52 protein-coding genes and 1 pseudogene (2 of these 53 cut by a window edge) are annotated in these 57,671 nt (G+C 58.9%); 33 read left to right on the top strand and 20 right to left on the bottom strand.

All coding sequences use genetic code 11. From position 1 onward, the window contains the following. Positions 1-1,206, top strand: partial view of a sensor histidine kinase gene (locus ON14_RS04625; protein ID WP_010203491.1) — the 3' portion only. The gene continues 66 nt to the left of window position 1, outside the view; 1,206 of the gene's 1,272 nt are visible here — the last part of the coding sequence; its start codon lies off the left edge, out of view; its stop codon occupies positions 1,204-1,206. Beyond that, the gene (locus ON14_RS04620) at positions 1,203-2,252 is read left to right on the top strand and encodes a hypothetical protein (RefSeq protein ID WP_010203490.1); all 1,050 of its coding nucleotides are present in this window, start codon (positions 1,203-1,205) and stop codon (positions 2,250-2,252) included. The genes ON14_RS04625 and ON14_RS04620 overlap by 4 nt, the downstream gene beginning before the upstream one ends. Before the next feature lie 359 nt (positions 2,253-2,611). Here ON14_RS04620 and ON14_RS04615 read toward each other — a convergent pair whose 3' ends face one another. After that, positions 2,612-2,857, bottom strand: coding sequence for an acyl-CoA carboxylase subunit epsilon (locus ON14_RS04615; protein WP_010203489.1), 246 nt, complete (start codon positions 2,855-2,857; stop codon positions 2,612-2,614). After that, positions 2,854-4,425: an acyl-CoA carboxylase subunit beta gene (locus ON14_RS04610; RefSeq protein ID WP_050992999.1), complete on the bottom strand. Its 1,572-nt coding sequence runs from the start codon at positions 4,423-4,425 to the stop codon at positions 2,854-2,856. The genes ON14_RS04615 and ON14_RS04610 overlap by 4 nt, the downstream gene beginning before the upstream one ends. A gap of 140 nt (positions 4,426-4,565) precedes the next feature. On the opposite strand from ON14_RS04610, the gene ON14_RS04605 reads away from it, so the two are divergent. The 3 genes from ON14_RS04605 to ON14_RS04595 are packed head-to-tail and all read left to right on the top strand — an operon-like array spanning position 4,566 to position 7,243. Beyond that, complete coding sequence (locus ON14_RS04605; protein WP_026037530.1) at positions 4,566-5,342, top strand: biotin--[acetyl-CoA-carboxylase] ligase; 777 nt, start codon at positions 4,566-4,568, stop codon at positions 5,340-5,342. A gap of 3 nt (positions 5,343-5,345) precedes the next feature. Further along, on the top strand, positions 5,346-5,888 hold the full coding sequence (locus tag ON14_RS04600; protein WP_010203486.1) for a PH domain-containing protein: 543 nt from the start codon (positions 5,346-5,348) through the stop codon (positions 5,886-5,888). A gap of 53 nt (positions 5,889-5,941) precedes the next feature. Beyond that, positions 5,942-7,243, top strand: a complete 1,302-nt coding sequence (locus ON14_RS04595) for a UDP-glucose dehydrogenase family protein (protein ID WP_010203485.1) — start codon at positions 5,942-5,944, stop codon at positions 7,241-7,243. Here ON14_RS04595 and ON14_RS04590 read toward each other — a convergent pair. Then, the gene (locus ON14_RS04590; protein ID WP_010203484.1) at positions 7,142-7,705 is read right to left on the bottom strand and encodes a GtrA family protein; all 564 of its coding nucleotides are present in this window, start codon (positions 7,703-7,705) and stop codon (positions 7,142-7,144) included. The two genes, ON14_RS04595 and ON14_RS04590, sit on opposite strands and share 102 nt — an antisense overlap. 102 nt (positions 7,706-7,807) lie before the next feature. On the opposite strand from ON14_RS04590, the gene ON14_RS04585 reads away from it, so the two are divergent. From ON14_RS04585 to ON14_RS04575, 3 genes are read left to right on the top strand one after another with little or no spacing between them, the layout of a single operon-like run. Next, the gene (locus ON14_RS04585) at positions 7,808-8,926 is read left to right on the top strand and encodes a 5-(carboxyamino)imidazole ribonucleotide synthase (RefSeq protein ID WP_010203482.1); all 1,119 of its coding nucleotides are present in this window, start codon (positions 7,808-7,810) and stop codon (positions 8,924-8,926) included. An 8-nt stretch (positions 8,927-8,934) separates the two neighbouring features. Next, on the top strand, positions 8,935-9,438 hold the full coding sequence (gene purE / locus ON14_RS04580; RefSeq protein WP_010203480.1) for a 5-(carboxyamino)imidazole ribonucleotide mutase: 504 nt from the start codon (positions 8,935-8,937) through the stop codon (positions 9,436-9,438). 47 nt (positions 9,439-9,485) lie between these two features. Continuing rightward, positions 9,486-10,793: an LCP family protein gene (locus tag ON14_RS04575; protein WP_010203479.1), complete on the top strand. Its 1,308-nt coding sequence runs from the start codon at positions 9,486-9,488 to the stop codon at positions 10,791-10,793. A gap of 32 nt (positions 10,794-10,825) precedes the next feature. On the opposite strand, the gene ON14_RS04570 is transcribed toward ON14_RS04575, so the two are convergent. From ON14_RS04570 to ON14_RS04550, 5 genes are read right to left on the bottom strand one after another with little or no spacing between them, the layout of a single operon-like run. Further along, on the bottom strand, positions 10,826-11,956 hold the full coding sequence (locus tag ON14_RS04570; RefSeq protein ID WP_010203478.1) for a glycosyltransferase family 4 protein: 1,131 nt from the start codon (positions 11,954-11,956) through the stop codon (positions 10,826-10,828). Continuing rightward, positions 11,953-12,807, bottom strand: a complete 855-nt coding sequence (gene rfbD, locus ON14_RS04565; RefSeq protein WP_010203476.1) for a dTDP-4-dehydrorhamnose reductase — start codon at positions 12,805-12,807, stop codon at positions 11,953-11,955. The genes ON14_RS04570 and rfbD overlap by 4 nt, the downstream gene beginning before the upstream one ends. Further along, positions 12,804-13,787: a dTDP-glucose 4,6-dehydratase gene (rfbB, locus tag ON14_RS04560; protein WP_010203474.1), complete on the bottom strand. Its 984-nt coding sequence runs from the start codon at positions 13,785-13,787 to the stop codon at positions 12,804-12,806. The genes rfbD and rfbB overlap by 4 nt, the downstream gene beginning before the upstream one ends. Next, entirely contained in the window at positions 13,784-14,797 is a 1,014-nt protein-coding gene (locus ON14_RS04555; protein ID WP_010203473.1) for an NAD-dependent epimerase/dehydratase family protein, read from the bottom strand. Before ON14_RS04555 ends, rfbB begins: the two co-directional genes overlap by 4 nt. Before the next feature lie 53 nt (positions 14,798-14,850). After that, on the bottom strand, positions 14,851-15,789 hold the full coding sequence (locus ON14_RS04550) for a glycosyltransferase family 2 protein (RefSeq protein ID WP_010203472.1): 939 nt from the start codon (positions 15,787-15,789) through the stop codon (positions 14,851-14,853). A 66-nt stretch (positions 15,790-15,855) separates the two neighbouring features. Between ON14_RS04550 and ON14_RS04545 the strand changes: the two genes are divergently transcribed. From ON14_RS04545 to ON14_RS04510, 8 genes are all read left to right on the top strand, one after another. Beyond that, positions 15,856-16,848: a glycosyltransferase family 2 protein gene (locus tag ON14_RS04545; RefSeq protein WP_010203471.1), complete on the top strand. Its 993-nt coding sequence runs from the start codon at positions 15,856-15,858 to the stop codon at positions 16,846-16,848. Between the two features lie 105 nt (positions 16,849-16,953). Further along, a complete protein-coding gene (locus ON14_RS04540) occupies positions 16,954-17,565 on the top strand; it encodes a dTDP-4-dehydrorhamnose 3,5-epimerase family protein (protein ID WP_010203470.1) in 612 nt (203 codons plus the stop codon). Then, positions 17,565-18,434 carry a glucose-1-phosphate thymidylyltransferase RfbA gene (gene rfbA / locus ON14_RS04535; RefSeq protein ID WP_010203469.1) on the top strand — a complete coding sequence of 290 codons (870 nt, stop codon included), beginning with the start codon at positions 17,565-17,567 and terminating at the stop codon, positions 18,432-18,434. Before ON14_RS04540 ends, rfbA begins: the two co-directional genes overlap by 1 nt. Next, the gene (locus ON14_RS04530) at positions 18,431-19,786 is read left to right on the top strand and encodes a glycosyltransferase (protein WP_010203468.1); all 1,356 of its coding nucleotides are present in this window, start codon (positions 18,431-18,433) and stop codon (positions 19,784-19,786) included. Before rfbA ends, ON14_RS04530 begins: the two co-directional genes overlap by 4 nt. A gap of 47 nt (positions 19,787-19,833) precedes the next feature. Beyond that, positions 19,834-21,366 (top strand): DUF2142 domain-containing protein, encoded by a 1,533-nt coding sequence (locus ON14_RS04525; protein WP_026037528.1) that lies wholly within the window; start codon positions 19,834-19,836, stop codon positions 21,364-21,366. Positions 21,367-21,472: 106 nt separating this feature from the next. Continuing rightward, a complete protein-coding gene (locus tag ON14_RS04520) occupies positions 21,473-22,957 on the top strand; it encodes a DUF2142 domain-containing protein (protein ID WP_158000072.1) in 1,485 nt (494 codons plus the stop codon). Positions 22,958-23,086: 129 nt separating this feature from the next. Beyond that, positions 23,087-23,545 carry a glycosyltransferase family 2 protein gene (locus ON14_RS04515; protein WP_337459750.1) on the top strand — a complete coding sequence of 153 codons (459 nt, stop codon included), beginning with the start codon at positions 23,087-23,089 and terminating at the stop codon, positions 23,543-23,545. A 210-nt stretch (positions 23,546-23,755) separates the two neighbouring features. Further along, positions 23,756-24,127, top strand: coding sequence for a DUF2304 domain-containing protein (locus ON14_RS04510; RefSeq protein ID WP_010203462.1), 372 nt, complete (start codon positions 23,756-23,758; stop codon positions 24,125-24,127). Between the two features lie 147 nt (positions 24,128-24,274). On the opposite strand, the gene ON14_RS04505 is transcribed toward ON14_RS04510, so the two are convergent. Continuing rightward, positions 24,275-24,886, bottom strand: coding sequence for an N-acetyltransferase (locus tag ON14_RS04505; protein ID WP_010203460.1), 612 nt, complete (start codon positions 24,884-24,886; stop codon positions 24,275-24,277). A 108-nt stretch (positions 24,887-24,994) separates the two neighbouring features. Between ON14_RS04505 and galE the strand changes: the two genes are divergently transcribed. Next, a complete protein-coding gene (gene galE / locus ON14_RS04500) occupies positions 24,995-25,972 on the top strand; it encodes a UDP-glucose 4-epimerase GalE (RefSeq protein ID WP_026037527.1) in 978 nt (325 codons plus the stop codon). 9 nt (positions 25,973-25,981) lie between these two features. On the opposite strand, the gene ON14_RS04495 is transcribed toward galE, so the two are convergent. From ON14_RS04495 to ON14_RS04485, 3 genes are all read right to left on the bottom strand, one after another. Further along, entirely contained in the window at positions 25,982-27,133 is a 1,152-nt protein-coding gene (locus ON14_RS04495) for an O-antigen ligase family protein (protein WP_010203457.1), read from the bottom strand. A 145-nt stretch (positions 27,134-27,278) separates the two neighbouring features. Beyond that, on the bottom strand, positions 27,279-28,607 hold the full coding sequence (locus ON14_RS04490) for an O-antigen ligase family protein (protein WP_010203456.1): 1,329 nt from the start codon (positions 28,605-28,607) through the stop codon (positions 27,279-27,281). A 9-nt stretch (positions 28,608-28,616) separates the two neighbouring features. Further along, positions 28,617-29,801: an acyl-CoA dehydrogenase family protein gene (locus tag ON14_RS04485; RefSeq protein WP_010203455.1), complete on the bottom strand. Its 1,185-nt coding sequence runs from the start codon at positions 29,799-29,801 to the stop codon at positions 28,617-28,619. Positions 29,802-29,909: 108 nt separating this feature from the next. On the opposite strand from ON14_RS04485, the gene manA reads away from it, so the two are divergent. From manA to ON14_RS04450, 7 genes are all read left to right on the top strand, one after another. Continuing rightward, entirely contained in the window at positions 29,910-31,088 is a 1,179-nt protein-coding gene (gene manA / locus ON14_RS04480) for a mannose-6-phosphate isomerase, class I (RefSeq protein ID WP_010203454.1), read from the top strand. 10 nt (positions 31,089-31,098) lie between these two features. Next, positions 31,099-32,367, top strand: a complete 1,269-nt coding sequence (locus tag ON14_RS04475) for a lipopolysaccharide biosynthesis protein (RefSeq protein ID WP_010203453.1) — start codon at positions 31,099-31,101, stop codon at positions 32,365-32,367. A 135-nt stretch (positions 32,368-32,502) separates the two neighbouring features. After that, positions 32,503-33,492, top strand: coding sequence for a GDP-mannose 4,6-dehydratase (locus ON14_RS04470; protein WP_010203450.1), 990 nt, complete (start codon positions 32,503-32,505; stop codon positions 33,490-33,492). Next, complete coding sequence (locus ON14_RS04465) at positions 33,489-34,436, top strand: GDP-mannose 4,6-dehydratase (protein ID WP_010203448.1); 948 nt, start codon at positions 33,489-33,491, stop codon at positions 34,434-34,436. Before ON14_RS04470 ends, ON14_RS04465 begins: the two co-directional genes overlap by 4 nt. Before the next feature lie 140 nt (positions 34,437-34,576). Then, positions 34,577-34,903 (top strand): WhiB family transcriptional regulator, encoded by a 327-nt coding sequence (locus tag ON14_RS04460; protein WP_010203447.1) that lies wholly within the window; start codon positions 34,577-34,579, stop codon positions 34,901-34,903. A 109-nt stretch (positions 34,904-35,012) separates the two neighbouring features. Further along, entirely contained in the window at positions 35,013-37,823 is a 2,811-nt protein-coding gene (locus tag ON14_RS04455) for a glycosyltransferase (RefSeq protein ID WP_202800908.1), read from the top strand. After that, on the top strand, positions 37,820-39,400 hold the full coding sequence (locus tag ON14_RS04450) for a DUF5719 family protein (RefSeq protein WP_010203445.1): 1,581 nt from the start codon (positions 37,820-37,822) through the stop codon (positions 39,398-39,400). The genes ON14_RS04455 and ON14_RS04450 overlap by 4 nt, the downstream gene beginning before the upstream one ends. A gap of 54 nt (positions 39,401-39,454) precedes the next feature. On the opposite strand, the gene ON14_RS04445 is transcribed toward ON14_RS04450, so the two are convergent. Continuing rightward, entirely contained in the window at positions 39,455-39,898 is a 444-nt protein-coding gene (locus ON14_RS04445) for a metallopeptidase family protein (RefSeq protein WP_010203444.1), read from the bottom strand. A gap of 63 nt (positions 39,899-39,961) precedes the next feature. Here ON14_RS04445 and ON14_RS15405 point away from each other — a divergent pair, with 63 nt between their 5' ends. Beyond that, a complete protein-coding gene (locus tag ON14_RS15405) occupies positions 39,962-40,177 on the top strand; it encodes a DUF3499 family protein (RefSeq protein ID WP_010203443.1) in 216 nt (71 codons plus the stop codon). Further along, positions 40,164-41,588 (top strand): phosphomannomutase/phosphoglucomutase, encoded by a 1,425-nt coding sequence (locus ON14_RS04440; protein ID WP_010203439.1) that lies wholly within the window; start codon positions 40,164-40,166, stop codon positions 41,586-41,588. The genes ON14_RS15405 and ON14_RS04440 overlap by 14 nt, the downstream gene beginning before the upstream one ends. Here the strand turns inward: ON14_RS04440 and ON14_RS04435 are convergent. Continuing rightward, positions 41,585-42,430: an RDD family protein gene (locus ON14_RS04435; RefSeq protein WP_010203438.1), complete on the bottom strand. Its 846-nt coding sequence runs from the start codon at positions 42,428-42,430 to the stop codon at positions 41,585-41,587. The genes ON14_RS04440 and ON14_RS04435 overlap by 4 nt on opposite strands. 31 nt (positions 42,431-42,461) lie before the next feature. Here ON14_RS04435 and ON14_RS04430 point away from each other — a divergent pair, with 31 nt between their 5' ends. Beyond that, complete coding sequence (locus ON14_RS04430; RefSeq protein ID WP_010203437.1) at positions 42,462-43,457, top strand: stage II sporulation protein M; 996 nt, start codon at positions 42,462-42,464, stop codon at positions 43,455-43,457. Between the two features lie 48 nt (positions 43,458-43,505). Here the strand turns inward: ON14_RS04430 and ON14_RS04425 are convergent, their stop codons facing one another. The 5 genes from ON14_RS04425 to ON14_RS04405 are packed head-to-tail and all read right to left on the bottom strand — an operon-like array spanning position 43,506 to position 48,856. Next, on the bottom strand, positions 43,506-44,798 hold the full coding sequence (locus ON14_RS04425) for a DUF58 domain-containing protein (protein WP_010203436.1): 1,293 nt from the start codon (positions 44,796-44,798) through the stop codon (positions 43,506-43,508). A gap of 2 nt (positions 44,799-44,800) precedes the next feature. Next, positions 44,801-45,757 carry an AAA family ATPase gene (locus tag ON14_RS04420; RefSeq protein ID WP_010203435.1) on the bottom strand — a complete coding sequence of 319 codons (957 nt, stop codon included), beginning with the start codon at positions 45,755-45,757 and terminating at the stop codon, positions 44,801-44,803. Between the two features lie 59 nt (positions 45,758-45,816). Beyond that, positions 45,817-46,995: a DUF4350 domain-containing protein gene (locus tag ON14_RS04415; protein WP_010203434.1), complete on the bottom strand. Its 1,179-nt coding sequence runs from the start codon at positions 46,993-46,995 to the stop codon at positions 45,817-45,819. Continuing rightward, positions 46,992-47,678, bottom strand: coding sequence for a DUF4129 domain-containing protein (locus tag ON14_RS04410; protein ID WP_010203433.1), 687 nt, complete (start codon positions 47,676-47,678; stop codon positions 46,992-46,994). The genes ON14_RS04415 and ON14_RS04410 overlap by 4 nt, the downstream gene beginning before the upstream one ends. Next, complete coding sequence (locus tag ON14_RS04405; RefSeq protein WP_202800907.1) at positions 47,675-48,856, bottom strand: glycerophosphoryl diester phosphodiesterase membrane domain-containing protein; 1,182 nt, start codon at positions 48,854-48,856, stop codon at positions 47,675-47,677. The genes ON14_RS04410 and ON14_RS04405 overlap by 4 nt, the downstream gene beginning before the upstream one ends. A gap of 120 nt (positions 48,857-48,976) precedes the next feature. On the opposite strand from ON14_RS04405, the gene mtrA reads away from it, so the two are divergent. The 6 genes and pseudogenes from mtrA to secA all read left to right on the top strand — a co-directional run bounded on the left by mtrA (position 48,977) and on the right by secA (position 57,499). Next, on the top strand, positions 48,977-49,657 hold the full coding sequence (mtrA, locus tag ON14_RS04400) for an MtrAB system response regulator MtrA (RefSeq protein WP_010203431.1): 681 nt from the start codon (positions 48,977-48,979) through the stop codon (positions 49,655-49,657). A gap of 5 nt (positions 49,658-49,662) precedes the next feature. After that, positions 49,663-51,276: an MtrAB system histidine kinase MtrB gene (gene mtrB / locus ON14_RS04395; RefSeq protein WP_010203430.1), complete on the top strand. Its 1,614-nt coding sequence runs from the start codon at positions 49,663-49,665 to the stop codon at positions 51,274-51,276. Then, positions 51,269-52,948, top strand: coding sequence for an LpqB family beta-propeller domain-containing protein (locus tag ON14_RS04390; protein ID WP_010203429.1), 1,680 nt, complete (start codon positions 51,269-51,271; stop codon positions 52,946-52,948). The genes mtrB and ON14_RS04390 overlap by 8 nt, the downstream gene beginning before the upstream one ends. A 63-nt stretch (positions 52,949-53,011) precedes the next feature. Beyond that, on the top strand, positions 53,012-53,737 hold the full coding sequence (locus ON14_RS04385; RefSeq protein WP_141629946.1) for a ComF family protein: 726 nt from the start codon (positions 53,012-53,014) through the stop codon (positions 53,735-53,737). Between the two features lie 75 nt (positions 53,738-53,812). Beyond that, complete coding sequence (gene hpf, locus ON14_RS04380) at positions 53,813-54,511, top strand: ribosome hibernation-promoting factor, HPF/YfiA family (RefSeq protein WP_010203426.1); 699 nt, start codon at positions 53,813-53,815, stop codon at positions 54,509-54,511. Between the two features lie 160 nt (positions 54,512-54,671). After that, positions 54,672-57,499 (top strand): annotated as a pseudogene (gene secA / locus ON14_RS04375) (preprotein translocase subunit SecA). 133 nt (positions 57,500-57,632) lie between these two features. On the opposite strand, the gene ON14_RS04370 reads toward secA, so the two are convergent. Continuing rightward, positions 57,633-57,671 carry the end of an Rv3235 family protein gene (locus ON14_RS04370; RefSeq protein ID WP_010203425.1) on the bottom strand. It continues 450 nt past the right edge of the window, so the window shows 39 of its 489 coding nt (coding positions 451-489); its start codon lies beyond the right edge, outside the window — the gene reads right to left on this strand; the stop codon is at positions 57,633-57,635.

Raw genomic sequence — 57,671 nt, 5'->3', positions numbered from 1 at the left:
CGTAAACAGGTTGAGCGGGTAATTTCGCGCTCGGTTGCGGTGAGCGGGATAGTTTTCGGTGCTCAGACTGTGCCATGGCTCACAAGCCAAATGCACGAGGCGCAACCATGGTGGCTGTGGGTTTTTGTGCCTGCCCTTTTCGGCATGCTGATTCTTGTCGTTATTCTGTCGTTCGCGAACCGTGGGGTGCGGGTGATCCATGGAACGTTCGCCATTGTTTACGCTCTGGCGTTGTTGAGTTGGCCATTCACTGTGCTTCCAGGTGTTGAGATCTTCAACGGAATCCACTGGCTCAACTACCTGCTCACTGTTGCGACGGCGATGGCTTCGATAGCCTTCAGCAGAGTAATCGCAACCGCCTACCTTTTTGCGGCGCCGTTCGTCTATTTCGTGGTGCGAACTTTGCCTGTCGGTGGCAGCGCACCCTGGCAGCTCGCATTGCTCGAGGCTGTCTACGCCCTTATCTTGGGCAGCGCCATCATGATCATCGTGACCATGCTCCGCCAAGCCGCGACCAACGTAGACCACGCTCAAGCCACTGCACTGCTGCGCTATGGCAACGCTGTTCGACAACACGCAACCGAAGTGGAGCGTGTGCAGGTTGATTCGATCGTGCACGACAGTGTGCTCACGACACTGATCTCAGCGGCACGTGCTTACAACCCCGAAGCGGAACGGCTTGCTGCGGTGATGGCAGGGAACGCCATCGGTCATTTGACGGAAGCTGCCGCGACCTCACCAGACGACATCTCCACGGTTCAAGCTACTGAGCTCGCGCAGCGCGTTGTTGCATCAGCCGACCTGTTGGCGGCAAACTTCACCTGCTCGGTTCGGAGCGTCGGTGCACGTTCGCTTCCCGCGGTCGCGGCTGAGGCCGTGCACTCTGCTGCGGTGCAGGCAATGGTAAACAGCCTCCAGCACGCTGGCGGATTAGACGTCAAACGCAGTGTCGTCGTGCGCGGCCTCGAGGGCAACGGAATCGAAGTTCTGGTAACAGACAGCGGTCGTGGCTTTGATCTCGATCATGTTCCTCAAGAGCGCTTAGGGGTGCGGGTTTCCATCGTCGAACGCGTATCAAACGCTGGAGGTCGCACGGCAGTAGCTTCAGTGCCGGGGGCCGGAACCGAAGTGTGCATTCAGTGGCCATACATCGATGATGCCGACGACCTAGCGAACATGGTTGATAGCGAAGAGGGTCTCCTGTGAACATCGGTGTACCGCGCTACCTCATTGTGGGCATGGCGGGGCTATTCTCCGCGTACCACATTCTTCTCGGGCTCTACACGTTAGATGTCCCTAATCATTCAGGGCCCGTTTTAGTGGCAATGGTGTTGTACGGCGTTGCCACAATTATCAGCCTTCTGCCATTCGGTCCAGTTCGGATGCCGATCTGGATGGCCTCGTTCAACTTCGCAACCGTGGTAGCAATAACGCTGCTAGTTGCGAACGAACTCGACTTCACTCGTGAAGGCGGCACTGGGTACGCCACGTGGTACGTCGCGGCCAGCGGCACCCTCCTCACGATCACATCTACCCGAGGGAGGCACACGTTCGCTTGGCTCGGAATCGGGTTTCTCGTCGCGCACACTTTCAGCCTTGGTCCGGTCGGCCCTGCCGGGCTCTTCAGCCTTGGAATCGTCGGCAGCGCATCCTGGGTTGCGGTGTCTCACGTGCTCAGTAGTGGTCTAGCGAAAGCCTCTAAGGATGCCCAGCGCTTCGTTCTTGCAGAACAAGAGGCCACCGACTGGCAAGCAGCCCAAGACGCTCACGTGCATGAGCGGCAGTTCCGTTTAGAGCAGACGGGAACAATGGCGTTGGCAATGCTCCAGCGGATCCAAGAGACCAACGGCGATCTCTCCGATGACGAGCGCCGAGAGTGTCTCAATCTTGAGGGCGCCATCCGAGACGAAATCCGTGGTCGCAAGCTGCTCAACGATGCTGTGCGCGATCAAGTGATGATCGCCCGGCGTCGCGGCGCAACCGTGACACTGCTCGATGAGGGGGGCATTGATGATCTCTCTGATGGGGATCTTGATCGGGTGCTTAATCGGCTAGCGCTCGCCATCCAGTCCACCAGCGCCGATAAAGTGATTGCCCGCACGGTTCCCGAGGGCTCTGATGTCGCGGTGACCGTTGTCGGGCTCCACAGCGCTGATGATGGCGAATCGAGTGCCCTTGGCTTGGACTCTCTCGAAGAGGATGTCGTCGATATTTGGCTGGAGATTCCGCGCGTCGATACCGCGAACGTCTAGCGCTAAAACTTAAACGCAAAAGAGCCGGAGTGGCTATAAGAAGCACTTCTCCGGCTCTTTGCTAAAACCCGGGTCAGGACGATAACCCGAATACCGTCCTGACCCGCCCCCAAAGAATTGGCCCGCTTACCCTAGTCGGCCAACCTTTGGCGGTGTAACTCCTATGGAGAGACACCTAGCACTTAATATTCTGCATCAAGAACGTGAAGAGCAAAGTCGGTTCTTTGGGGGACTCTCGGGGGACAATATTCGATAAACGATGAGAAATTCGCCGTCGTTCAGGGGAATTCAACGAATTCCGTGTGACGCAATTGGGGTACGACTTCGAAAAGGTCACTCTTTCGGCGGAATGAAGAACTTTAGCGCCGTGCGCTAGCGTTCCACGCTCCCGGGCCCGGATGCAGTGGTGTGCGAATGGGGCGCTGGCTGCGCGCCCACGCGCTTACCGGCGCCGACTCATCTTGGCCAGCGAGCTCGGCTGATTCCGCCAACGCCGCTCGTACCACCGCGGTAACGGCGGCGATCTCTTCTGGCGTGACATTAGGGGAGACGATGCGGATGTCTGCCGGCTCGTCGGGCGTCTCGTGGGCGTGCTTGCCGGTCACAGCGGAATGTTTCCGTGCTTCTTGGGCGGCATGCTCGCACGTTTGGTCCGAAGAGAGCGGAGTGCTTTCACTACCTGTACTCGAGTAGCGGCAGGCTCGATGACTCCGTCGAGCTCGCCGCGCTCAGCAGCCAAGAACGGGCTCGCAACGTTGTAGGTGTACTCGTTGGCTAGACGTGTGCGCACGGCAGCGACATCCTCACCAGCGGCCTCCGCGGCTTTGATCTCACCACGGTACAAAATATTGACAGCACCCTGGCCGCCCATGACAGCGATCTCAGCCGTCGGCCACGCGTAGTTGAGGTCGGCACCCAGCTGCTTAGATCCCATGACGATGTAGGCCCCGCCGTACGCCTTACGCGTGATGACCGTAACGAGAGGCACGGTTGCTTCGGCGTAGGCGTAAAGCAGCTTGGCGCCACGACGGATAACGCCGGTCCATTCCTGGTCAGTGCCCGGCAGGTAACCCGGGACATCCACGAGAGTCAAAATCGGGATGCTGAACGCGTCACAAAAGCGCACGAAACGTGAAGCCTTCTCGCCGGCCTCGATGTTCAGCGTGCCGGCCATGGCCTGCGGCTGGTTGGCGACGATCCCCACCGAGCGGCCCTCAACGCGGCCGAAACCGACCACGATGTTGGGGGCGAAGAGCGGCTGCGTCTCGAGGAAGTCACCGTTATCGACAATGTGCTCGATGATCGTCTTCACGTCATAGGGCTGGTTGGGGCTGTCAGGGATGATCGTGTTGAGCTTGCGATCCTCGTCCGTGATCTCCAACTCAACTTCGCTCTCGTAGATGGGAGCATCCGACATGTTGTTGTCTGGCAGGAAGCCGACGAGGGTGCGGGCGTAATCGAGGGCATCCGCTTCATCGCTGGCAAGGTAGTGGGCTACGCCAGAAACCTTGTTGTGGGTGAGCGCGCCGCCGAGCTCTTCCATTCCGACGTCTTCACCGGTGACAGTCTTGATAACGTCGGGGCCGGTCACAAACATTTGGCTGGTCTTGTCGACCATGATGATGAAGTCGGTAAGTGCGGGGGAATACACGGCGCCACCGGCGGCCGGGCCCATGATGATGGAGATCTGCGGGATAACACCCGAAGCTTGAGTGTTGCGGCGGAAAATCTCGCCGTACTTGCCGAGAGCAACGACGCCCTCCTGGATCCGAGCCCCGCCTGAGTCGAACATTCCGATGATCGGAACGCCCGTCTTCATTGCATGGTCCATGATCTTGATGATTTTCTCGCCAGCAACCTCGCCTAGCGAACCACCGAAGATGGTGAAGTCCTGAGCGTAGACCGCAACCTGGCGACCGTGAATCGTGCCGGTACCGGTCACAACAGCGTCACCATAAGGGCGTTTCTTCTCCATACCGAACGCGTGTGTGCGGTGGCGAACGAACTCATCAAGTTCGACGAACGAACCATGATCGAGCAACTGTTCGATGCGCTCGCGGGCGGTCATCTTGCCCTTGGCGTGCTGCTTTTCGATTGCCGCGTCTCCGCTGGCAGTCACGGCTTCGTGATAGCGGTTCTTGAGATCGGCGATCCGGCCGGCGGTCGTGAACATGTCTGGAGTCGTATTGTCTTCGGTCACTGTGTCACTTTACCTACCCGAGCGCCGCTTGTGTGGTTGGCGGAACCCACAAGTTTCCTACCGGTTTCATTGAGGAAACCGTAGAGACATTCCGCTGCCTCTACGCTGAAGCGATGCACCTCCCATTGAGCACCGCCATTCTTCCCCGCCTCACGCAGGTCGACGAGGTCGGCTCAACCAACCAAGAGTTGATGGCACAGGCGGCACGCGGCGAAGCGCAACACCTCTCTGCCCTAGTGACGACAAATCAAACCGCGGGCCGCGGGCGCTTGGGGCGCGAGTGGATCGCGCCGCCAGATAGAACTTTCGCTGTCTCGGTGTTACTAGCACCGGCGAACGCATCAATCGAATCACTAGCCTGGATGCCGTTGATCGGCGGGCTGGCGATGGCCCGCGCCGTCCGTCGGTTGGTGAGCGATCGCGAGGTCACCCTCAAGTGGCCGAACGACGTGCACATCGAGGGGCTGAAAGTGGCCGGCCTCTTGTCAGAACTCGTGCCGAATGGTTCTGGCGTGATTGTGGGGGCAGGGTTAAACCTCACAATTAAGAGTGATGAGTTGCCCACATCCGTCTCGACATCGTTATTGCTCGAGGGGGTGACACCCGGCGTTGACCTAGCGCTCAGCAGCTATCTCACCGAGCTTACTGGCCTCTATGAGCAGTATCTGGGTGGTGCGTGCGATGCATCACGCAGCGGAATCGCGGATGCCGTCCGCGCAGAATGCGGAACAATCGGGCGTCGAGTCAGGGTGGAACTGCCCGGCGGAGGCACAATCTTTGGCACAGCCGAAACGGTCGATGACCGGGGTCAGCTCGTGGTGAGGGATGACGCGAACGGCAGCTTGCAGCACGTCGCGGCTGGCGACGTCACTCACCTGCGGTATGAATGACTCATGCCAAATGAGACTGTGAGTGTTCAACGCGAGGCGATTGTCGCCCGCGTTCGCTCCCACTCGCGCGCATTAATATTTCCCGGCATCGTTTTGATCGCGACGGCCGGCGCGCTCGGCTATTTTTCTGGCAGTTTTGCCGAGGACTGGCAAAACCTTGCCCTGCTGACCGCTGGGCTGTTGCTCATCGTCATTGCCTGGTTCTTGCCCTTCTTTGCTTGGCTGGCCCGAAACTACACAATTACTACCCGCCGCGTGGTGTTGTCCAGCGGCATCTTCGTCCGGGTGCGGCAAGAGTTGCTGCATAGTCGCGGCTATGACGTTACGGTGCGTCAAAACTGGGTGCAGCGGATGTTCGGCAGTGGTGATCTCCTGATCAACGCTGGCCACGACTACCCGGTCGTATTGCGAGACATCCCGTCGGTTTCGATCACTCAAGCAGCGCTGCATGACCTTATGGAGAACAACCAAAACGTCGTCTCGATGAGGCGGCAGCGCGATGAATCTCAAGCCTCAGACGAAACCACGGTGTGGGGCACTCGCTAGATGTGGCCCATCGCGCTACTTTCTGTTAACTCTGATCAGATAGGGTGCGAAACGTGAAGATCTCAGTTATCGGATGCGGCTACCTCGGTGCTGTTCATGCGTCCTCTCTCGCAAAACTTGGCCATGATGTTGTCGGTATTGATATCGATCAAGCCAAGATTGACCTACTCTCGTCTGCTCAAGCCCCGTTCTACGAGCCTGGATTGCCCGAGTTGTTGAGCGAGACCCTCACAGCGGGCACATTGACGTTCACCACAGATATGAGCCTCGCGCGGGGTGCGTCGGTGCACTTCATCGCGGTGGGAACTCCGCAGCAAGAGGATTCGAACGCGGTAGACCTGCGCGCGGTCGAGTCGGCCTTCGAGGGCATCGTTGCTCATCTTTCGCCCGGTGACGTCGTAGTGGGTAAATCGACCGTGCCGGTCGGCACTGCGGAACGGCTGGCCGAAGGCATCGAAGCCGTCGGAGCACACCTGGCGTGGAACCCTGAGTTTTTGCGCGAAGGCTACGCCGTAAAAGACACCATTAGTCCTGACCGCCTCGTTTACGGGGTGCGCCCCGGCGACGACCATTCAGTGGCGATGCTCGACAAGGTCTATGCCCGAGCGCTCGCTCACGACACTCCGCGAGTAATCACCGACTTCGCGACCTCAGAATTGGTCAAAGTTGCGGCCAACGCTTTTCTTGCCACCAAAATTTCGTTCATCAACGCGATGGCGGAAGTCGCCGAGGTCACAGGGGCAGACGTTACGCAACTTGCGGATGCCATCGGCTACGACGCACGGATTGGTCGCCGCTTTCTCAATGCTGGCCTCGGCTTTGGCGGCGGTTGCCTGCCCAAAGACATCCGTGGATTCATGGCGCGGGCGTCAGAACTTGGCGCCGGAGATGCGCTGAACTTCTTAGGCGAAGTGGATGCCATAAATTTGCGCCGCCGCGAGCGCATGGTTGACCTGTGTCGCGAAGTGCTCGGCGGAACAATCACCGGCGCCAAGATTGCGGTGTTAGGGCTCGCCTTCAAGCCCGATTCTGACGATGTGAGAGATTCCCCCGCTCTCGATGTCGCTGCGCGCCTTGCCGAATTGGGCGGGCACGTGCGTGCCACCGATCCGCAGGCGATCGAAACGTCGCGTCGCTTGCGCCCAGAACTTGATTATGTCGCGACAGTCGAAGAGGCGGCGCGCGACGCAGATGTTGTTCTGGTGCTGACAGAGTGGCGCGAGTATCGCGACATCAACCCGGTAGTCCTTAAATCAGTCGTTTCGGTGCGTGCGATCCTCGACGGTCGAAACTGCCTGAACCCGGTGCAGTGGCGTGAGGCCGGCTGGACGTACCGGGCGCTCGGGCGTCCCTAAGCTAACCTCGGCTGCGCTGGGTGTAGCGACGGGCATGCCGCGACTGGGGTTGAAGACCCACCACCGGTAGAGCGCAAAGCGAAAGAACGCACCAAGCGCGAGTCCGACGACGTTGGTGGCAATATTGTCGGCCAGTAGCGAGGTGTAGCCGAGAACGTAGTGCGAGATCCAGAGACACAGCACACCGATGCCCATTCCGGCAACGCTAACGAGGGCAAACTCGAGGCCTTCGCGCGTTGCACCTCTGCGCCCCGCTGTAGCGAAAGTCCAGCGTCGATTGCCAACCCAGTTTGCTCCGATAGCCAAAGTTGTCGAGATGATCTTGGCGAGCACCGGTCCCTCATGGAGCACGTCGGGTGAGAGAATTGTGAGCCGTAACAGGTTGAATACTGTGACATCGATCACGAGCCCGCCGAGCCCCACAACTCCGAAACGGAGAAACTGGCCGAGCAGCTTTCGCATGTGATCTCCGCAGTAGACGAGAATGGTCAGGGCGGTTGGAAGTCTAACCCGCCAAGCTAAGCCCGAAGCTGGGCATCATCTTAGACAGTGCAGGAGTCACTAGTGCCACCGATCGTGGGCGTAATTGGCGGAGGCCAGCTGGCCAGAATGATGATCCCGCGCGCAATCGAGCTCGGTATAGAGCTTCGCGTGCTAGCCGAGTCTGAAGGTATGTCTGCCTCACTGGCCGCAACCGCGGTCGGTGACTATACGGATGCTGCCGTCGTTCTCGAGTTTGCTCGCGGAGTCGACGTGATCACTTTCGACCATGAACATGTGCCTCAGAACGTGTTAGCTCAACTCATTGACGCCGGAGTTGCCGTGCATCCGGGCCCCGCACCTTTGGCAGTGGCGCAAGACAAAATTCTGATGCGCCAAGAACTTACCCGCCTCGGTCTGCCTGTTCCTGAGTGGGCGAGTGTCTCGACCGCCGCCGAACTCGATACTTTTCTTGCGGCCAATGGTGGCCGGGTGATCGTCAAGACTCCCCGCGGCGGCTATGACGGCAAGGGCGTGCGCGTCGTTTCCGCATCAAGCGACGTCGCCGACTGGTTTGAGGCCGGCGGCCCACTTCTCGCCGAGGAACTGGTGTCGTTTACCCGCGAACTGGCACAGCTTGCCGCCCGGAGTCCGAGTGGCGAAGTCGCGCTGTGGCCGCTAGTCGAGTCGATACAACAAGACGGAGTCTGCGCCGAAGTTATCGCCCCAGCCCCCTCGCTCACCGCTGCTCTCACGGACGCCGCCGCCACCATCGCGCGCACAGTCGCCGACGAGTTAGGGGTGACCGGCGTTCTCGCCGTCGAGCTTTTCGAAACCTCTGACGGCCGCCTACTCATCAATGAGCTCGCCATGCGCCCCCACAACAGCGGGCACTGGACAATGGATGGCGCCATCACGAGTCAATTCGAACAGCACTTGCGAGCCGTGCTCGATTTGCCCCTCGGTGCGACGGCAGCGCGCTCTCCGTGGACGGTCATGATCAACGTCCTCGGAGGACCAACGTCTGGCTCCATCGCCGACCGTTACCCCGCCGCCTTGGCCAATCAGCCGACCGCAAAATTTCACGAATATGGCAAAGCTCCGCGACCGGGGCGCAAGGTCGGTCACGTAAATGTGAGTGGTGCTGACCTCGACGACGTCGTGTACCGCGCGCGTGCCGCAGCAGCCATTTTAAAGGATTGAGACCTACCATGGGTTCCGTGACTCAACCGCAAGTAGCCGTCGTAATGGGATCAGACTCTGACTGGAACGTCATGGTCGAGGCATCCGCTGCCCTCAAGGATTTCGGAATCGCCCACGAAGTAAATGTTGTTTCGGCGCACCGCAGTGCCGAGAAGATGATCGCGTTCGGCAAAGAAGCGGCTGGCCGCGGCATTCGAGTCATCATTGCTGGTGCGGGTGGGGCAGCGCACCTTCCGGGAATGTTGGCGTCGGTAACGACCCTTCCCGTTATCGGTGTTCCTGTTCCGCTTTCTCGCCTAGATGGTATGGATTCGCTGTTGTCGATTGTGCAAATGCCCGCCGGCATCCCGGTGGCAACCGTCTCGATCGGTGGGGCCCGCAATGCGGGGATTCTGGCGGCTCGCATTCTGGGCTCTGGCGATGCTGAACTCACTCACAAACTTGCCGAATATGCCGCGCAACTCGAAGCGCTCGTTGATGACAAAAACGCCTCACTGAACGCGAGCCTGTGAGCGCTGCAAGTTCGCTCCGCCAGCCGGCCGATCGGTCACCGGAGACGATGACGAGGCGCGCGTGGTGGTTGCTTGGCCTCAACGTGCTCATACCGGGCTCTGCCCAACTGCTGGCGGGAAACCGAAAGCTTGGTCGTTTCGGGGTGGTCGCGAGCTTGCTCTTCGTGGCACTCGCCGTAATCGCAGTTATTCTCGCGTTCGCCGCTCCTGTTGCCCTGCTCACTGTCGGCAGCAGCACGATCGGGCTCTGGGCTATCGCACTAGTACTGGCCTTCTATGCGGTCTTGTGGCTCATTCTCACGGTCAACGCCTGGCGACTCGCTAATCTTGGGCGCGCGACACCTGCCGGTCGTTCAGTCGTTGCTGCCTTCAGCGCCATCGTTCTCGTCGTTGTCGCCGGTACCGCCGGTTACGGCGCCTACGTTGCGACAACCGCAAACTCCTTTCTCAGTGACGTTTTCATCGCGGCGCCCACGAAAGAACCCATCGACGGGCGCTACAACATCCTGCTGCTTGGTGGAGACGCTGGCGTGGATCGTGACGGACTGCGCCCTGACAGCATTAGCGTTGCCAGCATCGATGCCGACACCGGTGAAGCAGTACTTATCGGCTTGCCGCGCAACATGGAACTCACCCCGTTTGCGGCCGGATCACCGCTCGCCGACAAATATCCCGATGGCTACGGGGCGCGCGGCTGCGACGTCGATGTCTGCCTGCTCAATTCGATCTACACCGAAGTGAAACTCAACACCCCTGACCTGTATCCCGATGCAACCGCCAACGGCAGCTCACCGGGAATCGAGGCGATGCGCGATGCCGTTTCAGGGATCACGGGCCTCCAAATTCAGTATTACGCCCTCATCGACATGCAAGGATTCTCCGACTTGATTGATTCCCTCGGGGGAGTCAGTATCAATGTCGCAGAGCCGGTCCCTATTCATGCGGATGCCGAATTCACGATTGTGGCCGAATGGATCCCCGCCGGTGTGCAAGTCATGGACGGGTACCACGCGCTCTGGTACGCGCGCTCGCGGCACGCCACGACCGACTATGACCGAATGGAACGCCAGCGCCAACTGCAGCAAGCAGTCATCGAACAGTTCACTCCGTCGAACGTTCTCACCAAGGTGCAAGCCATCGCGGCCGCTAGCTCTAAAGTCGTGACGACGGACATCCCGCAAGGCAGTCTGCCGTACTTCGTGAACCTTGCGTCGAAGACTCGAGCGTTACCAATCGGCTCGCTAGAGTTAGTGCCGGAAAATGACGTTGTGCCGGAGTCCCCGGACTTCGAATACATTCGCCAACTAGTCGCGGCGGCGATTGTTCCTACTGTTATCGCCGACACAACCGAATAGCTCGCAGCTCTGTTCCCGACCCGGGAAAAGTCCTAAAGGTCTGCGTGAAGCTGCCACACTTTTTCGGCAGACATGCGCCAGTTGAAGGCGCGAGCGCGATCCTGGCCGGCATAGAACAGACGCTCGGCGAACACTGCGTCGCTGAGTACTCGTGCGATTCCTTCAGCGAGCGCTTCGCTGTAGCCCTCGGCCGGTTCACGCACTACGACGACTCCAGCGTCAGCGGCAAGTTCAAGCAGCGCTGGGGCGTCCGAGTGCACAACCGGAATGCCGAAAGAAAGGGCCTCAAGCACGGGCATTCCAAAACCAACATCGAGGTTCGGGTACACGAATGCGGCGGCATGATCGAACGCTACCGAGAGATCTTCGTTGCTGAGAGTGCCAAGGCAGCGAACCCGCTCGGGGCTGATTCCTTCAGCGGCGACAAACGCCGCTATAGTCTCGTCGTCCGGCTCTGGCCCAACTAACAGCAAAATTACGTCATCGTCGAGGTCGCGCAGAGCGCGGATGAGGTGATCGATTGCGCGATGAGGTTCAAGGCCGCCAATGGCGAGCAGGAAGCGCTCAGGCAGCGCGAGTTCTGCTGCACGTTCCTCAACGTTGTCTGGCACCCGCAGGCTCGTACTAGCGGCGCCGCTGATGACACGTACACGGTCGCCGAAATTCGCAATCCCGTCTAGCTGCTCAGCAACCGTGTGACTGGGAACGACAACGGCGTCTGCGTACTTCTCCGCCTTCTTCAGCATCGCGCGACTCCAGGCTGCCTGACGGCTGCCCAGAGAGTCAGGGCGAGTCCAAGCAATGGTGTCGTGCACCGTTACAACGATCTGATCGCCGCGATTCAGACGATCATGGCGACGAAGGGGAGCCAGAAGACTCGTCGCGTGCAGCATGCCAGTGCCCGGAACTTTAGTGAAACCGTGCTGCCACGATGCGCGAAGCTCGCGGCGGCTCAGGGCGCTCTTATGAAGCTTGGCCAAATTCGGTAAGCGATCGGCGATGAGTTCATACTCAGGCTCAGTCGATGCCGACACGAACCCTTCTACGAAACAGTTGTTGGGCGCGCTCGCAATGAGCCCTCTCGTCATTTCCTCAGAATATCGGGCGATGCTGCCGGGCGTCGGCGCGAGCATCTCATCGATGATGACGCGAAGAGTGGTCATTCTGCAGTCAATGCTCCTGAATTAAAGGCGGCTTGCAACGCCTGCTTCCAATCACGCATTGGTTCAATCCCCGAATCGAGCCACGCTTGGTGACCAAGGACAGAGAAGCTTGGTCGCGGCGCTGGCCGCTGGAAAGCTGAACTGTCGGTCGGCTTGACCCTATCAGGATCGAGTCCGGCACAAACGAATACGGCCTGTGCGAGATCGAACCATGTGGCGCGACCTGAGTTGGTGCCGTGGAAGATTCCTGCCGGGGTGCCAGCATCGACAAGAGCAACCAGTTGAGCTGCGAGATCACCGGTCCACGTGGGCTGCCCAGCCTGGTCGTTCACCACATCAAGGGTGTCCCGATTGGCAGCAAGCTTCAGCATCGTGCGCGGAAAATTCGAACCGTTCTTGCCATAGAGCCACGCGGTGCGAACAATTGCGGTGCGCCCGGGGTTGCGCTCGAGCACGAGCAGCTCTCCCGCCGCTTTCGTGCGGCCATAGGCCGATACCGGGTTACGGGGTGAATCCTCTGCGTACGGTTCTGTTGCCGTGCCATCAAAGACGTAATCCGTCGAGATCTGCACAAGGCGAGAGCCGTGCGCAGCCGCAGCGAGAGCCAAGTTGTGCGGGCCAACCGCATTGACGAGGTGGGCGTTCTCTTCGTCGGACTCTGCGTCATCCACTCGCGTGTAGGCGGATGCGTTGATGATGACGTCGAAGCCAGCCAGAACATCTAGGGCCGCTTGGCGGTCTGTGATGTCAAGTTCTTTGCGCGTGAGCGCGGTAGCGTCGCGACCGTTGAGGGCGTGCATTAGGTCGGTGCCGAGCATCCCCCCGGCGCCAACTACAGCAATACGGGTCACAGTGCGGCCTTGTCCTTGAGCGGCTCCCACCACTGGCGGTTGTCGCGGTACCACTGCACAACCTCAGCAAGCCCAGTCTCGAATGGTACTTGGGGCGCATAGCCGAGCTCAGAGCTGATCTTGGAGATGTCGACGCTGTAACGCAAGTCGTGACCGAGACGGTCTTCGACGCGGTCGACAGACGACCAGTCGGTACCCGTGTGGTCAAGGAGCATCTGAGTAAGTTCCTTGTTGGTGAGTTCGGTACCGCCGCCAATGTTGTAAATTTCGCCCGCGCGACCACCCGTTACGACGAGTGCGATTCCGCGGCAGTGATCGTCAACGTGCAGCCAGTCGCGAATGTTGTTGCCCTCGCCGTACAGCGGAACGTGCTTGCCGTCGATGAGGTTCGTTACGAACAGCGGGATCAGCTTCTCGGGGAAGTGGTAAGGCCCATAGTTGTTTGAACAGCGCGTGATCGACACGTTGAGGCCGTGGGTGCGAAAGTAGCTGCGCGCGAGCAAATCGCTGCCAGCCTTCGATGCGGAGTAGGGGGAGTTCGGCTCGAGTGGGCGCAGTTCGTCCCACGAACCTTCGGCGATCGAGCCGTAGACCTCATCGGTGGAGACATGCACGAAACGCGGCGTCTTGGCGCGCAGCGCGGCGTCGAGCAGGCGCTGGGTTCCGAGAACGTTGGTTTCAACAAATGCGCTCGCATCGCGTACCGAACGGTCGACGTGGGACTCTGCCGCGAAATGGACAATGGCATCGATATCGCCGAGTAACCCATCGAGAAGGTCGGCATCGCGGATATCGCCCTCAACGAACGAGTAGCGGGGGGAATCGGCGACGGGAGCGAGGTTCTCGAGGTTGCCCGAGTATGTCAACGCGTCAAGGACTACAACATCTGCTCCGGCAAGGCCGGGGTAGGCGTCTTCGATGGTGCGGCGAACAAAGTTTGAGCCGATAAAGCCGGCGCCGCCGGTCACGAGAAGTTTCATAGAGGATTCCTATCGGTGTTGGGTGCGGATTTTGCGGTGGGCACCACAACGATGGTGGCAGGAAATTCTGAGGCAAGCGTTCGCTTGAGTGCTTCCTGCAAGCTGTAGGTGGCGGTGTAGCCAGAGTCACGAAGTCGGTCCGTATTGACGGTAGTATCGGCGGCAAACTTGCGGATGCGCACCGCGCTGATCGGAAAAGTGCGTCGGGTGATCTTAGCCGCAGCATCGAAAACGTAGCCAGCAGCTATCCCCAGCGTCAGCGGAAGACGCAGGGTACTCGCTGCGTGCACATTCATTTCATTGCGCAGAATCGCGATGAGCTCGTTGGTGGACAGATCAGGTTTGTCAGCGAAGTTGCGAATTTCGACACCGCTGGGGGCGTCGACTCGACTCGCGATGTATCCAACGATGTTGCCAACGTACGCCATCGATTTCTTGTTCTCGCCCTTGCCCACCATGAGGAACCGGCCAGAAGAAACCTGCTTTGCCAAGTTGTAGACGTTGCCGCGGTTACCCTCGCCAAACACCACCGACGGTCGCACAATCGCAAGCGAACGGCCGGGATCCGCATGTGCCCATTCGCTGAAAACGCCTTCGGCTGCCAGCTTCGAGCGGCCATACTCGTTGAAGGGTTCAGGCACAGAATCCTCGGCTGCATTGTTCTTGTCAAGACCATAGAGGGCGACAGTGCTGGTAAAGATAATGCGCCGGATGCCGTTGGCTTCAGCAGCAGCTACGAGGGCGTGAGCGCCGCCGACGTTGACCTCCGTATAGAGGCTCAGTGGCGAGACATCGTCGCGGTGCTCTGCAGCTAGATTGATGATCGCATCGTGCCCGACGCTCGCTGCGGTTAGTTCTTCAGTAGATCGAATATCTCCAGCGACTGACTGGTCTGCGAATTTCGCGGAGATTTGGCGATCAAAGTTGGTGAATTGGTGGTTCTGCTCGTGCAAGGTTTCGAGAAGGCGGGTGCCAATAAAGCCGCTACCACCGACGACAAAAATCTTCATAGAACTACCTTCTCTTTTTGTGCCTGATTGCTCATTCACGTCGCTTTGTCTGCTCACCACACACCAGCAATGATCAATAGCGCGATTATCCATTGGTCTCTTGGGCGTCGCCTGAGTTGTGACGCACGGCGAGCTAGCGCGAATCGAGCGCGTATACTGCGCTGATCGACAAGTTCGCGCATGCGATGCAATTCAGAGCGGTGTGCTTCGTCAGCAACGCCCAGAGCGATGCGGACCAAAAGTCGAGCTTGGCCGCGATGCCACTGCTCACGCACAAGTGAGAGTCGCGAGAACGCGGAACGGGCGCCGACGTTGGCTCCCATTACGTTGGCATCGTGTTGTCGGTACTCGACTGTGGGCACGGCATCGATGTGCCATATCCAGCCATGGGCGCGTGCCAGCACGTACAACAACCAGTCGTGGTACTGCGGCGGCTTTGTCGCATCGGCGGAGTCGAGATAGCGGCGGGTGAGTTCCATAAGTCGATTCGACATGAGGAAGGTCGAGCCAGGGCCAGGACTCTCAAGCAAATAATCGAAACGGCGTTGCGGGAAGTCTTTCCTGATTAGGCTGCGCTCGCCATTGGCGGTGAAAGACGTCACGTTCGAGGAGACCCCGTCGGCGCCAAGGGCTGTACTCAAGCGCACATGCGAAGCGAGCTTCGCAGGAATCCAAATGTCATCTTGGTCGCAGAATGCGTAGTACTCGCGGTCGCGCGGCGCCAGCTGGACGAGGCGATAAAAGTTAGCGGCGGCACTACCCGAAGCTCCGTCGCTCGGGATGACTGTGAGCCGTGGTTCAGCGGTGGCCCGCTCGGTAAGCCACTCAGCGGTTCCGTCTGTAGAGATGTCATCGCGTGCAAAAATCTCAACCTCGACACCCTCTTGAGCAAGAACACTGTCCAGTTGTTCGGGAAGCCAGCGTCGGCCGTTGTGGGTCGCCAGAAGCACTGTGACGAGGGGGAGCACCCCGGGGGTGAGATCGGCAGGCATAACTCAACAATGATAGTTGGATTGGCGTTGCGCAATGCGGCCTCGTGTGCGCCGTAAGCTGGAACAATGAGCGCGCTCGAGCCTACCCCTCGCATTTCGGTGGCTCTGTGCACGCACAATGGTGCCCGCTACGTTGAAGAACAGCTCATCAGCATCCTTGAGCAAGTACCAGCCCCTCACCAACTTGTGGTGTCAGACGATGCCTCCAAAGATGACACGATCGCTCGCACCCGCGCGATTGCGGCCCGGTACCCGGCGGTAGAACTGACGGTGTTCGAAAACACACCGCCGCTGGGGGTAACTAAAAACTTCGAGCAAGCGATTCGCGCGTGCTCTGGCTCGCTGATTGCATTAAGCGATCAGGATGACGTCTGGCACCAAGGGCGACTCGCGTTGTTCGTGCAAGAGTTTGCTGCTCATCCGGCTGTTGCTCTCATCCACAGCGATGCGCGGCTCGTCGATAGTGAAGGCTCTCCTCTCGGGCACACGCTGTCGCGTGCGCTCGGCGTTAGCGCGCGAGAGGTGGCGAGCATCCGCTCAGGCCAGGCTTTCTCGGTCTTGCTGCGACGAAACCTCGTAACGGGAGCGTGCATGGTTTTTCGCCAGAGCTTGGTCGAGTTTGCTGCCCCATTCCCGTCGAGCTGGGTTCACGACGAATGGTTGGGAGTAATCGCGGCAGCGGTCGGGTCCACGGGGTTCATCGATCAGCCGACGATTGACTACCGCCAGCACGGCGCGAATCAGATCGGTGCAACGAAGTTGACGCTAGCGGGCAAGTTTGGGCGAATGATGGAGCCTCGCCGCACCCGCAACGCGCGGCTCGAAGCGAACATCACAGTGCTAGCCGACCGGCTGCAGCGACTCGGATCGCGCGTTAGTGATGACAAACTGAACCGTGTGCGCGCGAAGCTCGATCACGAGCACATGCGCAATGCTTTGCCCGAAGCACGGATGCGGCGCATTCCGGCTGTGGCACATGCGTTCTTCGCGGGGAACTACGGTCGATATTCACGGGGACCTCTCGACGCTATGCGCGACATCCTCCAGCCTGTTGACTGAAACCATGCCGTGCCACTAACGCAGACTTCGTTTTGCCGTCTATGTTGCACCACCCTTGGATGTCGGGAGAACAGCTGCCAAGGTGCGCCGGGTAAGATTCTGGGTGTGCAGATACGTGAACTCTCGGTGCCAGATTCCTACGAAATCACCCCTAAGCAATTCGCGGACGACCGCGGCGTCTTCTTAGAGTGGTACCGCTTCGACAAACTCGAAGAGGTGGTGGGGCACCCGCTCAACCTTCGACAGGCCAATACCTCGGTCTCGAAGCGCGGTGTTGTGCGGGGCATCCACTATGCGGATGTTCCTCCCGGGCAAGGCAAATATGTCACGGTCACGCATGGCCGCGGCATCGATTTCGTCGTCGACATCCGCGAGGGCTCGCCGACTTTCGGTCAGTGGGACTCGGTCATCCTTGACACTGTCGACCGCCGTGCCGTTTATGTCGCTGAGGGTCTCGGTCACGCGTTCATTGCGCTCACCGAAGATGCCACTCTCACCTACCTTGTGAGCGACGTGTATAAGCCAGGAGCCGAACACGACATCAATGTGCTCGACCCCGAGATCGGATTGGTTTTCCCGCCCGAGCTCGAGGAACTCGTTCTCTCACCCAAAGACAAGATCGCGCCCACCCTTGCCGAACGCCTCGCCGGTGGCTCGCTGCCGTCGTACGCTGTTGTCAAGGAGTACTACGAGGCGAACCGAAAGGAACGCAACTAATGCGCGGAATTATTTTGGCCGGTGGAAGCGGCACACGCTTGTGGCCGATTACCAAAGGCATCTCGAAGCAGCTCATGCCCATCTACGACAAGCCCATGGTCTACTACCCTCTGTCAACGCTCATGAGCGCGGGCATCCGGGAAATCTTAATCATTACGACTCCTGACGATCAAGCTCAGTTCCAGCGACTGCTGGGTGACGGCAGCGAACTAGGCATCGAACTGTCCTACGCCGTGCAGCCCTCGCCGGATGGTCTCGCTCAGGCGTTCATCATTGGCGAAGAGTTCATTGGCGACGAAAAGGTCGCGCTCGTCTTGGGCGACAACATCTTCCATGGCATGGGGCTTGGGTCGAACCTGCGCCAGCACAGTGACATCGACGGTTCGCTAATTTTCGCCTACCACGTGCGTAACCCGCGGGCCTACGGCGTTGTCGAGTTCGACGAGAACTTCATCGCGCAGTCGATTGAAGAGAAGCCGCTTGAACCCAAGAGCAACTACGCGGTTCCCGGCCTGTATTTTTATGACAACTCGGTTATCGAGATCGCCAAGTCGATCACTCCGAGTGCTCGTGGTGAACTCGAAATCTCGACCATTAATGAGCACTACCTCAGTCAGGGCAAGCTGCAGGTCAACGTGCTTGACCGTGGTACGGCCTGGCTCGACACCGGAACCTTCGAATCGATGGTCCAGGCCACTGAATTCGTGCGAGTGATCGAAGACCGCCAGGGCTACAAGATCGGCTGCATCGAAGAGATCGCGTGGCGCGCTGGCTGGATTTCGGATGACCAGCTCGCCGCCCTCGCTGCCCCTCTCGTCAAGAGCGGGTACGGCGTCTACCTTGAAGGACTGTTGGCGGCAGTGAAGTGACTCGAGTACTGATCATCACGGGTGACCCCATTGGTCCCCGGATGGCCGGGCCCGCGATTCGCTCGTGGAACATGGCTCTCGCGCTCGCCGACGCGGGCAACGAGGTCACGCTCATGACGACGACCAAGCTTCAGTCGGTGGATGCTCCCTTCGAACTCACGCTCGTCACACCGGGGGAGAACGACGCCTTCGCGAAGCTCGAACAGTGGTGCGACGTTGTGGTCTTCCAAGGCCACGCGATGCGCCAGTTCGAAGCATTGCGCATGACAGACAAGATCACGGTCGTTGATATTTACGACCCCATGCACCTTGAGATGCTCGAGCAGGGCCGCGAGCTCGCCCGGGCCACGTGGGAGCTGCGCGTGACGACCGCTACCGAGGTGCTCAACGAGCAACTCGCGCTCGGCGACTTCTTCATGTGCGCCTCTGAGCGACAGCGCCTCTTCTACTTTGGCCAAATGGCCGCACTGGGGCGCCTCAGCCCGACCACTTACGAAAACGACCCGCACCTCGAAGGCCTCCTCAGCGTCGTGCCGTTCGGGCTCGAAGGCACGCCTCCCGCCCATGAGCGCGACACCCTCAAGGGCGTCCTGCCGGGCATCAACCCTGACGACAAGCTCATGATCTGGGGCGGCGGCGTCTACAGCTGGTTCGACCCCAAGACTCTGATCCGCGCCGTCGCGAAACTCGCCGAAACCCGCGCTACGGCCAAGCTCTACTTTCTGGGCACCCGGCATCCGGGCGTCGACCAGATGGGAATCGTGCGTGAGTCGCATGACCTCGCCACCGAGCTCGGTGCGCTCAACGCGTCGGTGTTCTTCAACGAAGAGTGGGTCGACTACGCCGACCGTCAAAATTATCTGACCGAAGCGGATGCTGGCGTCAGCACCCACATGTCGCATATCGAGACGACGTTCTCGTTCCGCACGCGCATCCTCGACTACCTCTGGGCGGGCTTGCCCATGGTGGTTACTGAGGGCGACAGCTTTGCCGACCTCATTGAAGCCGAAGGACTCGGCCTCACCGTGCCTGCTCAGGATGCGGATGCTCTAGCCGCAGCCCTCGATCGGGTGCTGTACGACGACGACTTCACAGCCGAATGCAAACGCAACGTCGCTCGCGTTCGCGAAGACTTCTACTGGAAGCGCACTCTCGCGCCTTTGGTGAACTTTGTTGCTAACCCGCAGCACGCCGCTGACCACGCTGAAACGCGCCGTCGTGGGGTTGCGCTCGGGGGCAAAGCGCGCAAGCCCTACGGTCTGCGGCACGACATCCGGATGGCCTGGCATCACCTTCGACACACTGGAATTCGCCCGACTGCTGCTAAAGTTTTTGCACGTCTGCGTAGCTAAGTTTTGCTCACAGCACATTCACAGTTTGTTCACGTTAGCTTTGACCAATGTTGAATCGTCGGCGGTCCGCGCTGTCGCCCTCAGGCGGTCGAATCGGAGCATTCTTGGCACCTCTTTTGGTGTTCGCTGCGCTCGCTGCTTGGGCTCTTTCCTCGCCTGTCGGCTCCAGTCCTGACGACGACTTCCATTTGACCAGTATTTGGTGTGCGACGGGAGATTCTGAGTACTGCGCCCCTAGCGGAGATTCCGGAACCAGACTCGTCCCTCCGGCGATCGCCGACCCGGCCTGCTTCGCCTACGACGCTGAAAAGAGCGCTGGCTGCCAAAACCGTATCGATTTTGCTGCTGGAGCGACGCAAGAAACTGCACGTGGCAATTTCGCTGGCGGGTATCCCGTTGTCTACTACGGCGCGATGAGTGTATTCGTCGGCCCCGACGTGAACGCCGCCGTTCTCGTAATGCGTCTGGTCAATATTGCGCTCTTCGTCGGTCTGGGAATAGCGCTCTGCCTCTTACTGCCTGTCAACCGGCGTCAGATTGTGATCTGGCAGTGGGCGCTCACGACGGTTCCTCTCGGGCTATTCGTATTGTCATCGAACAATCCCAGTGCTTGGGCGATCATGGGCGTTGGCTACGGCTGGCTCGCCTTACTCGGATTTTATGAGTCACGAGGACGCAGGCGGGTTGCGCTCGGTGCGATTTTCCTCCTTTCTGCAGTTATGGCCTCAGGCTCACGCAGCGATGCCACTATTTATTTCGTTCTCGCTGTCTTCGCGGCAGGGATTCTCGCTTTCGAAAGTACGCAACGCTTTTGGCTGTCTTCGCTGCTTCCCGTCGCTAGTTTTTCGATTTGCGCGCTTCTTTTTCGTTCTTCGCGTTCTGTCGATGTAGTGACGAGCGGGCTAACCGAACAGCTCAGCTTCGGCGTTCTCATCCGCCGTTTCGTACTTAATCTCACGGAGGTGCCCTCACTCTGGACGGGAGTCTTTGGGCAATCCTGGGGCTTGGGATGGTTAGACACCTCGATGCCATCAATTGTGTGGGTGAGTGCGCTGGCGGCGCTAATCGGTGCGGGATTCGTTGCGGCGCGTGCGGCTTCTATTCGCAAAGTAGTTGTTGTGGCGTTGGGGGCTGCGGCGCTCGCTGCTGTGCCGGTGATGTTGCTTGTACTCGCGGGCAAAGACGTAGGCGAAGACTTTCAGCCGCGTTATCTCTTGCCACTCGTCGTAGTTTTTGTCGGCGCCGTGTTCTTTACCCCGCGCACACAGTCTGTCGAATTGTCGCGGACGCAAGTCTGGGTAATTGTTGCTGCCCTTTCAGGAGCACAGTTTGTTGCTCTGCACCTCAGTATTCGCCGCTACGTCACGGGAATTGATGCGTTGGGCCCTAATCTTGACGCGGGGCGTGAATGGTGGTGGTCGCTTCTGATCACTCCCAACATCGCGTGGATAGTCGGGTCGATGTGTTTCGCCGGAGCGCTGGCGCTGCTGCTGCCTGCACACCGCAAGACGGACCTCGCCCAGAGCGACGTTGCCGCGACGAACCAATCGGCTGAGCAACACGGCATTCGTGGGCTCTGAGATAGCCTGTAAGGATGGTACCCGGACGTTCTGAACCTATCGCTGCGTCGTCGCGAATCCGCTTTATTCGTCGTTTCGCGTCGTCTACCTAGCTCCGGTTCTGGCATTGATCGCCCTGTCGGCTTGGGCTTTCGCCTCGCCGATGGGCGCCGCGCCCGATGATGATTACCATTTGGTGAGCATCTGGTGCTCGACTGGAAACGGCTCCTTCTGCCAACCGGGTTCGGCAGACTCCACGAGGTTCGTGCCTGAGGCAGTGCTCCTATCGCCGTGCTTCGCCTTTTTCAGTACAGAGAGCGCTGCGTGCCAGAATACGCTCGATTTCGAGACAACTGAGCTCGTCGAAACCATGCGCGGCAATTTCGTCAATGCGTATCCGCCGCTTTATTACTCTGTAATGAGCATCTTCGTCAGTGATGATGCGCACTTCTCGGTAATGGCTATGCGGTTATTTAACGTGGTGCTTTTTGTCGCCCTAACCACCGCGCTCTACGTGCTCCTACCTGTCACGCGTCGACCGGCACTTGTATGGGGCTGGCTGATAACGACGATGCCACTGGGCGTTTTCCTGATTAGCTCGAATAACCCCAGCGGTTGGGCTGTTGTGGGAGTTGGATCGGCATGGCTAGCCTTGCTGAGCTTTTACGAAGCGCGAAACCAGACCGTGCGTTGGATCTCGGCTCTTCTCGTTGTCGTTGCTGTTCTGATGGCTGCCGGTTCTCGCGGGGATTCTGCCCTCTACGTGGTGGGAGCTCTCGGCGTCGCAGCTATTTTGGCGTTTGAGAACACGCGGCGGTTCTGGCTGCTTTCACTATTGCCACTGACAATGATTCTGATTTCAGCAGCCTTCTTCTTTTCAGCGCGCCAGACCTCCGCCGGGATCAACGGCTTTGGCGGACAAGAGGCTGGCCCCGCAGCGGAGCAGGCCGTCACCACATCTGACAGCTTGGCCGGTTTCGGCTTGCTTGCCTACAATCTCTTGAACGCTCCTTCGCTCTGGACGGGTGCCTTCGGCGGATGGGCGCTTGGCTGGTTTGACACTCCTATCCCGGCATCGGTCCTTTTTTTGGGAACTGCCGTCTTCGTCGGGGTTGGCTTTCTTGGGCTCGCTGTCTTGACGTGGCGCAAAGCATTCGTTGTTGCCTCGGTGGGCTTCGTACTCTGGGCTTTGCCCACGTACGTTCTCACTCAGGGAGGAGACAAAGTGGGGGAGCAAGTTCAACCGCGCTACATTTTGCCGCTCCTTGTATTGTTAGGCGGTCTCTTGGTGGTGCAGGTGGGTCGCAAGAAGTTCTCCCTTGGTCGCATTCAGTCCACTGCCGTCGTGATCGCGCTTAGTGCAGCGAATCTCGTGGCACTCCACATGAACATGCGCCGCTACATCACGGGCAACGACGTCCCAGGATGGAACCTCAATGCCGGCGTTGAGTGGTTTTGGTCTGGAGCGCCCGCGCCCATGGTTGTGTGGGCGGTCGGTTCCCTTGCCTTTGCAGGACTGGTCACTATTTTGGCGCGCGAGATGACGATTATTGGCGCGGTTGCATCCGATGTTGACGACGATGAGAAAGCGCTTCACCCAGTTTCTGCCTAACTCGGTCGCGCTCAAGGGGGCACGTTGCGCGCCCAGTTTTGCTGAACCCGAACGGCAATTCGGGAGCATTAGTGCCCTGACCGTCAGAATCGTCTCCTCAGCGATTTTCGTTGTGTCAAACTTGACACTATGGGTCGAACTTGGGTTGTTGTACCGATGTACAACGAGGGCAGCATGATCGGGACTGTCATTGAGGAACTCAAGCATTCGTTCCCTCACATTGTGTGTGTCGATGACGGCTCGTCAGACGACTCCGCGGCTGTCGCGCAAGCCGCCGGCGCAACGGTGGTCGTTCATCCGATTAATTTGGGCCAGGGCGCGAGTCTGCAAACCGGCTTTGAGTTTGCGCTATTAGACCCCAAGATGACCGAGGTTGTTACCTTCGATGCCGACGGTCAGCACCAGGTTGCCGACGCCATACAGATGGTTGCCAAACTTCGCAACAGCGATCTCGATGTTGTTATCGGCTCGCGCTTCTTGGATAACCGCACGTCGATGGGAAAGGCTAAACGTCTCGTGCTTCGAACGGCAGCTGCTTACACCAGGGCGACGACGGGTATGGCGCTGACTGACGCTACAACGGATTGAGAGCAATTGGACGCGACTTGCTCTCGCATATTCGTCTCGAACAAAATCGCATGGCACACGCCTCTGAGCTGGTCGACCAGATCAGCGCCTCACGAGCCAGATGGGCAGAATTTCCCACACACATCGTTTACACCGAATACTCCAAGAAGAAGGGGCAATCCCTTCTCAATGCAGTCAATATCCTCGTAGAAATAGTCTTTAGGTAATCCCATGATGATCATTTTTCAGATAAGTGCTGCAGTAGTTATTCTCATCGCCGGCTATTTCATGCTTCGCGGTGGGGGAGCGCGGCATCAGGCGATGCAACGCATCCTGATGCTGTTGTTCATGGTCGCGGCGGTATCCTCTGTCTTCTTGCCGGGCCTATGGACGTATGCGGCCAACTTGGTGGGAGTTGGTCGAGGTGCTGACCTGCTGCTGTATATCACTGTGCTGGTTTTCCTTGGCTTTGTTGCGACCTCGTACCGCCGATTCCGTCGGACGGAAAAAGACATCACCGAGCTGGCACGCAAGGTTGCGTTGCTTTCGGCCCAAAGCCCGGATGCCGTTCACGAGACGACGGCGGCCGACGACGGTCGGTAGTGCTCACCACCCGCCGAGACAGCAGTCTGCGACTGTGGGGTGCACCCGTCGACGACGGCGGCCCTTGGCTCGTCAGTGACGCTGAAGGCTCTGTACCGACATTAATGGTGCGGGTCGCCCGCTGATGCAACGAGGCAACGTTTTGAGCTACTCGGCGGGTATTTCAACCAATTGCTCCGGACCGACTTCACGATATTTTGCATCGGTTACGGGGCAGACCCATTCGCCGGTTGCTGTCTCTGTGAGCGGGTGTCCGGCTGCGCCTACCCAACCAACGCGCTTAGCGGGACTGCCGACAACCAAGGCAAAATCAGGCACGTTCTTAACGACGACTGAACCAGCGCCCACAAGAGCCCAACGCCCGATAACTAACGGTGCGATGCAGGTCGCGCTAGCGCCGATTGACGCTCCTTCACGTATATCGACCCCTACTGGGTGCCAATCGTCTGCTGATTTTGATGTGCCATCAGCATTGATTGCGCGAGGGAAGTGATCGTTTGTGAGCACGACGGCCGGCCCGACAAAGACGCCGGCGGCGAGTTTGGCGGGCTCGTACACCAGGGCATAATTCTGAATCTTGCAGTTCGGTCCGACTTCGACGCCGGTGCCGACATAGGCGCCGCGGCCAACGATGCAGTTCTCGCCGAGAGAGGCGTCTTCGCGCACTTGCGCGTAATGCCAGACCTTCGACCCCTCTGAGATAAGAGCGCTATCGGCAACGTCTGCTGTGTCGTGAACAAAGCCGCGGGGTGCAGTCATGAGACTCCTAAAAGAATGAATTGACAACAAAGGTTTAACGCTTTAAATCCTACCTTCCTGCTGATCCGTAATTCTGGCGAATGCGAGACTCACTCGTAGACTGGGGTTATGAGAGTTATGGTCACCGGCGGCGCAGGCTACATCGGAGCACACACTTCCCGACTCTTGGTCGAACGCGGAGATTACGTTCTGGTAGTTGATGACCTCGTGACCGGTTCGCGTGATCGCATTCCGGAGCTGCCCCTCGTCTCGGTCAATATCGCGAATGGCTCCGCTGGGCAGCTAGAGAGTCTCATGCGCGAACACCGCATTGATTCCGTCATCCATTTTGCTGGTAAAAAGCAAGTTGCTGAGTCTGTAGAGAAACCCGCGTGGTATTACGAGCAGAACGTCGGAAGCGTGGCGCAACTGCTACTTGCCATGGAAGCGGCGCACGTGAGCAATCTAGTCTTCTCATCGTCTGCCGCGGTGTATGGCGAGGCCTCAGGAGCAATCGCTGAAGATGCCCCCACTTACCCCATTAATCCTTACGGGGCGACAAAACTCGTCGGCGAGCAGCTCGTCGCAGCATCGGCCAATGCTTGGCCGTTGCGGGCGGCGAGCCTCCGGTATTTCAATGTCGGAGGGGCAGGAAGCCCTGAGCTGGGAGACACTCAAGCGCTGAATCTCATCCCGATCTGCTTCGAACAGATAGCGGCTAACAAAGCGCCCCTTATCTTCGGCGATGACTATGACACTCTCGACGGCACGTGCGTACGGGACTACGTTCACGTCAGCGACGTAGCTGAAGCCCACTTGGCCGTGCTTGACGCGTTGCCCAAGGAGCCAGGCAACACGGTGCTAAACATCGGAACAGGGATCGGCACATCGGTTCGAGAGATGGTCGACTCTATTCTTCATGTGAGTGGAAGTGCTCTTGAACCATTAGTGCTTGAACGCCGCTCGGGGGACCCAGCAGCCGTTGTCGGCGGCGTGGAGAGCATTCGTGAACTGACCGGTTGGAGCGCGCGCTACACGGTCAGCGACATTGTGAAATCTGCGTGGGAATCCCGTCAGTACTTTGAGCGAGTCTCTGCCCAGATATAACGCGTTCACCTACACCGAGGATTGAGCCTTGGTGTCGAGCGCGTTCCGCCAGCTAAGCTCTCGAGCGGCCTTAACACAGCACACCACGAACGTCAGCCAGCCAAATTCGATGAGTAAGGAACTCTCGGCAAAGGCGCTCACCACGAGAACGAGCAGCACTAGCGCAGGCCACGCGAAAACTACACTGCGTCGTCGAGATGCGAGCAGCCACGATCGCATAAAAGCGAGTCCGAGCAAACCAATAAAGATGAGAAAGCCGACAAGTCCCAGTTGGAACCACACGTCGAGATAGGCGTTGTGGGCGGACCCGGGAACTCGACCACCAAAGTTACCGAATGCGGTAAAAGGCGCAAGGTCGGCATTCCAAGGCCCGATCCAGCCCCAACCTTCGAGGCGATGGATTTCTCCCAGAGACCACAACTGTCGCCAAACCCCAAGCCGATAGTCTAAATCGCCGCTTGCGTCGAATGAAGCAACGATCGCGACCCGCGACAGCCAGCTAAGAACAGCTGCAGCGCCAACAAATCCGATCAAAACGAACTGCCAGTAGCGACGCCGTCCGGAGGGCACTCGCCGCAGAGCGTAGAGCGCTCCGCTGGCGACGAGAACGACCAAGGCAGTACCAAAGGCGAGCGGAGACTGCGAGAGCACCAATACAGCGCCAGCAAGCACGAGCGAACCAATCGCGTAGCCGCGTTGCAGCGATTTGGTGCGAAGCTCTGTGGCGAAGGTTATGAGTGCAATCACCGCGATTATTCCGAGCTGATTACGGGCACCAAAAATTCCTTGGATGGGGTCCGTCGTGCCGAGGTTGCCTGCGATCGAAAGTGCTCTCAGCGATGTGTCGAAGACAAGACCAGTCAGGATCTCTAATCCGATTGAGACAACCAAAACGAATCGCATGACGTCGCCAAAGGTGCGCACGATTTGAATCGTGTCGCGCACGAGGGCGATGTAAATCCCCAGAACGGTAAAAGTGAGCAGATAGCTCAGTGCGGCGAGGGACGCCCACTGATACTGGCTCCAAAAGATTGTGAGGCACGCCCAAAGGACGAACACGATCAATGAGATCGGTACTAGTGCGCGCCACCCAATGTTGCCCCATTGGGAGGCTAGTGACGCAGCGACAAGGATCACAAGGCTGATGAGGACGCCGAGCACGCCTGCTGTGCCAATCGTGTGACGAAGCGCAAAGCACAAAGAGCAACCGCGATGGTTGCGGTTGAGAGAACAGCGGAGACTCTGGCTGAGCCAAGCACTACAGCGGCTGTGTCAATTACAACGCGGTAGCGGGGAGGGGGCTGAATCATGGGGTGCGCACCATCCAGTCTGGTCTCTTAGTTTTGACGGCAAATATCACCAGCATTGCTAGGGCGTATTCGCCTATCAATCGACTTTCGGGAATGCTCTGCACGATTAGCGCCACCATGATCAGGATGGGTAACAGACTTAGCGCTGAATACGGATCAGTAATGCCAGGTGCAGTGCGGGGGCGGTCTACGGCAGCAAGCCATGAACGCACGAAAGTAGAAGCCACTAGCGCGCCAAACACGATGACACCGATAATCCCGAGTTGAAGCCATAAGTCGAGCCAGGTGTCATGCGCTTGAACCTGCACGACTCCGTTGCGAATTACCAAGCCCTTGAAGGGTTCAGTCCACGGCATCCAGACGCTGACCCAACCCCAGCCAAATACTGGTCGTTGTTCTGCAAGCCCGATCACCGTCTGCCAGATCTCGGCACGACCGGTGAGGTCGCTGCGCTTACCGAGTAGACCAAAGATCGTGTCGCGCAGAGCGAAAGCGCCGCCAGCGCCGCCGATAGCGAGCGCGATGAACCCGAGGGCACTCCAGCGGCGCGCACGCTCAGTGCGACGACTGCGAATAATGAGCAGCCCCACCGCGGTGAGGGCGACAGCCGCTAGCGCTACGGTCACCGTTGCCGAACGCGTCAAGAACAGGGTCGCAACCGAAAGCGCGATCCAGGTAATCGACCACCGCTTGCTGACGCTGCCCGTCGCCCATTGGATGGAGAATGCGATTAGCGCAAGAAGGGCCAGAAATCCGAGGTGGTTGGCGTTGCCGACTATGCCCTGAATGCGACCGTCGTCGAACGTTTCGAAGAGTTCATTGCGCGACCAAAAAAGCATTTTCGGGATGGTGTCGTAGCCGGGCAATGCAACCTCTGGCTGCGCGGTCCAGGGCAATATCGGACCGCGAACGATGGTTGCAATGATGAGTTCGAAGAGTAACGATGCGGCGATCAGGATCCGCAGAACACGGGCGAGGCCGACAAGTAGTTCCTGCCAGGTGAAACTAATTGCCAGCGTCAGTGCCCCCAGCACGGTGAGCCAGGTTCCGAGGAGCCCCAGTGCGCTGGCGGCAGGATACTGCGACCACGCCAACGACACTGTTGCCAATGCCATGAAGACAACGAAGGGGTAGGGCAGCCCCCCGATGCTCCAGCGGTCGCGTGACTGAACCAGGATCACAACACACGTTGCGGCGATAGCGATCGCGACGGCGCCGAAGGGGACCCAGCCAATAGAAAAACGCCAAGCGTCTCCACCAAAAAGAATCAGCAGCGAGAGAACAAGAAACCAGGCACGCGCCGTCGGGTGCTCAATCAGTCGCATTACGCAAGATTAGACGAATGCTGCCTTGCCTGTGATCGCGCGACCCACGATGAGCGTATTCATTTCTCGGGTTCCTTCATACGAGTAGATCGCCTCCGCGTCAGCGAAGTGGCGCATTACGCCATAGTCGAGCACGATTCCGTTGCCGCCGAGCACTTCGCGGCACCAAGCAACGGTTTCGCGCATGCGGCTTGCCGTGTATTCCTTGGCCAATGCGGCGTGCTCATCTTTCTGGATGCCCTCATCGAGCATTTCGGAAACTCGCGTGACCATCCCGATCGATGCGGTGATGTTGCCCAGGCTCTTGGCGAGGTGTTCCTGAACGAGCTGGTGGCTGCTGATCGTTTTGCCGAATTGCACGCGTTCGCCGGTGTATTTGACGGCGGCTTCGTAGGCGCCGATCGAGTTTCCGACTGCAGCCCACGCTACTTCGGCGCGAGTGAGACGCAACACGGCCGCGGTGTCGCGGAACGACGTGGATTTCTGCAGTCGGTTCGATTCCGGCACCACAACGTTCTCAAGCACAATGTCGGCATTCTGCACGATGCGCAGCGCTTGCTTATTCTCAATTCGAGTAGCGGAGTAGCCGGGGGTGCTGGTGGGAACGATGAAGCCCTTGACCTGGTTATCTGCCTCGTCGCGCGCCCAAATGATCGTGACGTCGCTGATGGAACCGTTACCGATCCAGCGCTTGGCACCGTTGATGATCCAATTGTCTCCGTCACGCTGTGCCACGGTCCGCAGCCCCTGGGCGGTGTCGGAGCCCGAGAGGGGCTCAGTGAGGCCGAAAGCACCGAGTAGCTCGCCTGACGCAAACTTGGGCAGCCACTCATCGCGCTGCTCTTGAGATCCGGCAACACCAATCGAGCCCATGACGAGGCCGTTCTGCATTCCGACGAGAGTTGCAGCGCTAGCGTCGACGCGAGCAAGCTCAAGGGCAACCCAGCCGCGGAACACGGCAGAGTTCGGAAACTGCTGAGTCTCGGCCCAAGGAAGCCCAAAGAGTCCGAGGTCGGCGAGTCCCTTGACAACAACATCACGATCAAAGAACTCCGCCTTTGCCCAGAGGTCGTTAGCGATCGGGCGCACCTCTCTGTCGAGAAAAGCGCGCAATTTCAGGATGGTGTCTTTTTCCTGATCGGTGAGGGCATTCTCGTAACCGTAGAAGTCGCTGCTGAGGGTCTCAAATGACATAATTTTCGCTCCATTGCTTGTCGAAATCACTGCGAGCCTAAAGCGTGAGTACCCGTCGCTTCTAGACGGTTGGTACTTTGGTCTAACGCTTCGAGAAGAGTGGACTGAATGTTTGTAGGCATCACTAATACCCCTCGCGATTACGCGTGGGGCTCCGCCGGGGAAATCTCCGCATTGCTGGGAATAGAACCAACAGGAAAGCCGGAGGCTGAACTTTGGTTGGGCGCCCACCAGGGCTGCCCCAGCGTGATCGTAAACCCGGTGCAGCCAGGAGGTGCGGGCGATCTCAACGAGTGGATCCAGCGCGATGGTGCGAAAATTCTGGGTCGCGGAGTCACCAGGCTGCCCTTTTTGCTCAAAGTTCTCGCGGCCGGTGCCCCACTCTCGCTCCAGGCGCATCCAACAACCGCGCAAGCTGTGGAGGGCTTCGCCCGGGAGAACGCGGCAGGCGTCCCTATAACGGCGTCAAACCGCAACTATAAAGATGAATCCGCTAAGCCAGAACTCATCGTCGCAGTGAGCGACACTTTTGAGGCGCTGTGCGGATTTCGTGCGATGGCCCAGACCAGAGCATCCATTGAACACCTTGCCGAGATGGATGCCGCGGGCAGCAACCCCCAGCCAGACCTCTTTTCCGAGTGGCTGACTTTGGCGCGGGATGACTCCGATATGCGCGCGATGTTCGAATGGCTGATCTCGGCCGCACCCCCAGTGCCGAACCTTGTGGATAGGGTCTCGGCGCTCGCCGAAACTGCCGGAGACGAGTTTGCCCTCGTGCGTAGCCTCGCGAGTCACTACCCCGGAGATTCGGGAGTGCTTATTGCTCTTATGCTCAACCACGTGACTCTTGCCAAAGGTGAGGCGCTGTTCTTGCCTGCTGGCAATATTCATGCATATCTAGGGGGACTTGGCATTGAATTGATGAGTTCTTCAGATAATGTCCTGCGCGGCGGGCTTACCCCCAAACACGTAGACGTTCCGGAACTGCTGAGGGTGCTCAATTTCTCCGCAAGTCAGGTGCCGTATCTGCGCCCCACGCGAGCCAATAGCGCCGTGCAAGTGCTCGCGCCCCCAATTCGCGATTTTCAACTTCTGACGGTTGACGGCGATTGCTCAATCGACATCTCTAGTGCTGCAATCGCGCTGTGCACTTTGGGCGACTTTGTGATCAGCGGTGCTAACGGTTCGACAGCGCTCAGCCGCGGCGAATCTGTTTTTGTTACTCCGGATGAAGGCATGCTGAAGATTCGGGGAGCCGGTCAGCTGTTTGTCGCGGCTACGCAATAGTGTTGGCGTTATGACCGCGCGAGGAAGCTTCGCAAAACGCATTCTCGGGTTTGCGGGGCTGCCGTTTCTGTCCCTGATCACGCCATTTTTGTTCTTGCCGATTTTGGCGAGGGTCGCCGGAGCTGATGCGTGGCTCGCGATCGCCGTTGGGCAGTCCAGTGGCGGTTTCTTCGCGCTTATTGTTGCTCTCGGTTTCAACACCGTAGGGCCCCCGTTGATCGCACTGGCTGAGCCGAGCATCCGCCCCAGACTGCTTGCTACGAGCGTGCAGGCTCGACTTCTCGTGTGGGTACCCAGCGCAGTGCTCGCGGGAGGAATCGCGGCTGCAGTTTCACCAAGCGCATATCGGGTGGATGCCGCAGTGATGGCTGTCGCGATGAGTCTGACCGGTTTGTCGAGCGCGTGGTTCATGATCGGTCTAGGGCGAGCCAGCCTCATTGCCATCTACGAGATTTCGCCACGAATTGTTGCGACGGTCATCGCGGCGGTAGTTGTATTAAATGCCGGTGATGTGCTCTGGTACCCGCTATTGCTCGTGGCGGCATCACTGCTCAGCGTGAGTCTGTTTTCTCTTCGTACAGCAGGCATCACGGAGCTGACGCGGAGTGACGGCGCTGCGGTTCGTGACGTATTTCGTGCAAACCGTTCGGCAGTGACCACGGAAGTCGCGGGAGGAGCGTACAACTCGTTGGCGGTCACCTTCGTTGGGGCAACAGCGGCAACTGCACAGGCCGCTGCTTACGTTTCGGGCGACAAGCTGTACCGCATCGGCCAGTACTCCGTGTCGGCGCTGGGCAACGCGCTTCAGGGGTGGGTGGTCGAGGCAGGTGACACAGAATTTGGTCAGCGGATTCGTCGTTCATTTATTGTGCATGCCACGCTTGGACTCGCTGGCCTTACAGCTTTCGCCGTTCTGGGGCCGTGGCTGTCAGGAGCGTTATTCGGCTCCGCTGTTGCTATCGACCGCCCCACCGCACTTGGTCTTGGAGTCGCGACTCTGGGCATCGCTCTCGGAACCTCGCTCGGCCGAATCACTCTCGTTGGCATGGGAGCGCGCCGCCAATTCATGATTAGTGTGCTTTTGGCTGCCGCAATTGGGGTGCCAGCCATCCTGACGCTGAGCACAGCGTATGGTGCTGCGGGTGGGGCGTGGGGGCTCGCGATTGGCGAAACGGTATCCGTGTGTACCCAGGCATTATTCGTCTGGCGCATCAGAGCAAAAACAGGAGCTTTTATCGTGGCGACCACTCGAACAAAAGACGCCCAGCCAGAGAAGTAGGTTTTCGCTGTTGACCGTGCAGTCCCGTGCTCTGCATCGCGCCCTAAGTTCCAGTAGCGTTGCATCCGCTGAAGTATCTATTCAGAAATTCGCCCCAGCCGGTCGCAAGCGAGTCAGCAAGCACGAAGGACAATTATGAAGCGCGCATTCATCACAGGAATTACGGGTCAAGACGGGCTCTACCTTGCAGAACTGCTGCTGTCGAAGGGCTACAAAGTCTACGGGCTCATTCGCGGCCAGAACAACCCGAAGCGCGAAATGCTTGAGAGAGTCATTCCTGACGTCGAAATATTGACAGGCGACCTCACCGACCTCTCGAGTTTGATGCGGGCGATGAGCGTCGCTAAGCCCGATGAGTTCTACAACCTCGGCGCGATCTCGTTCGTTGCCTATTCGTGGGAGAACGCGCATCTCACGAGTGAAGTTACCGGGATGGGGGTATTGAACGCCCTCGAGGCAGTGCGCCTTCACATGGACGCCACCGGCCAGCAAGTGCGTTTCTACCAAGCCTCGAGTTCGGAAATGTTTGGCAAGGTGCAGACGGTGCCGCAAGACGAAGACACCCTGCTGTGGCCACGCTCTCCCTATGGGGTTGCCAAGGTCTACGGGCACTACATGACCATTAATTACCGTGAGTCCTACGGTATGCATGCTTCGTCTGGTGTGTTGTTCAACCACGAGTCTCCGCGTCGTGGACCAGAATTCGTTACCCGTAAAGTTAGTCGCGCAGTCGCGCGTATTTCGCTCGGTTTGCAAGACAAGCTCACTCTGGGAAACCTGGATGCTCAGCGCGACTGGGGTTTCGCGGGCGACTATGTTGAGGCGATGTGGCTGATGCTGCAACAGGATGATGCTGACGATTACGTTATTTCGACGGGGGAGACCCAAAGCATCCGCGTGCTTCTTGATCATGCATTCGCCGCTGTCGGTATTGACGACTGGAGCAGCTACGTCGAGCTGGATGAGCGTTTCATGCGCCCAGCAGAAGTCGACCTATTGGTGGGCGACTCGACAAAAGCAAAGGAGCGACTTGGCTGGCAACCGAAGGTCAAATTTCCTGAGCTTATCGCGATGATGGTTGAGTCCGATCTGGCCGAGCAGAAAGAGCTTGCCGGTATCCAATGACCCGCGCGCTAATCACCGGAGTTACTGGCCAAGATGGGTCTTACTTGGCGGAGCTCTTGCTCGCCCAAGGCTACGAAGTTCACGGCGTCACGCGTGATGCCGATGAAGTCGTCACAGCTGGTGTTGTTCCGCACGAGCTTGACCTCGCTACTGGTAGCGCGATCGCAGAGCTCATTGCCGACATCGAACCAAATGAGATTTACAACCTTGCTGCACTGAGCTCTGTGTACCAGTCATGGCAAAATCCTGGCCTGACTGCCAGGCTCAATGGCGCCGTGGTCGCAGAGATGTTGGCTGCCGTAAAAGTGATCCATGATCGCGGTGCTGTCGACATCCGCTTCGTCCAGGCCTCCAGCGCCGAAATATTTGGTGCGCCCACAGAGTCGCCCCAGAACGAGCAGACGGTAATCCGGCCGACGAGCCCTTACGGGGCGGCTAAGGCTTACGCACACGGCCTCGTAGGCGCCTATCGCACTGCGGGAGTGGCGGCGTCGTCGGTGATCTTGTACAACCATGAGTCGCCCCGACGTCCGGAGACTTTCGTCACGCGCAAAATTACGGCGGCTGCCGCCCGCATTTCGGTAGGCAAGCAGGAGACGCTCGAACTCGGAAATATGGACGCGCAGCGCGATTGGGGTTGGGCGCCTGACTACGCCCACGCTCTCCTCAAGACAGCCCGGCATTCCGAGCCCGATGATTTTGTGATCGCCACAGGCATTTCGCATTCTGTTCGCGATTTCGTTGCCGCCGCTTTTACTCGAGCAGGTGTGGAGGACTGGTCCGAGCGCGTTCGCGTGTCAGATGGTTTGTTGCGTTCGGGGGATGCTGCCCTACAACTGGGGGATGCAAGCAAGGCTCACCGGATTCTAGATTGGTCACCAACGGTAAAGTTTGATGAAATTGTGGCGGCGATGGTCGATCATGATCTCGCTTTGCTGAGTTAAGCAAAGTCACGGCGCGCCATAACCCTTAAGTTCTGGTCGAGGCAATTATGATCTGCGACTTGACTCTGAGGAACTACACCGGTGTAATTATGTAACGCGATTTGATGCGAAGCATTGAAGGCGGAGGGGAGAGAGACCAGATGGACAACAGCGGATACCGCTCGGGAGTTCCTGACGACTGGTTTGTCGACCCCGTACGACTTGGGGTTCCTGGTGTGCGGCAACCGCTCGCCGATGAAGACGGCAATGCCCTCTCGTGGCAGACCGACTCGCTTTGCGCTCAAACGGACCCAGAAGCTTTCTTTCCAGAAAAGGGCGGCTCGACTCGGGACGCGAAGAAGATTTGTTCATCGTGTGAAGTGCGCAGCCAGTGCCTTGAATACGCTCTCGAAAACGATGAGCGATTCGGCATTTGGGGTGGGCTGTCCGAGCGGGAACGTCGCAAGCTGCGCAAGCGCGCAAGCTAGCCAGCGCCGACAGACGATTACTGACCTTTCGTTGAGGGCAACTCCCAGACTCGCTCGACCGCAGCGAGTCGAGTGCTCGTGAGTGCTCTCGGCGCTTAGTCTCAAACAAATGCAGCCGAGAGTTACAGCAGTCATTGTCGCCAGAAATGGCGCCAAATATCTGCCACGCACGCTAGCCGCGATTGCGGCACAACACCGTCGACCCGATTCGGTGATTGCGGTTGATGCGGATTCCAGTGATGAGTCGCTGTCGATCATGGTCGCGTCTGCCCCGGCCCAGATCGCCGACGCTCACGGTCGCCGAACGTTTGGCGGCGCAATTGCTCAAGCGCTGCAGACGGCAGCGCCGCAAGCGGCCGAAGATGAGTGGCTGTGGCTGCTCAGTTATGACAGCGCTCCCGATCAGAATGCGCTGAGCGCACTCCTGGGGGCTGTAGAGATTGCACCGTCAGTTGCTGTCGCTGGACCCAAACTCGTGCGGTGGGACGACCCGACAACCATCACAAATTTCGGGGAATCGCTGACGCCACTCGGCCGCTCGCTTGGCCTCGTCAACGACGAACTCGATCAAGCTCAACACGACGTGCAAACCGATGCTTTAGGTGTAGCGGGAGCAGGCATGCTGGTGCGGCGCCATGTATGGGCTGCGCTCGGCGGTTTTGATCCCAAGCTCCCATCGGTCGATGCGGCGCTAGATTTCTGTGTTCGGGCTCGACTGGCTGGTCACCGCGTTGTCGCTGTTGCCGATGCTCGCATTGCTAGCGCTGGCGGCCCAGAACTCTTTGGCAAAAAGTCCGTGTCTGCCGCGGCGCACAATCGTCTTCAACGTTTTGCGCAACTTCATCGGCGTTTAGTTTATGCACCCGGCTTTGCCGTTCCGTTGCACTGGCTCACTCTGCTGCCGCTAGCCATTCTTCGCTCTCTCGGACATTTGGTGGCCAAACGGCCAACGGCCGTAATCGGAGAGCTCGCTGCCGCTTTTGCGGCAATCTTTGACGGCGGGGTTGTTGCTGCTCGGCGTAATCTCCGACGTAACAAACGGGTTGGTTTTGGCGCGGTGAATCCGCTGAGGATCACGTGGTCGGAACTCCGCGAATTGCGCGCTCACGAACGCAGTGGTGATGCCCCGGATGCGGCGTTTGAAGTTGCACATCCCCGCTTGTTCGGTGACGGCGGTGCGTGGGTTGTGCTTCTCGCCGCTGTTGTCGGAGTGATTAGCTTTTCCCGATTTGTGGATGTTCGCGCGCTTACCGGGGGAGGGCTGCTGCCGCTGTCTGCGAGCGTCCCTGAGCTGTGGTCGCACGTCGGGTATGGCTGGAACGACCTAGCCCAACAAGTAGTAGCGGCAGACCCCTTCGCTGTAGTTCTTGCGGTGATGGGGTCGCTAACGTTCTGGAATCCGTCGTTCAGCATTGTCGTGCTGTATCTGGTTGCGCTCCCGTTGGCCGCACTTGCCGCCTGGCTCTGTGCGGCATCCATCTCTGAACGTCCCTGGGCTCCAATGCTTGCAGCAGCAGCGTGGACGCTAGCACCCAGTTTCTTGGTGTCGCTCGGTGAAGGGCAATTGGGTGCCGTTCTGGTGCACATCTTGCTGCCGTGGCTTGTGCTCGCAGTGTTGCGGGCGGCTCACAACTGGGCGATGTCCGCTATCGCGGCGTTGCTTTTTGCGACAATTGCGGCCTCGGCCCCGAGCATCGTGCCTGCACTGGTTATCGCGCTCGTTGCGTGGATCATCGCTCGCCCGAAATCGTCGCACCGTCTCCTGTGGATCGTGATTCCCGCAGCTGCGCTCTTCGCTCCGTTGGTCGTTCAGCAGGTGTCGCGAGGCGCGCTGTTGGCGATCTTTGCTGATCCGGGCCTGCCTGTTGCGCGGATAGCATCGAACGGTTGGCAGCTTGCTCTCGGGAGCGTAGTCCCGGGCTCCAACGGTTGGAGTTCGCTCTTGTCGGCGCTGGGGCTGAACGACCAGTACGGCCCGCTCTTGGTGGCTCTCTTGCTTTCTCCTTTCGCCGCGCTTGCCCTCATGAGTCTCTTCGTTCCGGGGAGTCGACGTGCGATTCCGTCGCTTTCCTTGGCGCTGCTCGGATTCGTTACGGCCGTAGCCGTCACCCATCTGTCAGTGAGTTCAGCCGGCGAGGCATCGGTAGTGCTTTGGGCCGGTGCCGCTCTTAGCTTGTATTGGCTCGGACTCTGTGGGGCAGTGGTTGTGGCTGTTGAGAGTCTGGAACGTCATTCTGCGTTGCCCGCGTTCCTCACGCTGATCGGCGTATTGGCGCTCGCTGTTGCCCCGCTATGGACTCTCGCCTCAGGTGCCGCCCCGGTCTCTGCCAGCAATGGTCGATTGTTGCCTGCCTTCGTCTCCGCAGAATCGACTCAGCGCGACGGGCTCGGCACGTTGCAGCTGACCGTTACGTCACCTTCCACCATGGCCGTGGATATCCATCGCGGTCGAGGTTCTGGGCTCGATGAGCAATCCACCTTTGCCGCCACCAGTACCGAGCTTTCTGCCGCGGAAAAACAAAGCGCTACCCTCGCCGGAAACATCGCATCACGAAGCGGTTTCGATATCGCTAGCGAACTCGACGATCTCCAAATTGCGTTCATTGTGCTAACGCCAGAATCCGATCCGGATGCCGCTTCAACGCGTCAGCGGATCATCGAGGCGCTTGATGGCAATAGCTTGCTAAACCCGATCGGTGATACTGCCCAGGGCAATCTTTGGCATTATTCGGAAGTGGCCGAATCGAGTACTACTGTCGGCGTGACCAACACAGACACACAGCTCGGCCGAGCGGTTCTTCTAGGACAGGCAATAATCTTGGGCCTCACTTTGCTGTTGGCGATCCCAACAACGCGACGCAGGCGACTGCGTGCGGCGAAGGCAGAAAGTGCCGTTACCGTGATTGAGGCGAGCGAATGACCGGCACAGACCCGACCCACGATGAGGCGGCGGCGCTTCCCGATGAGCCGACGGGCACGGAATTCGATGACGACGCTGACCTCACGGGTGCTGCAGAGCCAGTGTCCAGTACGCGCCGACCGGTATCCGCGAAAGCGGCCGCTCGAGTCGGCGCTCGAGTATTGGTTGGGGTTGTCGGAATAAGCACGGCCGCTGCTGTCATCCTCGGTGCGACGTTTCTGGATGTGCCGTTTGTGAACTCCGAGCCACCGAGCACGGTGGTTGTCCCGGTTCCCACCGCTCAACAACTGACCTGTCCTGGGCCGCTTCTTCGACTGTCAGATGAGTCCGGGGCCGAAGCATCGTCCGTCTTCACCCTCGGCGAAGCAAACACGCGTTTCTCGTCAACTTCTGGCGCCGTCGAACAATCCCGTATATCTGCTTCGGATGCCGAAGCTGTTGAGCCTTTGGCTGCGCCTCTCGTGCTTAGCGCTGCTCCCGACACGAAATCTCCTCAGACTCTCGTTCGGCTCAGCGGGGCGCAGTCTCAGTCTGTTGCGGTAGGCGACTACATCGGATTCACCTCCGCAGGGTGTCGCGCAGTCGGCGGCGATAGCTGGTTAGTCGGAGGCGCAACGACTACTGGTCGTACGACTCTCATTTCGCTCACAAACCCGACTGAAGTGGCATCAACGGTAACGCTCGACATCTTTGATGAGCGAGGTGCTGTTTCTGCGGCGGGAACAGCCGGAATCGTTGTTCCGCCCAATGGGCAGCGAGTGCTTTCTCTGGCAGGTTTTGCTCCCGGAGTTACGTCGCCGGTGGTTCATGTCACGAGCAGCGGCGGTCAGATTACTGCTGAATTGCAGCAGTCGATAGTTCGAGGTCTCGATGCTGGTGGGGTTGAGATTGTGGGAGCAACCGAGGCACCCTCGAAATCGGTGGTCATCCCGGGGATCGTTGTAACGAGTCTCGAAGGAGTGCAAGCACTGCGCGGCACCGGTACCGAAACCGATGACCTTATCGCAGCAGTGCGGGTGTTTGTTCCGGGTGAGCAGAGCGCCTCAATCTCGGCGACCTTGACGTCATCGGAGGCTGAGGCCGATCCGATCAGGTTCAGTCTCGACTTGAGCGCAGGTGTGGTCACCGATATTCCGATTGAAGAACTCACAACGGGCGCCTACTCATTGCAGATCGAGTCTGATGTTCCTGTCGTTGCCTCTGCGCGAACCACCTCTGCGCTTCTTGAGGGTGGCGTGGTCACGGCAACGGACTTCGCGTGGTTTACGGCGAGTCCGGTGCTTGAGGAAGACACCCAGTTCACCGTCGCCGCTGGGCTGACAGCGATGCTCAACATTGTGAACTCTGACAGCGATGCCATCGACGTGACTCTGACATCTACCGACGGCGACATTGAGGAATACACGATCAAACCGGATTCGGTACTGCGCGCGCCCGTAACCAACGGCACGAGCTACACGCTCGGACTGAGCGCCCCGGCGTTCGCGAGCATCACGCAGGCACAAAAGGGCTTTATCGCGGCGTATGCGATCGACCCGCAGACGCCGGGTTCTTCTCCGTTGACTGTGTTCCCTTAACCCGGATAGACCGCGCACCTCGCAAAGTCGGCGCTCCAACCGAAGGGTGCGTACTTAGAAGTGACGAAAGCGATTCGGCGCGAGTTCCCACGGTTCTTTACCGAGGTACTCGGCAACAGCGCGAAACACGCAACTCTCGATAAGCATTCGGCGGTGCAGTTCATCGTCGCGGTGCAGTCTCGCCATGCGCTCGATAGGGAGGCGAAACAGGATGATGCGGTGTTCGCTGGCGGAAACTTTCCAGCGGGCGACTTTGGTGCCTTCAGGGCTGCTCTCGGGCATTAGTCCGATTTCGAAGCGGGCTTTGGCGAGTTCCTCTGGCCACATTTCTTTCAGGAACTGGGCGGCGGAGGCAACCGTGAGTTCGAAATTGCCGTGGCGGCTGCGCAATAACGGCAAGTGCGGCCCGGTGACAGCGGCTCGGATTCCGCGACCGTGACGATCCCGCCAATTGCCGCGCACAGAGCGGGTCTGTGCTCGCTTCGATGATCTAGCCACGAGACCATTCTACGGGCCGCAGTTGCCCTGCTGTGGGTGCGCAGTCGTAGGCTAGGGCTCACCATGAATCAGCGCCCGTGCAGCAAGGTCGCCTGCAACTCCGAAGCAGAGGCCACTCTCACGTATGTCTATGCGGACTCAATGGCGGTGCTTGGGCCGCTGAGCTACAGCGCAGAGCCGCACAGCTACGATTTGTGTGCGCGCCACGCCGAACGTCTCTCGGCACCTCAGGGGTGGCAGGTTGTTCGGCATGTAGTTTTGGGGCATGAGCAAAGCTAAACCCATTGATCTCGCCCCCTTCATCAAGGCCTACGACGTTCGCGGCCTTGTCGGTTCTCAACTCACTGTCGAGGTCGTAGAGGCGCTCGGCGCCGCTTTTGTCGATGAAGTGGATGCAGCGGGCGAAGAAATCGTTGTCGGTCACGACATGCGTGATTCATCTCCGGGTTTCGCTGCAGCATTCTCGGACGGTGCACGCGCCCGCGGGGGAAACGTTGTCCTCATCGGGTTGTGCTCCACCGATGAGACATATTTCGCCTCCGGAAGTCTGGATGCCCCTGCCGCTATGTTCACCGCCAGCCACAACCCGGCGACCTACAACGGCATCAAGTTCAGCCGGGCCGGCGCTCAGGGCATTAGTTTCAAGACCGGCTTGAAGGCTATCCGCGATCGTGCGCAAACCTATCTCGAGGTGGGCATTGATCCTGTGGCTGTGCCTGGTTCGCAGCGCGAAATTGATGTGCTCGCCGATTATGCCGCCTATTTGCGTCAGCTTGTCGATCTCAGCGGCATCCGACCGATTCGTGTTGTTGTAGATGCCGGTAACGGCATGGGTGGATTGACTGTTCCTGCCGTGCTGTCGACTGCGGCCGGCCTTTCAGAACTGCCGATCGAGATTATCCCGCTGTATTTTGAGCTCGACGGAACTTTCCCTAATCACGAAGCAAACCCTCTTGACCCAGCCAATATTGTTGACCTTCAAAAAGCGGTGCTCGAACACGGTGCCGATGTTGGGCTCGCCTTCGATGGCGACGCGGATCGCTGTTTTGTCGTCGATGAGCGCGGAATTCCGATGAGTCCGAGTGCGGTTGCTGCGGTCGTAGCTCTTCGCGAGATTCAGCGATTGCGAATTACGCAGCCCGATGGCGACATCTTTGTCATCCATAACTTGATCACGTCGCGCATTGTGGCTGAAACGATCGAAGCCGCTGGTGCGATCCCGGTGCGCACAAACGTTGGCCATTCGCTCATCAAAGATCAGATGGCGGCGACCGGGGCGATTTTTGGCGGCGAGCACTCGGCGCACTACTACTTCCGCGATTTTTGGGGTGCGGATAACGGGATGCTTGCGGCGATGCATTTGCTCGCCGAATTCGGTTCGCAGCCCGAACTCCTGTCGGTGCTCTCTGATCGCTTTTCGCCCTACGCCAGTAGTGGAGAAATCAACTCCGTCGTTGAGGATGTGGCGGCGGCAACAGCTCGGATCCGGGAGTCATTCGCGGAAGAGGCTGAGTTCGATGAGCTCGACGGTCTGACCGTCACCGGAATCACGGCCGATGACGCCTCGTTTTGGTGGTTCAACGTTCGCCCATCGAATACGGAGCCGCTGTTGCGGTTGAACGCTGAGGCAGGGTCGGCCGAACAGCTTGAGAAGATTCGCGACCGGGTGCTTGCGCTAATCCGGGCTTAACCGCGGTCAGTCGGAAAACCACGCGGGACGCTTGTCAATGCGGGCTGGAGCGCCTCAAGTCGTCGCTGTTCACCAGTGAGCGCTACCGTTTCGCGGTCGCGCCGCACGGCACTCACCGCCGAGAGAAAGATCTCGGGCTCGACATCGGGAAGCGGTGAAACGTACGTTGCGGCCTCGTTCGCCAAATTGGCCGCGTGCTGGCGACGGGTTGTAGCGGTGTAGCCGTTTGCGGCAACTAAAAAGTGAGAGATGCGTCGGGCTAGAGCATCCGGCATTTTGGCAACATCGGCGGTTCTGGCCCATTCGATAAGTTGGCCGGGGAGTTGCACGACAGGGTTTGCGAGCTTGTTTACCCGTTCGTATTGGCTATAGGTGCCAGCGAGAAGGTCCCCGAGACGTTGCGCGCGGGTGTTGAGCAGTCCGACGACGGCGGCGAGGCCACCAGCAGTCATGAAGATTTCCAGCACGCCAAGAAGCGCGCGGATGAACGCGTGGCGAAAACCGATCGAGCCACCATCGTTGCGAACGATTCGCGCGCCCACCGCTAATTTGCCGAGCGACTTGCCATGGCTAAAAGTTTCTACCGCGGTTGGGAGCACGACAAGACAGAGAACGAGTGCACTGACACTGAGAGCTTGGCCCAGAGCAGAATCGAGGCCGGCACCGGTGGTGAACTGGTTCACGAGGATGAGGAGCCCGACAAGGGCTGCCACATATGCGAGAAAGTCAATAATCGATCCCGCTGCTCGCAACACAAAACTCGCCGAACGGAGTTCCAGAGCTACCGCTTCACCGGTGATCAGCTCATCAGATTGGTCCTCATAGGTAAGAGTGTTGCTCATTTGTGTCCCGGGCATGACATCATTTAAGCAGATGGATCTCGACTCGTACTCAGCCGCGCACCGCGAAGACTGGGATCGCCTTGCCCAATTGGGGACGCAGCACCGACTTTCCGGTGTTGAAGTCGATGAACTGATCGACCTTTACCAGTCTGGCGCGACAAATCTTTCGATGATGAAGACCAGTTCTGGCCAATCAGTTCAGGCAGATCGTTTGTCGCTAACACTCAGCCGCGCACGTTTGAGGTTCACGGGTGCTTCGGTCAATTTCTTAAGCCAGTTGCCTCAATTCTTTGTTGTTCAGCTTCCGGCAGCGCTCTATCGTGTGCGTTGGATGTCGCTCGTGTTAACCGCCGCGACGTTCTTTGTCGGCTTCCTGTTCGCATGGTGGGCGATCTCTAACCCCCAAGTCCTTGCCAGCTTCGGCACCCCCGCTGAGCGCGAAGCGCTAGCCAGCGACGATTTCGTTGGCTACTACTCAGAATTCTCCGGTGGGTCGTTCACAAGTCTCGTCTGGACCAATAACGCATGGCTTGCCACACAGTGCATCGCGTTCGGAATCGTCGGGGTCTTCGTGCCCTATCTGCTGTTCAACACAGCACAACAACTCGGATTCACCGCCGCAATCATGAACGAATTTGATCGCCTCGACGTGTTCTTTCTCTACATCGCCCCGCACGGCCAACTTGAGCTTTACGCCGTGTTCGTGGCCGGTGCGACAGGAATGATGATCTTCTGGTCGTGGATCGCCCCCGGAAACAAAAGTCGTGCGCAATCCCTCGCCCAAGCCGGACGAGCGCTGTTCACCATCGTCATTGGGCTTATTCTTGCGCTGCTCGTTTCGGGAATCATCGAGGGTTATGTCACGCGCCAAGACTGGCCTTGGCCGATCAAGATCGGTATCGGCACGATAGCGCTCGCAAGCTTCTTGGCCTATCAGTGGATTCTTGGCGGGCGAAGCGCTCGCGCAGGCAATACCGGTGACCTCAGCGAGTTCGATGCGGGCGCCACTCACATTGTTGCCAACTAGCCGCTGACGGCACTGTCACACACGGCAACAACTGCGCTAGCAGCCGCTCTAGAGCTTGCCTGCAGCCTTCAACGCAATGTAGTGATCAGCCAGGGCGAGAGGCAGCTCAGAGGGGCGTTGCGAGACAACAGAGGCTCCGAGCTGGTTGATCGCGGTGGCTACACGTGACTGATCAAGAAGAGCGCGTTCGGCGGCCCCAGCCTGATACACGGCGTCACGGGTAGAACGGTCGCGAGTGGCATCCAGAATCGACGGATCGGTGACCGAGGCCACCACGACCGTATGCTTCGTCGTCAGCTGGGGAAGCACGGCAAGCAGGCCGTGGCTGGCACCGGGAGACTCGGCAGAGGTCGCAAGCACAACAAGCGCTCGTTGCGATGTGGCTTGACGCACGAGGCTGGGTACCGCGCTCCAGTCCATTTCGATAAGTTCTGGCTGCACCGGTGCCATTCCGTTGACCATCTTAGAGAGAAGGTCGGGACCGCGGGCACCCTGAACGCGGGCACGAACTCGGCGATCGTAGATGATGAAATCCACGTGGTCACCGGCGCTGGAGGCGAGGGCCGCAAGCAACAGTGCGGCTTCGAACGCGGTGTCGATGCGAGGCTCGTCCTCGATGCGAGCAGCCGAAGTTCGTCCGCTGTCGACAACGATCACTACGCGACGATCGCGTTCGGGGCGCCACGTTCGAACAACAAGCTCCGAGCGTCGCGCGGTGGCTCGCCAATCGATAGAGCGTACGTCATCGCCACGAACGTAATCCCGAAGACTGTCGAATTCGGTGCCTTGACCGCGGATCATGACGCTCGTAGCGCCATCGAGTTCACGCAATCTCGCCAAGCGAGAGGGAAGATGTTTGCGAGAGTTGAACGGCGGCAACACCGTGAAAGACCCTGAAACCGCCACTGTCGTTTGGCGTGCGATAAGTCGCAAAGGCCCATAGGACCGCACGGTGACGTGGGCCGCTTCGCGGGTGCCTCGTCGCAGTGGTGTGAGCACCGTCACCAGTTCACGGCGTTCGTGTGCCGGCACCGACAAGCGCACCCGATTGGTGTGTGCACCGGCCGAGGGCTGCCAGCCGTCGCGCACGATGGCGCGCAGCCGACGTCGTGACGGGTTAGTGATGAGCAGCTGAGCGCTGGTGGTCTCGCCAAGCCGCAAACGGTCGGGCGAGTTGCGCTCAAATCGCAATCGGCGCACCGATACTGCGAACGCCATATCGATAAGCCCCAGCGCGATCACGAAAATCAGCCACAGCAGCAGCACAATGGGCTCGCCCGTGATGACGATCGGAACAATACCGAGCGCCACGAGGGCCACGAACCATCCGGAAAGTGCCATTGTTAGATCGGTACCTGCACTTGCTGCACGATCGAACGCAAGATGACATCAGGGGAGACACCTTCGAGTTCAGCTTCGGGGCGAAGCTGAAGACGGTGGCGAAGGACCGGCAAAACCATGCTCTGGATGTGGTCTGGGGTGATGGCGTCAGCGCCCGTCAGCCAGGCCCACGCTTTAGCGGCAGAGACCAGTGCGATTGCGCCTCGCGGGCTAACTCCGAGCTTCACCGAAGGGCTCTGGCGTGTGGCGCGCGCAAGGTCGACCGCGTAGGCGATCACATCGGGGCTAGCATCCACTTTCGCGACAGCGTCCTGGGCGGCAGCAAGCATCGAAGCGTCGAGCACTGGCGTAACACCCGCTGCCGCGAGATCGCGGGGATTGAACCCGGCCGCGTGGCGCGTGAGTACTTCGATTTCGGTGTCACGTTCCGGGAGATCGAGAACGAGCTTAAGAAGAAAGCGGTCGAGCTGAGCTTCGGGAAGCGTGTAGGTGCCTTCGTATTCGATGGGGTTCATCGTCGCGGCCACCATGAACGGCACCGGAAGTTTCAGCGTCTGACCATCGACCGAAACTTGGCGTTCCTCCATCGCCTCGAGCAACGACGATTGGGTTTTCGGCGGTGTGCGGTTGATCTCATCCGCGAGCAAGATGTTGGTGAAGACGGGCCCCTTGCGAAACTCAAATTCGCCAGACTTAGAGTCATAAACGAGGGATCCGGTGACATCACCGGGCATCAGGTCAGGAGTGAACTGCACTCGTTTGGTATCGAGTTTCAGCGCACGGCTCAGCGTACGCACCAGCAGCGTTTTCGCGACACCGGGTACGCCCTCGAGAAGCACATGCCCTCCGGTGAGCAACGCAATTGTGAGCCCGGTGACCGCAGCGTCTTGGCCGACAACGGCCTTGCCGACTTCGGTGCGGAGTTGAGTGAATGCGTGCCGCAGTTGCTCGTCAGTCATATCTCGATTCTTCTCTATTTCTGGCTCGGTGGTGCTGAGGGTTCGGTGGTACTGAGTGCTTAGATGGGGCGGATGGCTAGCTCGACACGCTGTTCGAGCGCGAGCAGTTCATCCGAAAGTTCCAGTAGTTCGTTGTCGTTCGTCGGGCTCACGTCGACAAGCAGTGTGCGAAGAGACGCGACGGGCTGACCTATCAATGGAGCAATTCGGTTGATGACATCATCGACCGACGCCGTCTTCGCCATTCCGCAGAGTGTGGCGAGGCGCCGGATCGATCCGATTCGCAGAGCATCGAGAGTGTGGAGCCGCGCTGCTGTTCTCTCATAAAGTCGAGCGCGGCCCTGCATCGTTTCGTTAGAGCGCACGGTCACCGGCAGCTTTTCGATGACGAGCGGTCCGAACCGACGCCCTTGCCACAGCGCGGCGGTCAGCAGGGTGAGAATGATGAGCCAAGTGGCCGGCGTTACCCAGCCGGGGGCAAGCTCATCAAAGGTCTTCACTTCACCGCTGCCTTCGACATCCGCGAAGCTGGGGGTGTACCAAACCAGTGTGTCGTGTTGCCCGAGCATACGAAGTGCGAAGGCTGCGTTGTCTGCGGCGACAATATCGCGATTGGTTAGTGCATCCGTCGCACCGAGCAGCAGCAGTTCAGCGTCGCCGTGGTCAAGAGTGACGAGTCCGAATCCCGCATCATCACTTCCGTAGCAACCGATAGCGTCATCATCATCTTCGATAATCCGAAGGCTTGATGGGCCTGCAGTGATCTGGGGCGCGTTGGAGGTGAGAGATGCCGAGCAGTCGGCGGCTATGGTTCCGTCTTGTGCTCCAGCGTTTGCGATCTCGGGGGCCAACGCCAGCAGGGCTGCGACGTCGGGCTCGGCGAGAATAACGGTGCGGGCGAGCCCGGCTGCGTCGACGCTCTGTGCCTCGGTGAGGTAGCCGTCAAAGTCAGAGTAGAAGAGGGTGCTATCACCCGAATTCGAGAGCGCATCGCGAGTGTCGCTGAGACTAGTTGTCACGATTACGTCGACGCCTTGCTGCCGCAGCACCTCGGCGAGGGCGAGGGCTCCTGATTCACGCGGGCTCGTGGGGTCGAGACGTGGCCCTTCGGCGGCCGTCCCTACGAGGTTAAGGCTGGCAATGGCTACTCCGAGCAGGAAGAGTGCGGCGATGATCCAGAACAGTGCACGAGTTAGTGTGGCCCGGATGCTCGGGGTGATGACTGTCGGTTCGCTCACAGTGCGGCCTCGGCTAAATTCGGCTTGGCAGCTCGTACGCGTGCCTCGAGGGCGCGAAGCTGTTCGTATTGGGCGCGCGTTGCTGACTTGCGGCCATAGCGGATGAGATCGAAGGTGTCGGCGCTGATGGCGAGTTCGGTGCCGCATTCGGGGAGCACTGCTGCGGCACGTACCGCGAAGCCATGTGCGGTGGTGCCCGGCGTCATCGTCACAAGGGTGCGTTCGGAGAGACCCCGGGCGATTGAGCGGAACATATCAGCGACAGCGCTGGAAAAGTCGTCTTTTGCTGCGGCCTTTTCGGCAGCTTCTCGTAGTTGGGCTGATGTTCGGTGGTCGGCTTCGCCGAAGAGCAGCGTTTCGTGGCGGCTCTTGCGATTGAGTCGAGGAATCCCGTAGATGAGGATCGCGGCGATGATGCCGGTGATCACTAAGGCAATGAGCACGACAAAGGCGATGGGCGGGATTCCCGAGCCATCGCCGATGGTCAATGATTCGAGCCAATCGAGAAAAGACTTTGAGATGCGGTCAAAAAGCGTCGGTTTGGCCGCCTGGTACGGAGCTTTCGAAAGCTCATTGACTAGCCACTCTGTCGCTTGATCTGAGTCCGGGTCGACGGGCACCGCGCGAGCTAGCCAGCCAGAAATCATGGCGGGCGCGGTAAACGTCAACGTCGATAAAGTCATGAAGCTGCGTACGGGGCGGGCTCGCTAGCGCGTGCTGCTTTGCTGTCTACGGTGACGTAGGGATCTGGCACTGAATCGTCGCCGGTGCTGCGAGCCTCAACGAACCGACTGAGGTCGAGGTCGAAGCCCTCTTTGCGCATCCGCAAATCGATGTACAGCAGTGCAGGGGCGGCCGATTGAATAATGATCGTGATCGCACCGATGGCCACAGACAAGATCATGGTGACGATGTAGAGCCCGACAAACGTGGCGGTTCCAGCGGCCTCGTTGCCGGTGGGATTGAGCAACACCGCCCCAAAACTGCCCAGGATGCTCAAGGGCGCGGTGACAACACTCGACACGACCTGCACGATCACGATGATGAGCGCCAAGATACCGAAGGTGCGCCAGAAGCTTCCCGAAACCAGCGACCAGGAGCGTCGGATGGCGCGCCCTAACGGCAGTCGTTCGATCATGAGCGCACTCGGTACGAGCGCGAGTGAGGTGCCAAGCCAGGCCATCAACGCGATGCCAATGACGATTCCTGCCAACACAGAAAGTACGCCGAACACGGTGCCTGCGGTGCCGCCAATGGCGAAGAAGAGTGCGGCTACTAGAGCAAACACGACGATCCCGAAGAAGGTCGCTACAGCGACGAGTGCCGACCATCCGATTAACGCCCACAGGCGACCCTTGGCAGCGGCCCATAGTCCGCTTAACCGCAATTTTTCGCCAACGGCGCCTCGCGCAACCTCAATCGACACGATTCCTTGAAGTATTGAGCCGCCAACCAACGAGAGAGAAACGGCGAAAAGTGCCGCGAGGATGACTCCGACTGTCGCACCGGCTTCGATGATGTCGGCATCGACACCGGTGGCGCTGAAAGTTCTATCGACCCCGAGGAAAGTGACGATGCCGACCAAAATGAGGGAGGCAACGGTAACGACGCCCATGATGATCAGGGAGAGCCCAAAGATAGGGCGCGGATTGCGGCGCAACACCATGAGGGAAGCCGACAGTATCGTGCCGAGAGTCATGGGGCGCAACGGAATAAGGCCAGGTTTCGGCGGCGGGGTCCATGACGGCGCTGGCGTGCCGTACTGCGCAGGAATCTGGGGTAACACGGGCGGCGCGTAGGGCCCAGATTCGCCACTGTTCCCGCTGCTATCTGGCGATTGCCACGGATTGCTATTGCTCACGTCTCACCTTTGATTAACCAACTGTGCCAATTGAATCGCACTCATGCTTTCACACTCGACTACTCTTATGCGAAAGCTTCTCACTCTGTTAGCCCGAGAGCTAGAAAGTAACGAGGACACGTGAACCCGCGAATTCTTGTAGTCGATGACGACACTGCCTTGGCAGAGATGATCGGAATCGTTCTACGCACTGAAGGTTATGAACCGTTTTTTTGTCAGGATGGCGCCCTAGCGCTTGACGCATTCAAGTCGGCTGCGCCCGATCTTGTGCTGCTCGATTTGATGCTGCCCGGCATGGACGGCATCGAAATTTGTGCGCGCATCCGTGAAGAGTCTGGCGTGCCGATCATCATGCTGACCGCTAAGAGTGACACCGCAGATGTTGTGAAGGGCCTCGAAAGTGGCGCCGACGATTACGTTGTCAAACCTTTCAACCCTAAAGAGCTTGTTGCCCGGGTGCGTACTCGTTTGCGTCCTGCCAGCGATTCCGCAACGGGAACCCTCGTTGTTGGCGATGTCGAATTGGATGTCACGGGCCATGAGGTTCGCCGCGGCGACACCAAAATCAACCTGACGCCGCTCGAATTCGAGTTGCTTCTCGCGCTGGCAATGAAGCCGGAGCAGGTCTTTACCCGTGAAATGCTGCTTGAGCAGGTCTGGGGTTACCACTACAAGGCCGATACTCGTTTGGTGAATGTTCACGTGCAGCGATTGCGTGCGAAGGTCGAAGAAGACCCAGACAACCCCAAGATTGTGATGACGGTCCGCGGCGTTGGTTACCGCGCCGGCAGCAGCGCGTAGCAGGTATGCGCTATTTCGGCTGGCGCGAGGTGGTGCAGCGGCTCGCTTCGCTGTGGCGCTCGTCGCTCCAGCTGCGCACCGTGGCGATCACTGTGCTGCTGTCGTCGGTGGCCGTTACGGTCATCGCCGGTTATATGTCGTTGAGCCTTGGCGCCAACCTTTTTGACGCAAGTCGCGATCAGCTCACTCGTACGTCGGCGAATGCCACGCTGGCAGGGCAGCAAGTGTTCGACGCTGCCGATGAGGGGTTGGGCCTCGAAGACCTCGACGGCATGATGGGGGATGCGGCACGGGTTATTGAGAGCGTCGCGTCGAGCACCGGTGGCACAAGCTATGCGATTCTTCGTAGCCCTGGCCAAGATGGTGCCCGCGTCCCGACTGATGTTCAGTCGCAGGGCTTGGCTTCATATGTGGACATTTCACAAGAGCTGAGAGATACGGTCGCGGCGTCAACGGAGCAGCGCACTTATTGGCAGTCGGTTGCGCTTACTCAAACGACCGATGACACGGCCCATCCGGGACTTGTCATCGGATCCACTCTCGATATTCGTGGCGCGCAGTACGAGCTGTATCTCGTCTACGACATCAGCGACACTCAAGAAACTCTCGTCGTCGTCCAGCGCACACTTGGGCTTGGCGGGTTTGCCTTGCTCGCGCTTATCGGAGCGGTCACGTATCTCGTTGTTCGCCTTGTTGTGGCACCGGTAAAGCTTGCGGCAGAAACAAGCCAACGTTTGGCGGCGGGGGAGCTTGAGGTGCGCATCCCGGTGCGGGGCGACGATGTGATCGCGACTCTGGCCCGCTCGTTCAATGGCATGGCAACGAGCATGCAGCAGCAGATCACCCGGCTGGCTGCGCTTTCTCAAGTTCAGCAACGTTTCGTGTCGGATGTCTCTCACGAGTTGCGCACACCGCTCACCACTATCCGACTCGCTGGTGACGTTCTCTATGATCAGCGTGAGAGTTTTCCGCCAGCAACGGCGCGCACAGCAGAGCTGCTGCACACCCAGGTGGAGCGTTTCGAGCTTTTATTGGCCGACCTGCTGGAGATGAGTCGCTACGACGCGGGCGCGGTTGATATGGAGACCGAGCCGACGAACCTCGTGCGCCTTGCGGAGGATGCCATCGAGAGTCTGACGTCTTTGGCCGCAAGCAAGGGCTCAGAGTTGCGACTCGTGGCGCCCGGTGGCTATTTTGAAGCCGATGTCGACCCCCGCCGTATCCGTCGTATTCTGCAAAATTTGGTGAGCAATGCGATTGACCATGGCGACGGGCTGCCGATTGTGATCTGGGTTGATAGCGATCAGGATGCCGTTGCGATTGCAGTGCGAGATTACGGTGTGGGAATGAGCACGGCGGCGCTCGAGCGTGTGTTTGACCGTTTTTGGCGAGCTGACCCTTCGCGGCAGCGAACCACGGGCGGCACGGGGCTCGGCTTGGCTATCGCTCTCGAAGACGCGGTGTTGCATGGTGGCTGGCTTGAGGCGTGGTCGGATGGCGACAATGGCTCGTGCTTCCGAGTAACGTTGCCGCGCGTTCGTGGCGCTGAGCTTCAGTCGTCTCCGTTAGAGCTTCCGCCGAACGACGACGTGCCCAGCTTGGAGGATTCAGATGGCTAAGACATCACAGCTTGCCTACCTCGTCGTGGTGGGCGCAGTGCTGGCCGCCCTGAGCGGCTGTGTCGGGGTGCCAACCTCCAGCGAGGTTGAAGCTGGCCCCCTTATCGACGAACAGCTTGACGGTAGGTTCGAGATTGTTGCCGAAGGCCCGGTTGCAGGTTCGACTCAAGAGCAAATTTTGACCGATTTCATGAACGCGGTGCGTGCCCCCAGCCGTGACTATTCGGTGGCGCGCGAATTCTTGACCGGCCAGATGAGTGACGTGTGGAAGCCAGCGGCGAGCGCAACAATTCGCGAGCGCGACAAGCTTCCGACAATCTCGCCTGCTCTTGAGCAAGACGCGCTCACCTATTCGTTCTCCGCTCAGGCAGTGATTGATGAGCGTGGGGTGTTCGCCGAGCTGCGCTCAGTGGCATCGCAGACACTGACGTTCGATTTTGAGCGAGAAAATGGTGAATGGCGAATTTCTTCAGCGCCGCCGGGAATCGTGCTGTCGAGCAACGGTTTTGAGGTTAGTTTTGAGCAGCAGGTGCTCTATTATTTCGATCCGAGTTTCGCCTATTTGATTCCGGATGTTCGTTGGTTTGCGGTGCGCCAATCCTCACAATCACGCGCGGTCACAGCGTTACTTTCCGCGGATTCGCCGTGGCTTCAGCAGGGTGTCGTGCTTACCGCGTTTCCGGCGGCAACTTCTGTTGGCAGCGCGAGCAGCCAGACCAGCGGCAGAGTGGTCGTTGATCTCAGCTCCGAAGCTTTAGCGGCTGACACGATAGCGAGAGAGCGCATGCGGCAGCAGCTTGCTGCAACGCTGCACACGCCGATTGTGGTGCTCACGGTTGATGGCCGAGAGTTGCCGAGTTCAAATTCTGGGCAGAATTCTGCCGTTGTCGAACCGGCGTCGAGTGGCCCGCTAGTGGTGGGAACGGCGAGTGATTTTGGGTTCAACACCAGTGACGGTCTCAGCGAGATTAGCGAGCTCAGTGCGATCGTTTCAGACGCCGCGTCTAGTGCCGCAGTGCTCTCGGCTGACCGACTTTCCGTCGCTTACCTTGCCGGTGACAACTACGCCTACTTCGCGACGGTGGGAGCCGAGCCGCGACTAATCGATGACCGTCCAGAGTTGGCGGCGCCGTCGCTCGACCCGTTCCGCTTCGTGTGGTCGGCCCAGCGGGGGAGCGCTGCATCGCTGTCAACCTTCGAGGTAGACGGCACCGAGCATCCGATTCAGTCATCGTTGCCGGCAGATTCAGAAATTGTTTCGTTGGATGTTTCGCGTGACGGGGCGCGATTGCTCGTGTATCTCGCCTCGCCGGCGGGGCCTCAACTGCTCGTCTATGGAATCGTGCGGCAACAGGGCAACGTTCCCGTTCAGTTGGTGGAACCAACGGTCCTGCCAGCGCTGCCTGGTTCTCCGATCGATGCTTCCTGGGTGGGATCAAGCACTGTAGCCACCTTGTCGTCGAGTGACGATTCTGTGGCGGTGACCGCGTTCAGTATCGGCGGACCAACTCAAAGCCTCGGTGATGTGGATGGTGCGCGCCAGCTGGTGAGCACGGGAACAAACACTGACAGCCTCAGGCTTCTGGCCGATGGTGAGGTGTGGAGGCCGCAGGGAAGCCAAGAGTGGGTGCGTACGGGGCTCGACGCCTCCTACCTGGCGGTTCAACAGTAAGTCCTCTCCACGGACCTCTCTCGGACTGCTCCGCGGTTCTGAGCGAGAGTGCACTGTCGAGGTATGACTTCCCCGGAAAACGATGATGGTGGTTGGTTGCGACGGTTTGTGGCAAAGACGCTCGATGCATTACGAGATGCCTGGGCAGTGCTCATGCCCGTGGAGTGCGCTGGATGCGATAGCGACGATCGTGCCCTGTGTGCGGAGTGCACCCGCAGTCTGGTCGCGGAGCCCACAGTTCACTCGACTCCGCGTCATGTGCGTGTTTTTGCTGCCTTGTATTACGAGGGGAGGGTGCGGAGGGTTGTGCTGGCGTTCAAAAACCACCATCGCACTGATCAGGCGCGGCCATTGGCGAGGGCCCTGTTGCCGGCGTTGCACCGGGCAATCGAAGAGTCCGCAGCCAGCGGGGAAACCGAAGCGCCAGTGCTCATCGTGGCGGTGCCGACGAGCAAGCGTGCGTTTCGAACTCGGGGCTATCACCCGATGTCGTTGGTGCTTCGGTCCGCCGGAGTTCGCCACGAACGAGTGCTTCGCGCCACGAAGGTAACGGCGAGTCAAAAGTTGCTGAGCGCCCGGCAACGCGCCACGAACGTGCAGGGGGCTTTCGTCGCGACACGCTGGCTTGGTTCAGCGCGCGTAATAATCGTCGATGATGTTCTCACTACCGGGGCCACCATCGACGAGGCTTCGCGGGCCATTTGTGCCGCTGGCGGCACCGTCGTTGCGGCCGTAACCATCGGGTTCACTCCGAGAACCGGAGCGTCTCGTGACAATGCCAGCACCTAGGGCTACGGTAAGGAAAAGGGCGCACAACAAAAGCTGCCTCACGAGGCGGCCGCGCATGATGGCTAGGAGGTCGCCGTGGAAATCACCGTCAACGGACGAAATGTAGGAGTCACGGATCGTTTCCGTGAGTATGCGATCGAAAAGTCTGAGAAGGTCGCTCACCTGGCCGAAAAGGCAATTGCCTTCGAGATTAAGGTAAGCCGCCACCACGAAACCAAAGGGTCAAGTGGAGATGATCGTGTCGAGTTGACGCTGATCGGACCAGGTCCGCTTGTGCGAGCGGAATCTGCTGGTTCGGATAAATATGTTGCCTTCGATCTGGCGATGGGCAAGCTCATTGAGCGCATCCGCCAGTCTCTCGACCGCAAGAAAGTTCATCGCGGAAATCACCGCCCCACGTCGTTGCGTGAGGCTAGTGCCGGTGGGTTTGCTGTCGTCGATATCACTCCGGCAAGTCCAGAAGTGATTGAAAGTGTCGCCACAGGTTCTGTGCCGACGCAAAATGTCGAACCAGAGCCTGGCGACGACGACTACTCGCCCGTTGTTATTCGGCGCAAGGTGTTCCCGTCGAGCCATATGACGGTTGAAGAAGCGCTGGATCACATGGAATTGGTCGGTCACGACTTCTTCCTCTTCGTTGACAGTCAGACCGACCGTCCGAGTGTGGTTTATCGTCGCAAGGGCTGGGATTACGGCGTTATTGCCCTTGAAGAGCAGGGCGAAGAAGCGGCCGATGGTGGCCGTTCGCGCAAACGTAAGGTCGTCAACGGCTAAGTACACCAAGTTTTTGGTGTGAACTTGATACGATTACGAACCGGTAACGCGGCTGTGCGCTGAATGCACGCACCGCGTTACCGCGACGTAAGCGTCTAAAGGTTGCGTTTCGTCGAGCAGTGCCAGTGTCGGACCCGTCCGACAAGAATGGGAGTATTCGGTGGCGAATGTTTTGGAACGCGCACTTCGTGTGGGCGAGGGTCGACTTCTTCGACGCTTAAAGAGCTATGCGCAAGCAGTCGATCACCTTGAAGAAGACTTCAAGACGCTGACCGATGACGAGCTTAAGAACGAGACCGTCGAGCTGCGCGAGCGTTACGCTGCTGGTGAGTCGCTCGACGACTTGCTGCCGGAGGCGTTTGCGGCTGTGCGTGAAGCTGCGAGCCGCACGCTCGGTATGCGCCACTTCGAGGTTCAGCTCATGGGAGGGGCCGCGCTCCACCTGGGCAATATCGCCGAGATGAAGACCGGTGAAGGCAAGACTCTGGTGGCGACTCTGGCCGCGTACCTCAATGCGATTGCCGCGCAGGGTGTGCACGTGATTAGGTGAACGACTACCTCGCGAGCTACCAATCAGAACTTATGGGCCGCATCTTCCGCGCCCTGGGCATGACTACCGGATGTATCGTCTCGGGTCAGAACCCCCAAGAGCGTCGCGAGCAGTATGCCGCCGACATCACGTACGGAACCAACAATGAGTTTGGCTTCGACTACCTTCGCGACAACATGGCGTGGCAAGCAAGCGACATGGTTCAGCGCGGGCACCACTTCGCTGTGGTTGACGAGGTCGACTCGATCCTCATCGATGAGGCCCGCACCCCACTGATTATCTCTGGGCCGTCGTCGGGAGAAGCGAACCGCTGGTTCACTGAGTTCTCGAACCTCGCCAAGAAGCTTGTTCCCGAGGTCGACTTCGAAGTTGATGAGAAGAAGCGCACTGTCGGTGTTCTCGAACCCGGCATTGAAAAGGTCGAAGATTATCTCGGCATCGACAACCTGTATGAGTCGGCCAATACTCCGCTGATTTCATTCTTGAACAACTCGATCAAGGCCCGCGCACTTTTCAAAAAAGACAAGGACTACGTCGTCATGAACGGCGAAGTGCTTATCGTTGATGAGCACACCGGCCGTATTCTTCAGGGCCGTCGGTACAACGAAGGTATTCACCAAGCAATCGAAGCTAAAGAGGGCGTTGCCGTAAAGGCAGAGAACCAGACTCTCGCGACGGTCACTCTGCAGAACTACTTCCGCCTCTACAACAAGCTTTCGGGCATGACCGGTACTGCCGAAACTGAGGCCGCCGAATTCATGTCAACCTACAAGCTTGGTGTCGTAGCAATCCCGACGAACAGGCCGATGCAGCGCATCGACCAGTCGGATCTGATTTATAAGAACGAGCAGTCAAAGTTCGAGCAGGTTGTTGCCGATATCGCTAAGCGCCACGAGCTCGGCCAGCCCGTTCTCGTTGGAACAACCAGCGTTGAGAAGAGCGAACTGCTGTCGAAGATGCTCGCTAAAAAGGGTGTCAAGCACGAGGTTCTGAACGCTAAGAACCACGCCCGCGAGGCTGCGATCGTGGCTCAAGCCGGGCGCTTGGGCTCTGTGACCGTTGCTACCAACATGGCCGGCCGTGGAACAGACGTCATGCTCGGTGGAAACGCCGAGTTCTTGGCCGTTGCCGAGATGAACAGCCGCGGACTCAACCCGACTGAGACGCCTGATGACTACGAAGCCGCCTGGGATGACGTGTTTGCTGACGTCAAAGCAGAGGTCGATAAAGAGGCCAAGAAGGTCGTCGACGTTGGTGGCCTCTACGTCTTGGGCACCGAGCGTCACGAATCTCGTCGTATCGACAACCAGTTGCGTGGTCGCTCCGGACGTCAGGGTGACCCTGGTGAGAGCCGTTTCTACCTTTCGCTTCAGGATGACCTGATGCGCCTGTTCAACAGCGGCGCCGCCGAAGCACTCATGGGGCGCTCGACGGTTCCCGACGACTTGGCTATCGAATCCAAGGTTGTCAGCCGTGCCATCCGCAGTGCTCAGTCACAGGTGGAGTCGCGCAACGCGGAGATTCGCAAAAACGTGCTCAAGTACGACGATGTGTTGAATCGCCAGCGTGAAGCGATCTATGGCGACCGCCGCCACATCCTTGAGGGCGACGACTTGAAGGATCGGGTTCAGCGTTTCCTTGCCGATGTTGTCACCGAAGTCGTCGATGTTCACACGGCTGACGGACACTCCGAAGACTGGGACTTTGACGCTCTCTGGACTGAACTTAAGACGATGTACCCCGTGGGTATCACCGTTGATGAGGTGCTGACTGAGGGCGGTTCACGCGGCAAGCTAACGAGCGCGTTCATTGCGAAAGAGATCCACTCAGATGCCGTGATTGCTTACGAGCGCCGCGAACAGCAGCTGGGAGAGACCGCAACCCGCGAGCTCGAGCGCCGCGTTGTTTTGAGCGTTATCGACCGTCGCTGGCGTGACCACCTCTATGAGATGGATTACCTCAAGGATGGAATCGGCCTGCGTGCAATGGCCCAGCGAGACCCGCTCATTGAGTACCAGCGCGAAGGGTTTGCTCTCTTCCAAACCATGATGGGGCAGATTCGTGAAGAATCTGTTGGCTTCCTCTTCAACCTTGATGTCGAAGTGAGCGGCGGCGGCGAGTCAACGACAGTGCAGGCACGAGGACTAGAAGCAGGAAGCGCTCCGTCAACGGCGTTGAGCTATTCAGCACCTAACGCCGATGCTGCTGGTGAGGTCGAAGTTCGCAACGAGCGCGGCCAGGTCGAGCGTGCGGCAACAGCGACTGCGCGGCAACGTCAAGCTCAGCAGACGGCCCCTCAGCAGCCACAACAGGCTCAGCAGTCTCAGAATGCTCAAGGCGGCGAGCGTGGCGCCTTCGGCCAGCGTGCGGAGGGTGGTGCGGACGAGGCTCCGCTTAACCGCTCGCAGCGTCGTGCGCAGGAGAAGCGTAAGAAGTAGAGCTCAGCAACGCTGTATGCCCCCATCGCTCGGTCGATGGGGGCATACGCCGTTAAGCGGGCTCTTGATTCCTGAAGAGCCGTGTTCTCGGGCAGGCTTTGCTCTGGACCGCTCCGGAGCGCAGCCTAGTTGCCTAGAGAACGTTGATGGCGGTTGCCCGCCAACGTTTGTC

Source organism: Salinibacterium sp. PAMC 21357 (genome assembly GCF_000247645.1).
In the GTDB taxonomy this organism is placed as follows: Bacteria; Actinomycetota; Actinomycetes; order Actinomycetales; family Microbacteriaceae; genus Rhodoglobus.
This window is presented reverse-complemented; position numbering and strand designations above follow the sequence as displayed.

Excerpts from the sequence above, each read along its gene's own strand:
- ON14_RS04460 (WP_010203447.1), top strand. The coding sequence starts at position 34,577 with ATGGACAACAGCGGATACCGCTCGGGAGTTCCTGACGACTGGTTTGTC.
- ON14_RS04610 (WP_050992999.1), bottom strand. The coding sequence starts at position 4,425 with ATGTTCACGACCGCCGGCCGGATCGCCGATCTCAAGAACCGCTATCAC.
- rfbB (WP_010203474.1), bottom strand. The coding sequence starts at position 13,787 with ATGAAACTTCTCGTGACCGGCGGCGCCGGCTTTATCGGCTCAAACTTT.
- purE (WP_010203480.1), top strand. The coding sequence starts at position 8,935 with ATGGGTTCCGTGACTCAACCGCAAGTAGCCGTCGTAATGGGATCAGAC.
- ON14_RS04440 (WP_010203439.1), top strand. The coding sequence starts at position 40,164 with ATGAGCAAAGCTAAACCCATTGATCTCGCCCCCTTCATCAAGGCCTAC.
- ON14_RS04455 (WP_202800908.1), top strand. The coding sequence starts at position 35,013 with ATGCAGCCGAGAGTTACAGCAGTCATTGTCGCCAGAAATGGCGCCAAA.
- rfbA (WP_010203469.1), top strand. The coding sequence starts at position 17,565 with ATGCGCGGAATTATTTTGGCCGGTGGAAGCGGCACACGCTTGTGGCCG.
- ON14_RS04385 (WP_141629946.1), top strand. The coding sequence starts at position 53,012 with ATGACTTCCCCGGAAAACGATGATGGTGGTTGGTTGCGACGGTTTGTG.
- ON14_RS04425 (WP_010203436.1), bottom strand. The coding sequence starts at position 44,798 with ATGGCACTTTCCGGATGGTTCGTGGCCCTCGTGGCGCTCGGTATTGTT.
- ON14_RS04435 (WP_010203438.1), bottom strand. The coding sequence starts at position 42,430 with ATGAGCAACACTCTTACCTATGAGGACCAATCTGATGAGCTGATCACC.
- ON14_RS04390 (WP_010203429.1), top strand. The coding sequence starts at position 51,269 with ATGGCTAAGACATCACAGCTTGCCTACCTCGTCGTGGTGGGCGCAGTG.
- ON14_RS04490 (WP_010203456.1), bottom strand. The coding sequence starts at position 28,607 with ATGCGACTGATTGAGCACCCGACGGCGCGTGCCTGGTTTCTTGTTCTC.
- ON14_RS04470 (WP_010203450.1), top strand. The coding sequence starts at position 32,503 with ATGAAGCGCGCATTCATCACAGGAATTACGGGTCAAGACGGGCTCTAC.
- ON14_RS04605 (WP_026037530.1), top strand. The coding sequence starts at position 4,566 with ATGCACCTCCCATTGAGCACCGCCATTCTTCCCCGCCTCACGCAGGTC.
- manA (WP_010203454.1), top strand. The coding sequence starts at position 29,910 with ATGTTTGTAGGCATCACTAATACCCCTCGCGATTACGCGTGGGGCTCC.
- ON14_RS04575 (WP_010203479.1), top strand. The coding sequence starts at position 9,486 with ATGACGAGGCGCGCGTGGTGGTTGCTTGGCCTCAACGTGCTCATACCG.
- galE (WP_026037527.1), top strand. The coding sequence starts at position 24,995 with ATGAGAGTTATGGTCACCGGCGGCGCAGGCTACATCGGAGCACACACT.
- ON14_RS04465 (WP_010203448.1), top strand. The coding sequence starts at position 33,489 with ATGACCCGCGCGCTAATCACCGGAGTTACTGGCCAAGATGGGTCTTAC.
- ON14_RS04485 (WP_010203455.1), bottom strand. The coding sequence starts at position 29,801 with ATGTCATTTGAGACCCTCAGCAGCGACTTCTACGGTTACGAGAATGCC.
- ON14_RS04550 (WP_010203472.1), bottom strand. The coding sequence starts at position 15,789 with ATGCCTGCCGATCTCACCCCCGGGGTGCTCCCCCTCGTCACAGTGCTT.
- ON14_RS04515 (WP_337459750.1), top strand. The coding sequence starts at position 23,087 with ATGGGTCGAACTTGGGTTGTTGTACCGATGTACAACGAGGGCAGCATG.
- ON14_RS04545 (WP_010203471.1), top strand. The coding sequence starts at position 15,856 with ATGAGCGCGCTCGAGCCTACCCCTCGCATTTCGGTGGCTCTGTGCACG.
- mtrB (WP_010203430.1), top strand. The coding sequence starts at position 49,663 with ATGCGCTATTTCGGCTGGCGCGAGGTGGTGCAGCGGCTCGCTTCGCTG.
- ON14_RS04590 (WP_010203484.1), bottom strand. The coding sequence starts at position 7,705 with ATGCGAAAGCTGCTCGGCCAGTTTCTCCGTTTCGGAGTTGTGGGGCTC.
- ON14_RS15405 (WP_010203443.1), top strand. The coding sequence starts at position 39,962 with ATGAATCAGCGCCCGTGCAGCAAGGTCGCCTGCAACTCCGAAGCAGAG.
- ON14_RS04475 (WP_010203453.1), top strand. The coding sequence starts at position 31,099 with ATGACCGCGCGAGGAAGCTTCGCAAAACGCATTCTCGGGTTTGCGGGG.
- ON14_RS04510 (WP_010203462.1), top strand. The coding sequence starts at position 23,756 with ATGATGATCATTTTTCAGATAAGTGCTGCAGTAGTTATTCTCATCGCC.
- ON14_RS04450 (WP_010203445.1), top strand. The coding sequence starts at position 37,820 with ATGACCGGCACAGACCCGACCCACGATGAGGCGGCGGCGCTTCCCGAT.
- ON14_RS04525 (WP_026037528.1), top strand. The coding sequence starts at position 19,834 with ATGTTGAATCGTCGGCGGTCCGCGCTGTCGCCCTCAGGCGGTCGAATC.
- ON14_RS04555 (WP_010203473.1), bottom strand. The coding sequence starts at position 14,797 with ATGAAGATTTTTGTCGTCGGTGGTAGCGGCTTTATTGGCACCCGCCTT.
- ON14_RS04505 (WP_010203460.1), bottom strand. The coding sequence starts at position 24,886 with ATGACTGCACCCCGCGGCTTTGTTCACGACACAGCAGACGTTGCCGAT.
- ON14_RS04430 (WP_010203437.1), top strand. The coding sequence starts at position 42,462 with ATGGATCTCGACTCGTACTCAGCCGCGCACCGCGAAGACTGGGATCGC.
- ON14_RS04420 (WP_010203435.1), bottom strand. The coding sequence starts at position 45,757 with ATGACTGACGAGCAACTGCGGCACGCATTCACTCAACTCCGCACCGAA.
- ON14_RS04570 (WP_010203478.1), bottom strand. The coding sequence starts at position 11,956 with ATGACCACTCTTCGCGTCATCATCGATGAGATGCTCGCGCCGACGCCC.
- ON14_RS04410 (WP_010203433.1), bottom strand. The coding sequence starts at position 47,678 with ATGACTTTATCGACGTTGACGTTTACCGCGCCCGCCATGATTTCTGGC.
- ON14_RS04600 (WP_010203486.1), top strand. The coding sequence starts at position 5,346 with ATGCCAAATGAGACTGTGAGTGTTCAACGCGAGGCGATTGTCGCCCGC.